49 protein-coding genes (1 of these 49 running past the window's edge) are annotated in these 57,671 nt (G+C 65.4%); 26 read left to right on the top strand and 23 right to left on the bottom strand.

Going from position 1 to position 57,671, the window contains the following annotated elements:
• Positions 1-166: 166 nt before the first annotated feature.
• The 7 genes from C9F12_RS15945 to C9F12_RS15915 all read right to left on the bottom strand — a co-directional run bounded on the left by C9F12_RS15945 (position 167) and on the right by C9F12_RS15915 (position 10,955).
• Positions 167-1,897, bottom strand: coding sequence for a hypothetical protein (locus C9F12_RS15945; RefSeq protein WP_108449519.1), 1,731 nt, complete (start codon positions 1,895-1,897; stop codon positions 167-169).
• A gap of 490 nt (positions 1,898-2,387) precedes the next feature.
• On the bottom strand, positions 2,388-3,890 hold the full coding sequence (locus C9F12_RS15940; RefSeq protein WP_108449518.1) for a CoA-acylating methylmalonate-semialdehyde dehydrogenase: 1,503 nt from the start codon (positions 3,888-3,890) through the stop codon (positions 2,388-2,390).
• Between the two features lie 64 nt (positions 3,891-3,954).
• Positions 3,955-4,854, bottom strand: a complete 900-nt coding sequence (iolE, locus tag C9F12_RS15935) for a myo-inosose-2 dehydratase (protein ID WP_045993157.1) — start codon at positions 4,852-4,854, stop codon at positions 3,955-3,957.
• 77 nt (positions 4,855-4,931) lie between these two features.
• The gene (gene iolD, locus C9F12_RS15930; protein ID WP_108449517.1) at positions 4,932-6,794 is read right to left on the bottom strand and encodes a 3D-(3,5/4)-trihydroxycyclohexane-1,2-dione acylhydrolase (decyclizing); all 1,863 of its coding nucleotides are present in this window, start codon (positions 6,792-6,794) and stop codon (positions 4,932-4,934) included.
• 110 nt (positions 6,795-6,904) lie between these two features.
• Positions 6,905-8,821, bottom strand: a complete 1,917-nt coding sequence (gene iolC / locus C9F12_RS15925) for a 5-dehydro-2-deoxygluconokinase (RefSeq protein WP_108449516.1) — start codon at positions 8,819-8,821, stop codon at positions 6,905-6,907.
• Between the two features lie 260 nt (positions 8,822-9,081).
• Complete coding sequence (locus tag C9F12_RS15920; protein ID WP_045993154.1) at positions 9,082-9,990, bottom strand: sugar phosphate isomerase/epimerase; 909 nt, start codon at positions 9,988-9,990, stop codon at positions 9,082-9,084.
• Positions 9,991-10,121: 131 nt separating this feature from the next.
• A complete protein-coding gene (locus C9F12_RS15915) occupies positions 10,122-10,955 on the bottom strand; it encodes a TIM barrel protein (protein WP_108449515.1) in 834 nt (277 codons plus the stop codon).
• Between the two features lie 403 nt (positions 10,956-11,358).
• On the opposite strand from C9F12_RS15915, the gene C9F12_RS15910 reads away from it, so the two are divergent.
• Both C9F12_RS15910 and iolB read left to right on the top strand, forming a co-directional pair.
• The gene (locus C9F12_RS15910) at positions 11,359-12,222 is read left to right on the top strand and encodes a MurR/RpiR family transcriptional regulator (protein WP_045993152.1); all 864 of its coding nucleotides are present in this window, start codon (positions 11,359-11,361) and stop codon (positions 12,220-12,222) included.
• An 85-nt stretch (positions 12,223-12,307) separates the two neighbouring features.
• Entirely contained in the window at positions 12,308-13,114 is an 807-nt protein-coding gene (gene iolB / locus C9F12_RS15905) for a 5-deoxy-glucuronate isomerase (protein ID WP_045993151.1), read from the top strand.
• Between the two features lie 194 nt (positions 13,115-13,308).
• Here the strand turns inward: iolB and C9F12_RS15900 are convergent, their stop codons facing one another.
• The gene (locus C9F12_RS15900; protein WP_108449514.1) at positions 13,309-14,250 is read right to left on the bottom strand and encodes a sugar phosphate isomerase/epimerase; all 942 of its coding nucleotides are present in this window, start codon (positions 14,248-14,250) and stop codon (positions 13,309-13,311) included.
• 206 nt (positions 14,251-14,456) lie between these two features.
• Between C9F12_RS15900 and C9F12_RS15895 the strand changes: the two genes are divergently transcribed.
• Positions 14,457-15,485 (top strand): LacI family DNA-binding transcriptional regulator, encoded by a 1,029-nt coding sequence (locus tag C9F12_RS15895; RefSeq protein ID WP_045993149.1) that lies wholly within the window; start codon positions 14,457-14,459, stop codon positions 15,483-15,485.
• A gap of 24 nt (positions 15,486-15,509) precedes the next feature.
• Here C9F12_RS15895 and iolG read toward each other — a convergent pair whose 3' ends face one another.
• Complete coding sequence (gene iolG, locus C9F12_RS15890) at positions 15,510-16,496, bottom strand: inositol 2-dehydrogenase (protein ID WP_108449513.1); 987 nt, start codon at positions 16,494-16,496, stop codon at positions 15,510-15,512.
• 309 nt (positions 16,497-16,805) lie between these two features.
• On the opposite strand from iolG, the gene C9F12_RS15885 reads away from it, so the two are divergent.
• The 8 genes from C9F12_RS15885 (at position 16,806) to C9F12_RS15850 (ending at position 25,236) form a co-directional block, all read left to right on the top strand.
• Positions 16,806-17,921 carry an ABC transporter permease gene (locus C9F12_RS15885; RefSeq protein WP_108449512.1) on the top strand — a complete coding sequence of 372 codons (1,116 nt, stop codon included), beginning with the start codon at positions 16,806-16,808 and terminating at the stop codon, positions 17,919-17,921.
• Complete coding sequence (locus tag C9F12_RS15880; RefSeq protein WP_045993146.1) at positions 17,921-18,733, top strand: ATP-binding cassette domain-containing protein; 813 nt, start codon at positions 17,921-17,923, stop codon at positions 18,731-18,733. Before C9F12_RS15885 ends, C9F12_RS15880 begins: the two co-directional genes overlap by 1 nt.
• Positions 18,734-18,748: 15 nt before the next feature.
• On the top strand, positions 18,749-19,579 hold the full coding sequence (locus C9F12_RS15875; RefSeq protein WP_108449511.1) for an SDR family oxidoreductase: 831 nt from the start codon (positions 18,749-18,751) through the stop codon (positions 19,577-19,579).
• A 12-nt stretch (positions 19,580-19,591) separates the two neighbouring features.
• Positions 19,592-20,743, top strand: a complete 1,152-nt coding sequence (locus C9F12_RS15870; protein ID WP_108449510.1) for a phytanoyl-CoA dioxygenase family protein — start codon at positions 19,592-19,594, stop codon at positions 20,741-20,743.
• A gap of 68 nt (positions 20,744-20,811) precedes the next feature.
• Positions 20,812-21,816, top strand: coding sequence for a sugar ABC transporter substrate-binding protein (locus tag C9F12_RS15865; RefSeq protein WP_108449509.1), 1,005 nt, complete (start codon positions 20,812-20,814; stop codon positions 21,814-21,816).
• Positions 21,817-21,946: 130 nt separating this feature from the next.
• Entirely contained in the window at positions 21,947-22,915 is a 969-nt protein-coding gene (locus C9F12_RS15860; RefSeq protein ID WP_108131849.1) for a sugar phosphate isomerase/epimerase, read from the top strand.
• An 84-nt stretch (positions 22,916-22,999) separates the two neighbouring features.
• Entirely contained in the window at positions 23,000-24,211 is a 1,212-nt protein-coding gene (locus tag C9F12_RS15855; protein WP_108449508.1) for a Gfo/Idh/MocA family oxidoreductase, read from the top strand.
• Positions 24,212-24,228: 17 nt separating this feature from the next.
• Entirely contained in the window at positions 24,229-25,236 is a 1,008-nt protein-coding gene (locus tag C9F12_RS15850; RefSeq protein ID WP_108449507.1) for a Gfo/Idh/MocA family oxidoreductase, read from the top strand.
• 122 nt (positions 25,237-25,358) lie between these two features.
• Here C9F12_RS15850 and C9F12_RS15845 read toward each other — a convergent pair whose 3' ends face one another.
• The 6 genes from C9F12_RS15845 to C9F12_RS15820 form a co-directional block, all read right to left on the bottom strand.
• Complete coding sequence (locus C9F12_RS15845; RefSeq protein ID WP_108449506.1) at positions 25,359-26,147, bottom strand: hypothetical protein; 789 nt, start codon at positions 26,145-26,147, stop codon at positions 25,359-25,361.
• Between the two features lie 21 nt (positions 26,148-26,168).
• On the bottom strand, positions 26,169-26,909 hold the full coding sequence (locus C9F12_RS15840; RefSeq protein ID WP_108449505.1) for a 3-oxoacyl-ACP reductase family protein: 741 nt from the start codon (positions 26,907-26,909) through the stop codon (positions 26,169-26,171).
• A gap of 100 nt (positions 26,910-27,009) precedes the next feature.
• The gene (locus C9F12_RS15835) at positions 27,010-27,798 is read right to left on the bottom strand and encodes an SDR family oxidoreductase (protein ID WP_108449504.1); all 789 of its coding nucleotides are present in this window, start codon (positions 27,796-27,798) and stop codon (positions 27,010-27,012) included.
• Entirely contained in the window at positions 27,795-29,153 is a 1,359-nt protein-coding gene (locus tag C9F12_RS15830) for an MFS transporter (protein ID WP_108449503.1), read from the bottom strand. Before C9F12_RS15830 ends, C9F12_RS15835 begins: the two co-directional genes overlap by 4 nt.
• Positions 29,154-29,214: 61 nt before the next feature.
• Positions 29,215-30,096: a polysaccharide deacetylase gene (locus tag C9F12_RS15825; protein ID WP_045993136.1), complete on the bottom strand. Its 882-nt coding sequence runs from the start codon at positions 30,094-30,096 to the stop codon at positions 29,215-29,217.
• A gap of 569 nt (positions 30,097-30,665) precedes the next feature.
• The gene (locus tag C9F12_RS15820) at positions 30,666-31,682 is read right to left on the bottom strand and encodes a GntR family transcriptional regulator (RefSeq protein WP_205254709.1); all 1,017 of its coding nucleotides are present in this window, start codon (positions 31,680-31,682) and stop codon (positions 30,666-30,668) included.
• Between the two features lie 381 nt (positions 31,683-32,063).
• Between C9F12_RS15820 and C9F12_RS15815 the strand changes: the two genes are divergently transcribed.
• Genes C9F12_RS15815 through C9F12_RS15795 form a run of 5 tightly spaced genes read left to right on the top strand, consistent with a single transcriptional unit; the run spans position 32,064 to position 37,640 of the window.
• Positions 32,064-33,584 (top strand): NCS1 family transporter, encoded by a 1,521-nt coding sequence (locus tag C9F12_RS15815; protein WP_240184271.1) that lies wholly within the window; start codon positions 32,064-32,066, stop codon positions 33,582-33,584.
• Positions 33,585-33,639: 55 nt separating this feature from the next.
• The gene (locus C9F12_RS15810) at positions 33,640-35,019 is read left to right on the top strand and encodes an amidase family protein (RefSeq protein WP_108449501.1); all 1,380 of its coding nucleotides are present in this window, start codon (positions 33,640-33,642) and stop codon (positions 35,017-35,019) included.
• 41 nt (positions 35,020-35,060) lie between these two features.
• Positions 35,061-35,363 (top strand): hypothetical protein, encoded by a 303-nt coding sequence (locus C9F12_RS15805; RefSeq protein ID WP_045993133.1) that lies wholly within the window; start codon positions 35,061-35,063, stop codon positions 35,361-35,363.
• Between the two features lie 29 nt (positions 35,364-35,392).
• The gene (locus C9F12_RS15800; RefSeq protein ID WP_108449500.1) at positions 35,393-36,433 is read left to right on the top strand and encodes a GTP-binding protein; all 1,041 of its coding nucleotides are present in this window, start codon (positions 35,393-35,395) and stop codon (positions 36,431-36,433) included.
• A complete protein-coding gene (locus C9F12_RS15795) occupies positions 36,426-37,640 on the top strand; it encodes an extracellular solute-binding protein (protein WP_108131856.1) in 1,215 nt (404 codons plus the stop codon). Before C9F12_RS15800 ends, C9F12_RS15795 begins: the two co-directional genes overlap by 8 nt.
• Positions 37,641-37,818: 178 nt before the next feature.
• On the opposite strand, the gene C9F12_RS15790 is transcribed toward C9F12_RS15795, so the two are convergent.
• Positions 37,819-38,562 carry a sulfite exporter TauE/SafE family protein gene (locus C9F12_RS15790; RefSeq protein ID WP_045993130.1) on the bottom strand — a complete coding sequence of 248 codons (744 nt, stop codon included), beginning with the start codon at positions 38,560-38,562 and terminating at the stop codon, positions 37,819-37,821.
• Positions 38,563-38,696: 134 nt separating this feature from the next.
• On the bottom strand, positions 38,697-39,698 hold the full coding sequence (gap, locus tag C9F12_RS15785; protein WP_108449499.1) for a type I glyceraldehyde-3-phosphate dehydrogenase: 1,002 nt from the start codon (positions 39,696-39,698) through the stop codon (positions 38,697-38,699).
• 360 nt (positions 39,699-40,058) lie between these two features.
• On the opposite strand from gap, the gene C9F12_RS15780 reads away from it, so the two are divergent.
• Complete coding sequence (locus C9F12_RS15780; RefSeq protein WP_045993128.1) at positions 40,059-40,535, top strand: methylglyoxal synthase; 477 nt, start codon at positions 40,059-40,061, stop codon at positions 40,533-40,535.
• Positions 40,536-40,555: 20 nt separating this feature from the next.
• Positions 40,556-42,226, top strand: coding sequence for a glucose-6-phosphate isomerase (gene pgi / locus C9F12_RS15775; RefSeq protein ID WP_045993127.1), 1,671 nt, complete (start codon positions 40,556-40,558; stop codon positions 42,224-42,226).
• Positions 42,227-42,555: 329 nt separating this feature from the next.
• On the opposite strand, the gene C9F12_RS15770 is transcribed toward pgi, so the two are convergent.
• Positions 42,556-42,975 (bottom strand): CrcB family protein, encoded by a 420-nt coding sequence (locus tag C9F12_RS15770; RefSeq protein ID WP_108449498.1) that lies wholly within the window; start codon positions 42,973-42,975, stop codon positions 42,556-42,558.
• 22 nt (positions 42,976-42,997) lie between these two features.
• Positions 42,998-43,366 carry a fluoride efflux transporter CrcB gene (gene crcB, locus C9F12_RS15765; RefSeq protein ID WP_108449497.1) on the bottom strand — a complete coding sequence of 123 codons (369 nt, stop codon included), beginning with the start codon at positions 43,364-43,366 and terminating at the stop codon, positions 42,998-43,000.
• A gap of 423 nt (positions 43,367-43,789) precedes the next feature.
• On the opposite strand from crcB, the gene ybiO reads away from it, so the two are divergent.
• The gene (gene ybiO, locus C9F12_RS15760) at positions 43,790-46,165 is read left to right on the top strand and encodes a mechanosensitive channel protein (protein WP_045993124.1); all 2,376 of its coding nucleotides are present in this window, start codon (positions 43,790-43,792) and stop codon (positions 46,163-46,165) included.
• A gap of 289 nt (positions 46,166-46,454) precedes the next feature.
• Here ybiO and C9F12_RS15755 read toward each other — a convergent pair whose 3' ends face one another.
• Genes C9F12_RS15755 through hemC form a run of 4 tightly spaced genes read right to left on the bottom strand, consistent with a single transcriptional unit; the run spans position 46,455 to position 51,007 of the window.
• Positions 46,455-47,681, bottom strand: a complete 1,227-nt coding sequence (locus tag C9F12_RS15755) for a heme biosynthesis HemY N-terminal domain-containing protein (protein ID WP_045993949.1) — start codon at positions 47,679-47,681, stop codon at positions 46,455-46,457.
• Positions 47,678-49,276 (bottom strand): uroporphyrinogen-III C-methyltransferase, encoded by a 1,599-nt coding sequence (locus C9F12_RS15750; protein ID WP_108449496.1) that lies wholly within the window; start codon positions 49,274-49,276, stop codon positions 47,678-47,680. Before C9F12_RS15750 ends, C9F12_RS15755 begins: the two co-directional genes overlap by 4 nt.
• A gap of 25 nt (positions 49,277-49,301) precedes the next feature.
• On the bottom strand, positions 49,302-50,066 hold the full coding sequence (locus tag C9F12_RS15745; RefSeq protein WP_108449495.1) for a uroporphyrinogen-III synthase: 765 nt from the start codon (positions 50,064-50,066) through the stop codon (positions 49,302-49,304).
• Positions 50,066-51,007: a hydroxymethylbilane synthase gene (gene hemC, locus C9F12_RS15740; RefSeq protein WP_108131862.1), complete on the bottom strand. Its 942-nt coding sequence runs from the start codon at positions 51,005-51,007 to the stop codon at positions 50,066-50,068. Before hemC ends, C9F12_RS15745 begins: the two co-directional genes overlap by 1 nt.
• Positions 51,008-51,328: 321 nt before the next feature.
• Between hemC and argH the strand changes: the two genes are divergently transcribed.
• The 7 genes from argH to C9F12_RS15705 all read left to right on the top strand — a co-directional run.
• Positions 51,329-52,744, top strand: coding sequence for an argininosuccinate lyase (gene argH / locus C9F12_RS15735; protein WP_108131863.1), 1,416 nt, complete (start codon positions 51,329-51,331; stop codon positions 52,742-52,744).
• On the top strand, positions 52,741-52,968 hold the full coding sequence (locus C9F12_RS15730; protein ID WP_108449494.1) for a lipoprotein: 228 nt from the start codon (positions 52,741-52,743) through the stop codon (positions 52,966-52,968). The genes argH and C9F12_RS15730 overlap by 4 nt, the downstream gene beginning before the upstream one ends.
• A 2-nt stretch (positions 52,969-52,970) precedes the next feature.
• Positions 52,971-54,278, top strand: a complete 1,308-nt coding sequence (lysA, locus tag C9F12_RS15725; RefSeq protein WP_108449493.1) for a diaminopimelate decarboxylase — start codon at positions 52,971-52,973, stop codon at positions 54,276-54,278.
• A complete protein-coding gene (gene dapF, locus C9F12_RS15720) occupies positions 54,278-55,111 on the top strand; it encodes a diaminopimelate epimerase (RefSeq protein ID WP_108449492.1) in 834 nt (277 codons plus the stop codon). The genes lysA and dapF overlap by 1 nt, the downstream gene beginning before the upstream one ends.
• 115 nt (positions 55,112-55,226) lie before the next feature.
• Positions 55,227-55,946 (top strand): DUF484 family protein, encoded by a 720-nt coding sequence (locus tag C9F12_RS15715; RefSeq protein WP_045993941.1) that lies wholly within the window; start codon positions 55,227-55,229, stop codon positions 55,944-55,946.
• Entirely contained in the window at positions 55,936-56,919 is a 984-nt protein-coding gene (locus C9F12_RS15710) for a tyrosine recombinase XerC (protein ID WP_240184270.1), read from the top strand. The genes C9F12_RS15715 and C9F12_RS15710 overlap by 11 nt, the downstream gene beginning before the upstream one ends.
• Positions 56,916-57,671, top strand: the 5' portion of a protein-coding gene (locus tag C9F12_RS15705) for an HAD family hydrolase (RefSeq protein ID WP_240184269.1). 3 nt of this gene lie beyond the right edge of the window; 756 of the gene's 759 nt are visible here — the first part of the coding sequence; the start codon lies at positions 56,916-56,918; its stop codon lies beyond the right edge, outside the window. Before C9F12_RS15710 ends, C9F12_RS15705 begins: the two co-directional genes overlap by 4 nt.

Raw genomic sequence — 57,671 nt, 5'->3', positions numbered from 1 at the left:
GACCACTTGTTGAAATCGCACCTGCTGCCCTCCCATGGGTCGAAAACGTCATATGGGCAGCGTCGAGGCTCGACCAGCGTCGTGGCGCTGGTGCCAGAGCCAGGTGGCATGGCCGCCCGATCGCTCGGGCGGCCATGTCACTTATCCTTGTTGAGGGTTGGGGTCATCACACATGGGGATCGTCTGCGGCAAGCGCCGCCGCCGGGCGACGACGATGAATCCAGATCGAGGCGCACACGAAGTACACCAGCGACAGCGGAATCACCAGCCACTTGAAGGTTTCCACGTAGTCGACGACAGCGGCGTTGTCACCGGTCCAGGACCATAGCGCCACGGCGATGATGGTCACCAGACAGGCAAACGAGATCAGGTACAGCGGATCACGACGATTGACCGCGGGCTGCGCCTGGGGCGACTCGCCGGGCAGTTCCGGCGGATCCACCGGACCATAGGCCTCTTCGTAGTAGTCGATACCGGACTCGGTGTTCGCGCCCATCCGGCGGCACAGCAGCGGGTAGAGCAGAAAGCTCAGGGTCCACACCGGGAGAAACACGACAAACAGATGCACCTGGGGCAGGGCAATGAGCACGACGCCGAGGATCACCCCGATGGCCCAGGTCAGCATGGCCGGACGATTGTCCTCGAGTCCCTGATGTTCGCGCCACAGCGGTCGGATCGACAGGCGCGGCAGCAGGAAATGCTCGGCGGCGATGATCGCGCCGATGGGGGCCATCATCATCACGAAGTAGGACAGGACGTTGAGCAGCGAACCGAAGACGAACGGGAAGCAGGCGACGACCGTGGTGGCAGCCCCCACCACCAGGGCAACGTTGAACGGCTTGTGACGATGGAACACCGCCTGAAACGCCAGCCCGGAGCGATAGAGGCTGGGGATCGAAGTGGTCCAGCCGGCGATCACTACCGCCACCAGCCCCATGGCGCCGAGCAGACGGAAGGCGATGGCGCCCGGATCAAGATCGACCATGGCTTCCTTGAGCAGCATCGCCGAGGTGGCGCCAAGGATGCCCGCACAGACCCAGGCCATGAAGTGGCCGATGTACATGCCAGAGGCTGAAAAGTAGCCGTAGGAGGACTTGCGCGCGAAGCGCAGGATGCTCATGTCGCTCATGCCGAGGTGCATCGGCAGGTTGATGCCCCAGGCCCAGGCGGCGATGACCCACATGTTGATGCCAGGCTCGCCTTCGGGAGTAACGCCGGTCCACACCAGTGCACCGAGCACGTTGCCCAGGCCATCGATGCCTTGCTCGGCGCCCAGGTGGGTGACGATGGGGATCGACAGGATACCGCTGACCAGGAACATGATCGCCATCCAGGGCGCGCATACGGTGGAAAAGTTGGCGATGCGCTTGAAGCCCTTGAGGGTCAGCCAGACGGTAAAGGCGCCGACCAGCAGCGCCAGGATCACGAAGCTGGCACTGGTGGGATAGAGTCCCACCTGGGGCGGAATATCGGTCAGCACCCGGAAGGCCGAGGCCGAGACCGTGATCATGGCGCCGGCGATGACGGCGTAGAAGACACCATTGAGGATGTTGTAGACGGTGGAGATCTTCTTGCCGGCAAGCCGGGCCAGGAACCAGTACACCGTCATGCGGGTGCGGGTAGCCACCGGACTGCAGATCCAGGCCCAGGACAGCACCGCCATGAAATTACCGAGAATCAGGCCCCAGATCAGATCACCGGTGGAAACACCTAAGGTGACCAGCGCTGCGCCGATGACGAATTCGGTGCCGGCCACGTGCTCACCGGAGTAGGCCCCGAGAAAGTACTTGCCGCTCAACTGCCGGCTGGGGGGAATGCGTTGATATTCGAGCTCTTCGCTCTGGGCGTTGTCGTCCGCTGTCGCGGTCGCCTGCGCCCCTGCCGCTTCTGTGCTCATAACGTTGTCCACTTGTTATTGGAGGATCGATGGCCCTTGTGACCGGTTGCAAACGGTCAGGACTCCAACCTCGGCGGTCCATGCTTTTCCACGGCCCGCACCAAATGAAACATACATTCCGAAAGAAAAAACAACAAACCAAACGTTCTATACTTTAGTCGACTCGAACGCCTGATACGACAAAATTGTAAATAACGTAATCCATGACGACACCTTTAACTGAATTGGCGCACACAAACATCATCTATCCGCCTTAACCACTCGCTCCAGTCCCACGCTTCAACACCTGCCGCGATAGCCAAAAAGAAGGCGCCGGATTCGGCGCCTTGGCAAGCGTGAAATGGCGCAACCGGATAGCATCCGCCCCCGGTACGCCGCAGCATCGCCGACGGGACAGGGCACCAACGCCGAAGCGGGACGCTTGATGCATCGCCAAGGCGACACACGCACCGCTACGGCGTCATACGCAGTCACAGGACCACAGCTACAGCTACAGCGTCGGCATGGTGAAGTGACCGCCGCTATCACGTACCTCGCTGGGCCAGCGCTGGGTGATGGTCTTCATGCGGGTGTAGAAGCGCACGCCGTCGGGGCCATGCATATGCAGCGGGCCGAACAGCGAGCGCTTCCAGCCGCCAAAGCTGTGAAAGGCCATGGGCACCGGGATCGGCACGTTGACGCCGACCATGCCGACCTGAATGCGCTCGCAGTACTGGCGAGCGGCGGCGCCGTCACGGGTAAAGATGGCGGTACCATTGCCGTATTCGTGGTCGTTGACCATGGCCAGGGCGTCTTCGAAGCTGTCGACGCGGGCGATCGCCAGCACCGGGCCAAAGATTTCCTCGCGGTGGATGCGCATGCCCGGCGTGACGTGGTCGAACAGCGAACCCCCGACGAAGAAGCCATTGCCGGCGTTGTCGATGGTCGCCTCGCGTCCGTCCACCACCAGCTCGGCGCCCTCGTCGACGCCGGCCTGGATATAGCCGACCACCTTGTCCAGGTGAACGCGGGTGACCAGCGGCCCCATGTCGTGGTCGGGCCCATCCTTGATGCCGGGGCCGACGCTCAGCGTCTGCAGCCGTTCGACCAGCTTGGCACGCAGCCGCTCGGCGGTCTCCTCGCCCACCGGCACCGCCACCGAGATCGCCATGCAGCGCTCGCCGGCGCTGCCGTAGGCCGCTCCCATCAACGCATCCACCGCCTGGTCGAGGTCGGCATCGGGCATCACCACCATGTGGTTCTTGGCGCCGCCCAGCGCCTGAACCCGCTTACCGTGGGCAGACGCCGTGGCGTAGATGTATTCGGCGATGGGCGTCGAGCCGACGAAGCTGACCGCCTGCACCCGCTCATCGGTGAGCAGCACGTCCACGCTCTCCTTGTCGCCGTTGACCACGTTGAACACGCCATCCGGCAGGCCGGCTTGCTTGAGCAGCTCGGCCAGGCGCATCGGCGTGGACGGATCCTTCTCCGATGGCTTCATCACGAAGGTGTTGCCGCAGGCCAGCGCCACCGGGAACATCCACATCGGCACCATGGCCGGGAAGTTGAACGGCGAGATGCCGGCGCACACGCCCAGCGGCTGCATCAGCGAGAAGCTGTCGACACCGGTGCCGACGTTGAGGGAATGTTCGCCCTTCTGCAGGTGCGGTATGCCGCAGGCGAATTCCACCACCTCGAGCCCGCGTGTCAGCTCGCCCTTGGCGTCGGAGAACACCTTGCCGTGCTCGGAGGAAATCAGCCGCGCGATCTCGTCGGCGTGCTCTTCGACCAGCGCTTTGAACTTGAACAGAATGCGTGAACGCTTGAGCGGTGACATCTTGGCCCAGCCGGGGAAGGCCTCGTCGGCGACGTGGATAGCGTCGCGGGTCTCGTCGGCGCTGGACAGTGCTACCTGACGCGTCACCTCGCCGCTGGCCGGGTCGAAGACCTCGGCAGTGCGGCCACTGTGGCTGGCCTGGGGCTGGCCGGCGATAAAGTTGCCCAGAATGGTCATGCGGTGCTCCTGATACAAAGAGTTATCGAACAGATGACTGAAGACATCGGCACGGGGGTCGCTGTCACGAGGCCAGGGCCAGCCCGGCCTCGTCGCAGCAGCGTGCAAGATGGTCATAGCCCTTGCGGGCATAGGTCAGTGGATGGGCCACGGCGGGATCCTGCTCGGCCTCCACCACCACCCAGCCCTGGTAGTCGTGCGCGACCAGCCCCTGGAACAACCGGCCATAGTCGATGAAGCCATCACCGGGCACGGTGAACATGCCGTCCAGTACCCCTTCCAGGAAGCTCCGGTTACGGTTGCGCACATCGGCCAGCACCTCGGCACGGATATCCTTGCAGTGCACATGGTTGACGCGTGCAGCGTGGCGCTCGAGCACGCCGAAGGGGTCGCCACCGGCGGCCACCAGATGGCCGGTGTCCAGCAGCAGGCCCAGCGCCGGTCCGGTGGCCGCCATCAGCCGGTCGATGTCGGCCTCGGATTCCACCAGCGTTCCCAGATGGTGGTGATAGGCGATCTGCACGCCCTCGCGCTGGCAGTGTTCGGCCACCTGGTCAAGGCGCTCGGTAAACAGCGTCCATTCCTCGTCGCTCATGGTGGGGCGATGGCTCAGCGGTACCCCCATCTGTCCATGCACGCAGCGCGAGACCTCGCAGAACACCATGACCCTGGCGCCGAGCGCCTTGAGCAGTTCCAGATGGGGCGTCAGCGCTGCGATTTCTTCCTCGGCGCTGCGGGTCAAAAGCTCGGCGCTGTACCAGCCTGACACCAGCGACAGTTGGTGACGCTCGAGGATCGGCCCCAGGGTGGCGGCGTCGCGGGGGAACTTGTGGCCCAGCTCGAAGCCGTCGAAACCGGCCTCTCGTCCCTCGGCGAGGCAGGTCTCCAGCGGGGTGTCTCCGCCCAGCGAGGGCAGGTCATCATTGGTCCAGGTCAGGGGGTTGATGCCCAGTCTTATGCTCATGGCGTCCTCCGGCGTTCGATGCTCCAGGCGCCGGCGCGCCTGGAATATTTGGTTGTTATGGCAGAGCGGATTCGGGCCTAGAGGTTTCTGGCCTGACGCGCCTTGTGGGACTGATAGCGCTCGCGGGCCTCCACTACCTCTGGGCGCGGCGATACTTCAGGCACCGCCACGTCCCACCAGGCACCACCTTCCTTGGTGTCGTTGAGACCATCGGTGTCGATGGCGATCACATAGCTGATATCGGACGCCTTGGCGCGCTCGAGGGCCTGCTCAAGCTCGGCGATATTGGCAACCTTCTCGCTATTGGCGCCCAGGGCGGCGGCGTGGGCGGCGAAGTCGGTCTTGGGTGCGCCGCCCTCGACGCTCAGGCAGTCCTCCAGCCGGTTGTTGAAGCCGGGGCCGCCGCAGGATTGCTGAAGTCGATGGATGCAGCCATAGCCGCGATTGTCGAGCACCACCGCGATGATCTTGTGCCCCAGCATTACCGAGGTGGCGATCTCCGAGTTCATCATCAGGTAGGAGCCGTCACCGACCATCACGAACACCTCTGAATCGGGCAGCGCCATCTTGGTGCCGAGGCCTCCGGCAAGTTCGTAGCCCATGCAGGAGTAGCCGTATTCCATGTGGTAGCCGCGATCGAAGCGAGTACGCCACAGTTTCTGCAGCTCGCCCGGCAGGCCCCCCGCGGCACACACCACGATGTCGCGTTCGCCGGCAGCGCGGTTGACCGCCCCCACCACCTCGGCGTCACAGGGCAGCCCGGTGCCGCGATCCTGGGTCACCCGTTCCACGGTGGCATTCCAGTCGTCGCGCAGCGCGGCCGCCCGCTCGCTCCAGGACGAGGCCGGCCGCCACGGGGCGGTGCCCTGCTCGAGCCCGTCCTTCAGGCTGACAAGGCTCAGGCGGGCATCGCCCACCAGCGGCTGGGCGTAGTGCTTGACCGCATCGAAGGAGGCCACGTTGAGACACAGTATCTTCGCCTCGGGGTTGATCAGCGCCCGGGAGCCAGAGGCGAAATCGCCAAGCCGGGTGCCCACGGCGATGATCAGATCCGCTTCCTGGGCCAAGCTGTTGGCGGCGGCTGAACCGGTCACACCCAGGGTGCCGACGTTGCTGGCATGGTCCCAGGGCAGCGCGCCCTTGCCCGCCTGGGTCTCGGTCACTGGCACCTGGTAGCGGCTGACGAAGGCGTCGAGCTCAGCCAGCGCCTCGGCGTAGTGGACGCCGCCACCGGCCACCAGCAGCGGTCGCTCGGCCGAGCGGATCAAGGCGATGGCATCGTCGAGCTCGCGCGGGTCGGCGGCCTGACGGCGCAGGTGGTGTACCTTCTCGGCAAAGAAATGCTCGGGATAGTCGTAGGCCTCGGTCTGGATGTCCTGGGGCAGCGCCAGGGTCACCGGACCACACTCCACCGGGTCAGTCAGCACCCGCATCGCCTGGGGCAGCGACGTCAGCAGTTGCTCCGGCCGGGTGATGCGATCGAAGAAGCGACTCACCGGCTTGAAGCAGTCGTTGGAGGTCAGGGTGTGGTCGTGGAAGTTCTCGACCTGCTGCAGCACCGGATCGGGCTTGCGCGTGGCGAAGGTGTCGCCCGGCAGCAGCAGTAGCGGCAGTCGATTGACGTGGGCCACCGCCGCCGCGGTTACCATGTTCACCGAACCAGGACCGGCGGAGGCGGTACAGGCCATCACCTGGCGACGATTGAGCGTCTTGGTGAAGGCAATGGCGGCGTGGCACATGGCCTGCTCGTTGTGGGCGCGGTAGGTCGGCAGCGTCTCACGGGCCTGATACAGCGCCTCGCCGAGACCGGCCACGTTGCCGTGGCCGAAGATCGCCCAGACGCCGGGAAACAGCGGCTTGATCTGGCCGTCGACGTTCACCTTCTGGGCCTGCATGTAGCGGATCACCGCCTGGGACATGGTCAGTCGAATCGTGGACATGGCAATGCTCTCGGAGATGGCTGCCGGGTCCTGAGGGGACCCGGATTATCGTTATCTTGGTCATGGTCTGGGAGCGCTACCACGCTCACCCCCATTTCGCTCATTCTCGTTCAGACGCTCTGGCGTTCTTTCCAGCAGTCCACCAGTTCGCGGTAATTGGCGACGACATCGTCGATCAGCGCCTGGTCGTCGGCCTCGCCGGCGAGCCAGCGACGGCTGGGCTCGGCAAAGATCGAGCGCCCCACCGCGAAGCCCTTGCACACGTCGAACCCGGCGCTGTCCATGAAGCCCTTCTTGAGCGTCTCGAGGGGCGCATCGAGCCCCAGCATCACCACGCCGCGACAGTGAGGGGCGCGTCGCGCCAGCAGCACGCTGATGCGCTCCCAGGCCGCGGGGGTCTGCGGCGGCAGCTTCCACCAGTCGGGATAGACGCCGAGGTTGTAAAAGCGCTGCATGGCGTTGAGAAAGGTATCGTCATCGCTTTGCTGATCCTTGGGCGGAATGATCTCGAGCAGCAGCTCATGCCCGGTCCTGAGGCAGGCGTCATACAGCTCCACCACCTGGCGCTCCTGGGTGCGGCGCAGGTCGAGCTGGTCCTCCGGGTGGTAGAACACCAGGCACTTGACGATGTGCTCGCGTGGCCAGGCGGCCAGTCGGGCACCGATATTGCGCCCGCCTTCCAGCTCGATGGGGCGCGAGCTCGGCAACTCCACCGGGCGGCCAATCCACCAGCCGCGCCCGGTCACGTCATTGAGTGCATCCTGACCGTAGGTGTCGTCGATCAGCACGCCCATCTGGCTGTCACCGATATGTCCGGCGCCCTGCTCCGCCGCCTGCACCAGCAGCCGTTTCAACGTCTTGATCCTTCCGGGGTCGGCGCCGACCTCCCGGGCCATGTCGTAGAATTGCTTGCGATGGTCGAAGGCCAGCACGCACAGATCCGACCACTGCGTCGGGCTACGCTGGGTGGTGACCCGGTGCAGGTGGTTGAGCCGCGTGTCCAGGTCGGGACGCGGGATATCCTCGGCGCGACTCAGGTAGTCGTCGAGTTCCTCGCTGCTGGGAATCGCCGGGGCACAGCCGTGGCGGGAGACCACCAGGGCCCCGCAGGCGTTGGCGTAGGCACAGCTTTGCTCATGACTTTCACCGTTGAGCCAGCCGCGCAGAAAACCGCTGAGGAAGGCGTCACCGGCACCCAGCACATTGAGCACCTCGACACGCACCCCGGTGAATACCTCGAACTCGGACTCGCTGTCGGGAATCTCACCGTCGAGCACGGTGCAGCCCTGCGCGCCCAGCTTGAGCACGATGGTGGCATCGCTCAGCTCGCGAATACGCTTGAGCGCGGTGATGGTGTCGGTGCTGCCACCGGCGATGTGGACCTCTTCCTCGGTGCCGACCACCAGGTCCAGGTCCGGCAGAATGGTCTGCAGGTGGGCGCTGACACCATCATCGGAGATAAAGCGGGTCTCGCCGTCACCCAGCGAGGTCAGGCCCCACAGCACCGGACGATAGTCGATATCGAGAATCACCTTGGTGCCGGCCGCCTTGGCGTATTCGATGGCGGTCTTGCTGGCCTGATAGGTGCCGTCGGTGGAGAAATGGGTACCGGTGATCAACAGCGCCCGACTGGAGGCGATGAACTCGGGATCCATGTCATCGGCACTGATCGCCATGTCGGCACAATTGTCGCGATAGAAGATCAGCGGAAAGGTGTCCTGATCCTTGATGCCCAGGATCACCAGACCGGTGAGTCGTTCCTGGTCGGTGATGACCTGACTGACGTCCACGCCCACCCGAGCCAGTTCCTCGCGTACGAAGCGCCCCATGTGCTCGTCGCCGACCCGCGTCAGCATGGCAGACTTCAGCCCCATGCGAGCGGTACCGTAGGCGATATTGGCCGACGAGCCGCCGAGGTACTTGTTGAAGGACGACATGTCCTCGAGCCGGCTGCCGATCTGTTCGCCGTAGAAATCCACGGCCGCTCGGCCCAGGCAGATTAGGTCCAGCGTCTTGTTGGTGGTCATGGCGTCACCCTGGTGTGGTCACGATAAGCCGTGCTCTGCCCATGACGGGCGTCCCGACGACTTTGGATTGTTCGTTCTATTTGAATCCATGATAGAACTGATATTCCACTCGTTCAATCTCTGGAACAGCCGATTCAGTTCATCTTTGGTCGTAGCAGTGTCCGAGAAGCACGAGAGCCTGCCGTCACGCTCCCGGGCGGCAAGTCGCCCCGCCCGGTGGCGCCGGACAGGGCGTGGAGGTAGCGCGGCCAGGACGAGCCTCAGCGTGGGTTGAAGTAGGTATCGACGTAGCGCTGGATTTCCTGGCGCATAAAGCGCGAGGAGTCTTCGGCGCGCTCTTCCCAGGCGAACACACAGGCGGTCATGATGCCGTCGAAGCCGACCTCGGCCAGCGTCTTGAAGAACAGATCCCAGTCGATCTCGCCCTGGCCGATATCCAGATGCTGGTGGATGCGGGCGGTGGAGCCCGGCGGATTGATGATGTAGCGCAGCCCCGACGATCCCTTGTGATTGAAGGTATCCGCCACGTGGACGTGGGCCAGCACCGGGGCACTGTCACGGATCATCTGCGCCATGTCATCGCCAAAGTGGAAGGTATGGGGTGCGCAATAGAGAAACTTCACGTTGTCCGAGTCGATGGTACGAATCATGTCCACCGCCGGGTGCAGCGTCTCGACAAAGTCATCCGGGTGTGGCTCGACGTTGAGCTGGATGCCTTCGCGCTCGAAGATCGGTACCAGCTCCTCCATCGAGCGCCACCAGGCGGCCTCGCTGGATTCGGTGGTGGCGCCGCCATGGCAGCAGGCTGAGCAACTGCCACGCTCGGGGTGCGGGCCACGACCGAACTCGGAGTTCATGGTGTCCACCCCCATTTCCACCGCCACCTCGATGGCCTTCTTCCAGTACTTCACCGCCGCCTGGCGCTCGTCCTCGTGGGGACTGGCCCAGCGGAACATCGGCAGCAGCGAGGCGATCTCGACCTCGCTGTCCTTGAGCGCCTGCTTGAAGGAGCGCAGGCGGGACGGAAACACCCGGGGGTGGACGAACCAGTCGAAGAAGTCATCCCGGGGCGACAGCTCGAGATAGTCGTATCCCAGGTCCTTGGCCAGGCGCGGCAGCTTTTCCAGGGGCACGTGGCGATGCATGAAGGGGTCGAGGGCGATTTTCATGGAAGTCTCCTTATCATTGTTCACGCTCAGGTTCAGGACGTTGTCACTGAACCAGGTGGGTGGCGTTCAGCCCGACGCTGGAGGATCGCAGCGTGGTCAACCTAGATGGATGTAGCGGTCACGACGGCGATTCAGGCCACTCCATCGCGGATGACGTCAATGCTGCGCGCGAGGGCATCCGCCGGATCCTGCAGCGCGTGTACCGACTCGGCGAAGGGCTCGAAGGACAGGTAACCGCGATAACCATCGGCGAGCAGGCGACGCACCTGTTCGACGTTGTCGAGGCGATCGCCCTCACCCACCAGCACCCGGTCGCCGTCGAGCATGGCGTCGAAGGTCAGCGTCGGATCCTCGACGCCGGACAGGTGAACCAGGCCGGTGCGAGCGGCGAACAGTGCCGCTTCACCGGCCCCTCGATGGTGAAAGGTGTCGTGCACCAGCGAAAAGCGCGCCGACTCCGATGGCCCCAGGATGGCGACGGCCTCGTCGAAGGCGATCACAGCGTCAGCCTTGAGTCGCAACGACGAGTCAGGAAAGCCCAGTGGCTCGACGAACCCCACGAGCCCGTGACGATCCAGGATTGGCCCCAGCTCCACCAGCGCCTTGACCACATCGGTGGCTGTTGGTGCCTCGTCGGGCGCGGCGACCAGCGGACACAGCACCAGACCCCGGGCGCCCGCCGCCGCTGCCCGTTCGGCCAGGTGCTCGGCCTGAACGGCGCGCTCCTTGTCCCACACATTGAACGGATACAGCGCATTGACGCTGAGCACGCTCAGACCCAGCTCCCGGGCCAGCTCTCCGGCGGCAACGGCCTGCTCGAGCGTCGCCAGGCTGTTGTCGCCGACATCGTTGCGCAGCTCCACCGCGTCGATGCCTAGCTCGGCGGCCAGGCGCATCAGCTGCTCGATGGAGTAGCGAGGACAGACCATATGGTTAAGGGCAAAGTGCAGTGATCGAGATGGCATGGGGCGCTCCCTGAGCCGAGAAGAAGGTGCCGGAAACGTCACATCAGAACTGCTTGCAACCGGTTAGGTCGCACTTTAGAACAAAAATTCCCAAGGTTAAATAGAGGGAATGTTTCCTCCTTAGATGCCTTGGCATTCAGCTGATTGTGGCTTTTTCCCGCTAATCAATCATCTGGGCTCGGCTTCTAGCCCACGAAGACCGACGGCGTGGCCGCAACTTGTCGACCAAAGTACAAGGCGACCCCCCTCCTCCAGGGGAACAATGATAGCCTTGGCACTGAATGAAACGTTCCATTCGAACGTTCTATACTAAAGCATAAATGGAATTTTTATTCCCAATTGACTAGGGTGATCCCAGACGACGGCCAACGCTGGGCAACACCCTGCAACCGAGTGAACCGCCATGGCAGAGCTACCTCAGGATTTCAGCGCGCTGGAAGCGCAGATCACCGAGCAGTACCCCGACCTCAGCCGTCGCCTGCAGCAGACGGCGCGTTTTCTGCTCGATCACCCGCAGGAAGTAGCCTTTTCCACCGTGGCGAGGCTGGCCGAGCAGGCGGGCGTCACGCCGTCCACGCTGATTCGCTTTGCCAACAGCCTTGGGTTCAAGGGCTTCTCGGACATGCAGAAGCTGTTTCGCTCACGCCTGGTGGATGAGTTGCCCAACTACTCAGAGCGCATCCACGCGGTGCGCTCCGCCACCGGCGAGACCCCCAGCGGCTCTCAACTGCTGTGGGAATTTGCCGACGCCAACCGGGAAATGCTCGAGCAACTCCCCGGGCGTACCGACCCGCGCCAGCTGGAGAGCGCGCTGGACCTTCTGGAAGGCGCCGAGGCGGTGCACCTGATGGGCATGCGCCGCACCTTCCCGGTGGCAAGCTACCTGCAGTACGCACTCAACCACGTCGACAAACGCTGCTTCTTGATCAATGCCCTGGGCGGTATGCATCAGGAACAGGCACGGGCCATCGGTCCCCGCGACGCCCTGCTGGCGGTGAGCTTCTCGCCCTACGCATCGGAAACCCGCGAAGTAGCCGAACAGACCCGTGATAAAGGCGTGCCGGTGGTTGCCATCACCGATTCCACCCTGAGCCCGCTGGCCCGCGTCGCCGACGTGACCCTGGTGGTACAGGAAGCGGAAGTGAAGAGCTTTCGTGGCCTCACCGCCACCCTGTGCCTGGCCCAGAGCATGGCCATCGCCCTGGGCGTGCGCCAGGACAGCGCCGCCGACAAGGGCTCGTCTCCCGAGGCCCCCGCCTCGGGCTAGCCGCCAGCTCGCCCCTCGACACTCTGGCCCGCCCACGCCCCGCGCCCTGCGCGACCGGGCAGGCCACCAACAGGAGATCCTGTCCATGACATCGCTTCTTGTACGCCCCCAGAGCCCCGACGCCGACGGCAAGGTGCTGGAAGTCACCCCGCAATCCGCTGGCTGGGACCACGTCGGCTTTCGTGTCCACCGGCTGCAAAAGGGCCAGCGTCTGAGCGGCGAGACCGGCTCACGCGAACACTGCCTGGTGCTGTTGAGCGGACGTGCCACCGTCGCCGGCGCCGGCGAACGCTGGGAGGACATCGGCGAGCGCATGGACATCTTCGACAAGGTGCCACCCTACTCGGTCTACCTGCCCGATGGAGCGGACTTCGAGGTCGAGGCACTGACCGATCTCGAGATCGCGGTGTGCAGCGCACCGGGCCACGGCAACCACAAGGCCAGGCTGATCGCGCCACAGCAGGTCAAGTGCTCCACCCGCGGCGGCGGCACCAACACTCGGCATATCCACGACATCCTGCCGGAGACCGAACCCGCCGACGGCCTGCTGGTGGTCGAGGTCTACACACCGCCAGGCAACTGGTCGAGCTATCCGCCCCACAAGCACGACGTCGACAATCTGCCCGAGGAGTCGATCCTCGAGGAAACCTACTACCACCGGCTGAATCCGAGCCAGGGCTTCGCCTTTCAGCGGGTCTACACCGATGACCGCTCGCTGGACGAGACCATGGCGGTAGACAATGGCTGCTGCGTGATGGTGCCTCGGGGCTACCACCCGGTGGGTGCACCTCACGGCTACGAGCTTTACTACCTCAACGTGATGGCCGGTCCCAAGCGCGAATGGAAGTTCAAGAACGACCCTGAACACGAGTGGATCGTGCAGCAACAGTAACCGTACAAACTCCGCCGATTCCGGCAGCCCAGGTAAGGGCTGGCGTCATCGGCGGACCAAGGAACGTCTCTCTCTTTGCCCCGCCACCGGCGGGGCTTTTTTATGGTGCATTGCTTCCCTTTTCCGCCAGCCGCAGGCATGTCAGCCGCGGACAGGCCATCTTGGCAGCAGCCTTGACCAGCCTATTCATATCGCTAACGACTGATGGTCTGCTTCAGCGCGTCGATCGACGACTGGATACCGGCCTCGGTGGACATGGTGAAGTCCTCCATCTCGAGGCTGACCCAGTCGTTGTAGCCCTGCATCCGCACCACCGAGAAGAACTCCTTCCACCACTGAAGATCATGTCCCGCCCCCACCGCCACATAGTTCCAGGCGCGATTGGCGACGTCGGTGACCTCGGCGAGCTCGAGCAGACCGTTGACATCGGCCAGCCCCCGCTCGATGCGGGTATCCTTGCCGTGGCAGTGGTGGATGGCATCGCCCAGTGCCCTGGCCGCGGCGATCGGGCAGGCGCCCTTCCAGAACAGATGCGAAGGGTCCAGGTTCATGCCGACCTTGGGCCCGACCTCGTCACGCAGACGAAACAGGGTCTGGGGGTTCCACACCAGCATCGCCGAAAAATTTTCCAGCGCGAATCGCTCGACACCGACCTCATCGGCCAGCCTCACCAGGCCGTGCCAGTAGGGAAAGGCGCAGTCTTCCCACTGGTACCGATCGCGCTCGGGCATCTCATCGGGCCAGCTCTTGGTGTAGACGAGCCAATTGGGCACGCTGTCCCCCGGCGCCGCCGCCGGCAGGCCCGACATGGTGACGATGCGCTTGACCCCGATCTCACCGGCAAGCCGGATGGTCTTTTCGATCTCGCCTCGGTGGCGCTCGCCGAGTTCCCCCGGGTCGAGCGGATTGCCGGAACAGTTCAGGGTGGCGATCTTCAGTCCCCGGGCGTCGATCTCCTTCAGGCGTGAGGCCAGCAGGCTTCTATCGGCGAGCAGTTCGTCGGCACGAAAATGCGGCGCCGGCGACCAGCCACCACCGGTCATCTCGATACCTTCCACCCCGAGCGCCACGCACTTGTCGAGCATCTCGGTAAAGCTGAGGTCCGCCATCACATCGGTACAGATGGAGAGCTTCATGGCATTGTCCTTGTCATATGGCTGTGTGGTTTCGCCGTTGCTCGGGTGGCCGCATAGGCGGCGGCGCGGGTACAAAGGGCTCTTCCGGCGACGGCTTATGTAAAAATCGCAATAGGGTCAACACCGTTACCCGACCCGATGCAACCGGTTGCAAACAGGCCAGCACGAGCCTAGTATGGAATGAAAAATTCCGTCAAGGAGCATCGATGAATATTCGTTCCGATCGCGACCAAGGTCGCAAGGTGACCTCCGCCCAGGTGGCCGAACGGGCCGGTGTCTCCAAGTGGACGGTGTCGCGGGCCTTCACTCCCGGCGCCTCGATCTCAGAGAATGCCCGACAGCGCGTGATGGAGGCCGCCGAAGCCCTGGGCTATCGCCCCAACCTGCTGGCACGAAGCCTGACCACAAGACGCACTCAACTGATCGGCGTCGTCGTCGATCAATTCGCCAACCCGCATACCCAGGCGATGCTGAATGCCGCCACCCTGGCGCTGCAACAGCGGGGCCAGCTGTCGATACTCTTGAATATTTCACCACCGGTGCGCTCCGGCGAGCTGCTCGATATCGCCGAACGCTTCCAGGTCGACGGGCTGTTGTTTCTCGGCACGGTGCTGAGCGAGGACATCGTGCGCTTTGCTACCGAGCGCCAGCACGTGCCACTGGTGCAGCTGTTTCGTACCACCGAGGTGGACGGGGTGCAGATCGTGGCAATTCAGGAGCATGCGGCTGGCGCCGAAATCGCCCGGCTGCTGCTCGGCGAAGGTCATCGACGGCTGGGCTATCTGGCCGGCCCCGACAGCGGCAGATCACGACTGCCCCGTCTCGACGGCTATCGCCAGACGCTTGAGGATCACGGCCTGACCCTGGCAGCCACGCTGGCTGCCACGGATTATCGCCACGCTCTGGGGTATCAGGCGATGCACGACTACCTGCAAAGGACACCGGCGGCACAGCGCCTGGATGCGCTGTTCTGCGAAAACGACATCCTTGCCATCGGCGCCCTCGATGCCCTGCACCAGGCCGGCCTCGACGGACAGCTGGCGATCGTCGGCTTCGACGATATCGAGCTGGCCGCCTCACCGCGCTACCGTCTGACCAGCTACCAGCCGAACCTCGATGCTGTGGTGGACAGCGCCATCACACACCTGCTCGATCGACGTATCCCTGGTGACCCAACGCTGCTCCCAGGCCGGCTGGTGGTGCGTGACTCTCATCGCTTTGCTGGAAAAGATTGAGTCACAAGCCCAGAGCCCCGGGGCTCACACCTCCTCGACGTAGACCGTGCGCCACTCGCGACGTGAGATATCCGCCGCCTCGGCCAACCGCAACGCTTCGACACCGTCCGTGATGCCGGCGCGGGGCGCGCGGCCTTCCCGCCAGCTCTGGTAGAAGTCGTCGAGCTCTCGGCGATAGGCCTCGGCGTAGCGCTCGAGAAAGAACCAGCGCGGCGCTTCCTCCAGTTGGCCCTGCTTGCCGACGAACTTGAGTCGGGTGTCGCACTCGTTCTGGGCCTGCAACATGCCGTCACTGCCGAAGGCCTCGATGCGCTGGTCGTAGCCGTATACCGCACGCCGAGAATTGCTGATGGTGCACAAGCGCCCCGAGGCCGTCTTCATGACCACCACCGCGCTGTCCACGTCGCCGGCCTCGCCGATGGCCGGGTCCACCAGACAACTGCCGCTGGCGTGGACGCTGACGATGGGCTCGTCGAGCAGCCAGCGGGCCATATCAAAGTCGTGGATCATCATATCGCGGAACAGCCCACCTGACCCCTTGACGTACTCAAGGGGCGGCGGCTCGGGGTCGCGGCTGGTGATCGCCAGCGTCTCCAGCTTGCCGATGCGGCCCTGCCCCAATTGATCCTTGAGCGCCGAGAACTGCGGATCATGGCGGCGATTGAAGGCCAAGGCGCAGAGGCTTTGCGCCACGCGCTCGGCAGTCGCCCGTGACGCCGCCAGATCCAGGGCGATGGGCTTCTCGCACAGCATTGCCTTGCCTGCCGATGCGGCGCGCTCCAGGTAGTCGATATGGGTCGCCGTGCTGGAAGCGATCAGCACGGCGTCGATCTCGGGGTCCTCGAACACGTCATCGATGTCCCGAGCCCGGGAGCCAAAGTCCCGCGCCAGGGTCTCGGCGGCCTCGGGATAGGCATCCACTACCGCCGCCAACGTGACCTCGGGGTGGGCGGCGACGGACAGCGCATGCACCCTGCCGATCCTTCCTGCTCCGATCAATGCCAGTTTCATCGTCTGCTCCTTGTATCCATGTGCATTGCCGCTAAGGGGTATGTCTTGGTGGCTTTCAGGCGCTCGCCATTACCACGATCAATCGTCGATCGACAGCGAGACCCCAAGCCTGACGCCCAGCCTACGCAAAAAGGAACAAACATTCCGCATAGACCAAAGTATAGAATTTTTGAATTGTTAATTTCTCTCTTGGAATCTACATTTCATAACACGACGAATCGAAACAGCTGTCCGCGAGTTCGAAACACGTCCATCACCACCGCGGACGTCTCCGCTCCTACAACAAGACGACCCTCACAAGGAGTCACCATGAGCACTACCGCCTCTCCCGCCAGCCAAGATCAGGACGAGCGTCTTGCCCACGTCAGTCCGCTGAAGAAAGCCCTGCACCGACCGGAGTTCGGCTCCGTCGCCGGCGCCCTACTGGTCATCGTGTTCTTCGCCCTGGTTGCCTCGGGCACCGGCATGTTTTCCGGCGCCGGGGTGATCAACTTCCTCGAAGTCTCTGCCCAGCTCGGCATCCTGGCCGTGGCGGCGGCGCTGTTGATGATCGGTGGCGAGTTCGACCTGTCGATCGGCTCGATGATCGGCTTCGCCGGCATGTTGATCGCCATCCCCGCCGTGCAGTACGGCTGGCCCATCTGGGCAGCGCTGTCCTTCGCCTTCGGCTGTGCCCTGGCGATCGGCGCCCTGAACGGCTGGCTGGTGGTCAAGACCGGACTGCCATCCTTTATCGTCACCCTGGGCTTTCTGTTCATCCTGCGCGGAGTGGCCATCGGCATTCCCCGTCTGATGGCGGATCGCACCCAGATCGGCGGGGTCCACGACGTCATCGGCAACGACTGGTTCGCGGCGCTGTTCAGCGGCGAGGTCGGCGAGGGCTTCTTCCTCTGGCTGTCCGAGATCGGCGTGATCGGTACCAACTTCGCCGGCAATCCCACCGTCAGTGGCATCCCGGTCTCCATCGTGTGGTGGCTCGGCCTGACCGCGCTGGCCACCTGGGTGTTGCTGTTCACCCGCTTCGGCAACTGGATCTTCGCCTGCGGCGGCGACAAGGAAGCGGCACGCAACGTCGGTGTCCCGGTCAATCTGGTCAAGATCGTACTGTTCATGTTCACCGCCTTCGCCGCCTGCGTGTTCGCCGCCCTGCAGGTGATGGACACCGGCTCGGCCGACTCCATCCGCGGCATCCTCAAGGAGCTCGAGGCGATCATCGCGGTGGTCATCGGCGGCGCCCTGCTCACCGGCGGCTACGGCTCCGCCATCGGCGCCAGCTTCGGTGCGCTGATCTTCGGCATGGTGCAGATGGGTATCTTCTATACCGGCGTCAACACCGACTGGTTCCAGGTATTCCTCGGCGCGATGCTGCTGATCGCGGTGCTGTTCAACAACTACGTGCGTCGCAAGGCGCTGGAGGCCAAGTAATGAACGCTCCCGTCCCGATGATCGAAATGCGCGACGTAGCCAAGCACTTCGGCAGCGTGATCGCCCTGAGCGGTATCTCCATGAAGGTTCACTCCGGCGAGGTCATGTGCCTGCTCGGTGACAACGGCGCCGGCAAGTCGACCCTGATCAAGACCCTCTCGGGGGTCCACGTACCGACCCACGGCGAGTTCCTGGTCGACGGCAAGGAGGCCCACTTCAGCTCGCCCTCGGATGCCCTCGATGCCGGCATCGCCACGGTCTTCCAGGATCTGGCGATGATCCCGCTGATGTCGATCACCCGAAACTTCTTCATGGGCCGCGAACCTACCAGGGGCTGGGGACCGACCCGTCGCGTCGACTGGACGTTCGCTGACCGCGTCGCCAAGGAAGAGATGGCCAAGATCGGTATCGATGTGCGCGATCCGGCTCAGCCGGTCGGCACCCTTTCCGGTGGCGAGCGCCAGTGCGTGGCCATCGCCCGGGCGGTGTACTTCGGCGCCAAGGTGCTGATCCTCGACGAGCCCACCTCGGCGCTCGGGGTCAAGCAGGCCTCGGTGGTGCTGCGCTACATCGCCAAGGCCCGCGCCGATGGTCTGGCGGTCATCTTCATCACCCACAACGTGCACCACGCCTATCCGGTGGGTGACGCCTTCACCATCCTCAAGCGCGGCTCCAGCTTCGGTACCTTCCGCAAGGACGAGGTCAGCCGTGAGGAAGTGCTCAACATGATGGCCGGTGGCGCCGAGCTCGAGAGCCTGGACGCTGAGCTTGCCGAATTTCAGCGCGCCGATGGCAACGGCCAGGCGGCCTGAACAGGGAGAGTTACTATGCAAGATCGTTCATTCAAAGGTCAGGTGGCCATCGTCACCGGTTCCACCCAGGGACTGGGCGAGGCGGTGGCTCGCCACCTGCTGGGTCGTGGCCTGTCCGGCCTGGTCATCTGCGGGCGCCAGCGGGACAAGGGCGAAGCCCTGGCTCGCGAGCTCGAGGGTCTAGGTGAGGACGCCAAGGTTCTGTTCGTGGCCACCGACATGACCCGGGTCGACGACTGCCGCCGGCTGGTGGCCCAGGCCGATGAGGCCTTCGGGCGCATCGACATGCTGATCAACTGCGCCGGCAACACCGAGCGCGGCACCCTGCTCGACACCGACGAGGCCGCCTACGATCGTCTGTTCGCGGTCAACACCAAGGCGCCCTTCTTCCTGATGCAGGAAGCTGTGCGACGGATGATCCGCGATGGTATCGAAGGCCGCGTGGTCAATATCCTCAGCATGTCCGGCCACGGCGGTCAGCCCTTCATCTGCGCCTACAGCGGCAGCAAGGGGGCGCTGGCCACCCTGACCCGCAACGCCGCCTACTCGCTGCTGCGCAATCGCATCCGCGTCAACGGCCTCAACATCGGCTGGATGAACACCCCGGGCGAACACCGCATCCAGACGGATACCCACGGCGCCGAGGATAACTGGCTGGAAGCGGCCGCCCGCGCGCAGCCGATGGGGCGCCTGCTGGAGCCTGAGGAGGTCGCCAGCGCGGTGGCCTTCCTGGCCAGCGACGCCTCGGGAATGATGACCGGGACCATCGTCGACATGGACCAGAGCGTGCTGGGCTGTCACGACAGCGCGCCGCAGCCGCCCGCCGCCATGCGCTGGCCTGACTGAGGAGGACAGACGGTGGAGCATTTCATCGATCGAACCCAGCTGGATGTGGCCGCCTTCGAGGCCCTGGTCCAATCGACGACCAATGCCGAAGCGCTGCCCCAGGCCGAGCGCATCGTCTCCGGCATTCCGCTCTACCGCGCAAGCCATGCCCTTGACTGTCTCGCCGACCCGCAGCGGCGGCGCAGGCTGCTTGACGAGTGGCATCACTGCCTGCTGGACGGTCCCGGGGTGCTCGCGATCACCGGGATGATGGAGCGGACCACGGTGGACCGCGCCAGCGAGAGCTTTCTTGCGCTGATCGAAGCTGAACGGGGACACGGCCAGCAGGGCGACCATTTTGCTGCGCCGGGTGCCAATGATCGCCTGTGGAATGCCTTCCAGAAGCACGGCGAGGCCGATCCGGAAGGTTTCGTCGACTACTACGCCAATCCGGTGCTGGCACTGGTAGCCGAGGCCTGGCTTGGCCCGGGCTACCAGATCACCTCCCAGGTCAACGTGGTCAAACCGGGCGGTCGTGCTCAGTTGCCTCATCGCGACTATCACCTGGGTTTTCTGAGCGAGGCACAGGCGCTGGGCTACCCGCTGTCGCTGCAGGTCGCCTCACAACACCTGACGCTGCAGGGCGCCGTGGCCCACGACGACATGCCGCTGGAAAGCGGACCAACCCAGTTGTTGCCTCACTCCCAGCGCTACCCAGAAGGCTATCTGGCCTACCACGACCCGGCCTTCCAGCAGGTGTTCGCCCGCCATCGCGTTCAGCTACCGCTGACCAAGGGCGACGGCCTGTTCTTCAACCCGGCGCTGTTTCACGCCGCGGGCGACAACGACAGTCAGGACCTGCGGCGCATGGCCAACCTGCTGCAGATCTCCTCGGCCTTTGGCCGTGCCATGGAGAGCGTCGACAACACCCGCCTGGTGCGCGCCGGCTTTGCCGCGCTAAAGGCCCGCTTCCAGCGCGATGGCTGGACAGCGGCGATCCGCGCAGGTGTGACCGCCCTGGCCGAGGCCTACCCGTTCCCGGCCAATCTGGATCGCACCCCACCCCAGGGCGGGTTGGCCCCCCAGAGCCAATGCGAGCTGCTGACACTGGCCCTGGACGAAGACTGGGACGCCGAACGCCTGGACCGGGCACTCGACCAGATGGCGCAGCACCGACGCGCCTGAATCACTGCATCAACGTGACACCCCTGAGCACCATCACCCGCAACACCAACAACAATCGGAGTACAGCCATGAGCAAGATCACCGACAAGACCAGCGCAACACACGCCGGGGTCAAGCGCCCCATTCCGTTCTCCAGGGCCATCACCGGCGCCCTGGTCGCTGGCGCCATGGCGCTGTCGGCGAGCCAGGCGGCCGTTGCCCAGGACGCCGACCCGCTGAAGTTCGTGGCGATCACCCATATCGTCGCGGCGGACCCCTTCGGCAACGTCCTCAAGCGCGGTTTCGAGGATGCCGCCGAGGAGATGGGAGTGGAGCTTCTCTACAACTCTCCGGCCCAGTACGACACCTCCCAGATGCTGAGGATGATCGAGCAGGCGATTGCCACCCAACCCGATGGCCTGGCGCTGACCATGCCCGATGCCAGCGCCTTCGCCGAGCCGGTGCGCGAGGCCATCGCCGCCGGTATCCCGGTGGTGGTGCTCAACACCGGCGAAGAGATCGCCGGTGAGATCGGCGCACTCAACTATGTCGGTCAGAGCGAGTACCGCGCGGGCAAGATGGCCGGTGAGCGCATGAAGGAAGCCGGCGTCGAGAGCCCCATCTGTATCAACTTCGCCCCCGGCCAGTCGCAGCTTGACGCCCGCTGCAAGGGCTTTACCGACGCCTTCGACGGCAGTGCCGAACAGATCTCCACCACCCAGGATCCCACCGCCATCACCAATGCCGTGCTCGCCCACCTCAACTCGAGCCCGGACACCGACGGCGTGCTGAGCCTGGGATCGCTGGCCACCGACCCGCTGATCAACGAATTCCGTAGCCAAGGCGCCATGGGCCAGATCGCCTTCGCCACCTTCGACCTGTCCGCAGAGACACTGGAAGCGGTTCGCGATGGCGAGATGCTGTTCGCCATGGATCAGCAGCAGTACCTTCAGGGCTACCTGCCGATCATCTCGCTGGCGCTGTACAACCGCTACGGCCTCAAGCCCACCAACAATATCCAGACCGGGCCAAACTTCATCACCCAGGAAAACGCCGAACAGGTCATCGAGCTGACTCAGCAGGGCTATCGCTAAGCGGCCACCTCATCCAATGGCCATCCGCCACCATGGCAAGGCCGGCGACTCACCGAGCAGGCCTTGTCGGTACTGACCATCCACACCTCGCCCGCCCTTCATGGGCGGGTTCGCTTGACAGGAGCATCACATGAAAATCGGCCTCGTCACCGACAGCCTGGCCAATATGTCACTGGACGACCTGCTCGCCTTCTGCGCCGAACAGGGCATCGAGTGCGTGGAATTTTCCATCGGCAACTGGTCGGACTCGCCCCACCTCGATGCCGCTGCACTGCTCGACAGCGAAGCCGCGCGCAAGGACCTCAAGGCCAGGCTCGCCCACCATGGCGTCACGATTTCCGCCTTCAACGCCAACGGCAACTCGCTGCACCCCACCGATGGCGAGCGCCAGCACAGGGTGGTCGAGCAGGCCATCGCGCTGTCCCGTCACTTCGAGGTGCCCCGGGTCAATCTGATGTCGGGTCTGCCTGGCGGTGGCCCGGATGACCGTTTCCCCAACTGGGTGACCGCCGCCTGGCCACCGGAAACCGCCCAGATGCTCGACTACCAGTGGAACGAGGTCGCGCTGCCCTACTGGCGCAAGCTGGCCGACCACGCCCGCGGCGAAGGCATTCGTGAACTATGCCTGGAGATGCATGGCAACCAGCTGGTCTACAACCTGCCGGGCTTCCTGCGCCTGCATGGCGAGATCGGCGACATCGTCGGCCTCAACTTCGATCCCAGCCACCTTCTGTGGATGGGCGCCGATCCCATCGAGGTGGTCCAGCGCTACGCCCGCCACATCTACCATGTTCACGCCAAGGACACCGCGCTCAACCCGGCGGCGGTGGGCCTGACCTCCCGTCTGGACAATCAGCCAATGGGCGATTTCCGTGATCGCGGCTGGTCCTACGTGACCCTAGGGTACGGCCAGAAACTCGAGTGGTGGAAGGACTTCTGCTACTGGCTGCAGGCCGGGGGCTACCAGGACGGCGTGCTGAGCATCGAGCACGAGGATATCAACCTGTCGCGCCGGGAGGGCGTGGTGCGCTCGGTGGAACTGCTGCGCGCCTGCATGCCCAGCGAAAAGCCCGACTACGAGCTGCCCAACGCCAACTAGGCCACGCCGGTGATCGCCCGGCTCGACCAGCCTCACCATCCCCGGGCGACGTGACCGACGTGGCCCACCAGCGGAGACAAGCGAATGCCCAAGGCGCTCAACATTGGCCTGATCGGTAGCGGCTTCATGGGTCAGGCCCACGCCGATGCCTATCGCCGTGCCCGTACGCTCTACCATGATCTGCCGCTGCGTCCTCGCCTGGTCGCCATCGCCGACCAGGGCGATCAGGCCGCCAGGGCCGCCGCCGAACGGCTGGACGTGGAGCGCGCCTACGGCGACTGGCGAGAGCTGGTCGCCGACCCGGAGGTGGAGGTGGTGGACATCACCTCGCCCAACGCCCTGCACTTCGACATGGCAATGGCCGCCATCGACCATGGCAAGCACGTCTACTGCGAAAAGCCCCTGGCCATGAACGATGACCAGGCGGCGAAGATGGCCGAGGCGGCCCGCGCCCGCGGGGTCAAGACCATGGTCGCCTTCAACAACATCAAGACGCCGGCGGCTCTGCTCGCCAGGCGGCTGATCGACGAGGGTGCCATCGGCACGCCGATGCGCTTTCGCGGCACCTTCGATCAAGGCTTCTTCAACGATCCCGAACTGCCCTGGTCCTGGCGCTGTTCGCGCCAGCAGGCCGGTACCGGATCACTGGGCGACCTGGGCGCCCACACCATCAGCGTCGCCCAGTTCCTGATGGGCGATATCGAGGAGGTCTGCGCCCAGAGCCAGATCCTGTTTGCGACTCGGCCCGTGCTTGATGGAGCCTGCGAGGGTGCCGGCTACGCCAGCAAGGCGACCGCAGGCGCCGAGCGTCGCGAGGTCGAGAACGACGACCAGACCCAGGCGCTGGTGCGTTTTGCCAATGGTGCCGGCGGCGTGATCGAAAGCTCTCGGGTGGCCGCCGGCAAGGTCTTCGGCATCGGCTGGGAGGTCAGCGGCAGCGAGGGCACCCTGGTGATGGACGGCGAGCGCTTCAACGAGCTCAAGCTCTTCCGCTACGCCGACCGGCGTGAGGATCGCGGCTTCAAGACCCTGCTGGCGGGCTCCCAGGTGCCGCAGTTCCGCGCCTTCTTTCCGTTCGACTACGGCGGTGGCGGCATCGGCTACTTCGACGTCAAGGTGATCGAGGTCCACGACCTGGTCCAGGGCATCGCCTCATCTGCCGGCTGCTTCCCCGACTTCGCCTTCGGCCGCCACAACCAGAATATCCTCACCGCCATCGACGTCTCCTGCCAGGAGCGTCGCTGGGTATCGGTGCCCGACCCCCAGCAGCGCTCATCCGCACAGCTCACACCCTGACCGCAAGGAACCCGACCATGATCGACGCACCGGTACGCTGGGGCATCCTCTCCACCGCCAATATTGCGCGCATCAAGCTGATACCGGCGATGCGGGCGAGCGCCCACGCCGAGGTTCTGGCGGTGGGGTCACGCAACCAGGAATCGGCCCAGGCGTTTGCCGACGAGATGGATATTCCGCGCGCCTACGCAAGCTACGAAGCGGTGCTCGACGACCCGGAGGTGGAGGCGGTCTACATCCCGCTGCCCAACCATCTGCATATCGAGCTGGCCCAGAAGGCGCTGGACAAGGGCAAGCACGTGCTGTGCGAAAAGCCCCTGGCGCTTACCGCCGCACAGGCGGCGAGCCTCAGGGTGCCGCCGGGACTGTTGTTCTGCGAGGCCTTCATGGTGCGCCACCAACCGCGCTGGCTGGCGGTAAAGGAACGCATCGAGGCCGGCGACTATGGCGACATCCGCATGGTTCAGGCCATGCTCACCTTCGGTCTCGACGACCCCGGCAACTACCGCATGCGCCCGGAGTTCGGCGGTGGCGCGCTCTATGATGTCGGCTGCTACGCGGCCATGGCGACTCGCTTCGCCTTTGGCTGCGAACCCCGGCGGGTGATGGCCCACGCCAGCCGCGCCCCGGAACATGGCGTGGACGTCGTCGCCAGCGTGCTGCTCGACTACGGCGAGGGGCGCCACGCCAGCCTGATGGTCTCCACCGCCACCAGTGCCGCCCAGCACCTGCACATCGTCGGCAGCCAAGGTGCCATCGATCTGCCAGAGCCCTTTATCGCTCCGGTCGAGCGCCCGACCCGGGTGGTTCACGACAACGTCTTCGACCTCTATCAGAGCGACCCCAAGACGGAAACCTTCCCGCCCATGGACCAGTACGAACAGGAGGTCAGTCGTTTCTGCCGCGCCCTGCGCGGTGAGGAGGTCGGGCTCTATGGGCTGGAGGATTCCATCGCCAATCTCAGGGTGATCGACGCCATCTTCGCCTCGGTCGACAGCGGCGGCTGGGCCGCAGTAGCGCAGTAGCGCAGTAGCGATATTCGTGAGGCATTTCCCCGCTACGGCGGGGTTTTTTACGTTCATCGCACCTTGCCTGGAGCAAGGCCCGACAAGAGCCCGGGCGGCGCGCGCGCGCACCCCTTCCGGTCTCACGCGTGACGCGGGCTGTGCAGGCGCCTCTGCCACGCCCACAGGGCGCTACTGGTGCCCAGCGAGGCAGCCAGGGCGAGGCCAAAGGACAGCACGGGGGAAAGGTGCGCGGCGGTTGCCGCAAGGACGGCGCTGAAGGCCACCAGACTGAGCATGCCAAGCTGGGTGTCGGCCAGGGTGGCCCGGGCGACCTCGGCGCCGTAGCGCTGGTGCAGGGTCAGGGCGATGGTCAGCATGCCGATGGGAAAGCTCAGGGCGACGCCGGACAGCGCCGGGGCGATATCCGCCAGCACCACGGTCGCCAGACACACGATGCCCCCGGCCAGGGTGCCGCGTATCAGCAGGTCGGCCCAGACAAGCGGCGCCGACACCGCCGTTCGCGACAAGCCCAGCGCGCGCATCAGCCGCATCGCCAGGGCCAGGCAAGCGATGAACAGCACCAGCGCGAGAACCGTGCCGCCTGGCAAGACGGCAGCCAGCGCCGCCACCGGCAGCCATAGCACGGCGGCCAGGGCGACAGCTGCCAGCGCGCCCTGTCGCCCCGCCAGCAGCACATACGCCAGACAGAACGCCAGGGTCGCGAACATCGCGTGCAGCGAGCCCAGCGCCGCCTCGGCAACGAAGGCGCCGGGCTGCTCGCCCAGCATGAAGAAGTAGCCGGGGCCCAGCACGATCGGGGTGCCGGCCAGCACCCCGCCCAGGCGTGGCCCCAGGCGCACCACCGCCACCGACACGCCGATCACCACCAGGGCGGTGGACAGCCACTTGACCAGCAGAAGAGTGAGCATTCACGGACTCCTGTCTGGCCGCTACATCACGTCGCCGCTATTGGGACCAAGGGTCTGGCCCAGGTACAGGTCGCCATCCGGAGACGCCGCCAGCATCAGCGCCGAAGGCGCCACTTCCTCGGCCCTGCCGAAGCGTCCGAGCGGCAATTCGGCCTCCTTGTCGGCGATCCATTCCGGGCTCAGTCCCTCGAGCATCGGGGTCAGGATGGGGCCAGGCGCGATGGCATTGGTCAGCACGTTGAAGGGTGCCAGCTCCCGCGCCATGGACTTGGTCAGCCCCAGTACACCGGCCTTGGCGGCGCAGTAGTGGGACAGCCCCATGCCGCCCTTGAGCGCCAGCTGCGAGGCAACATTGATGATCCGCCCGGCCTTGCGCTCGACCATATGCGGGGCCACCGCGCGGCTGACCAGAAAGACCCCGCGCAGGTTGATGCCGATCATGCGGTCGAAGGTCTCGCTGGTCATCTCGAGAAACGGCGTCTCGTCGAGGATGCCGGCGCTGTTGACCAGCACGTCGATCGCCTGGTGGGTGCTGATCACCTCGTCGACCATGGCCTTCACCGAGGCCTCGTCGGAAACGTCGACCCGATGGGTGCTGACCCGGGCGCGCAGCGCGCGGGCCACCTGATCACAGGCATCGGCGTTGAGGTCGGCCACCGCAACGGTGGCACCTTCGGCGTGGAACAGGTTGGCGATGGCACGGCCGATACCGCTGGCGCCGCCCACCACCAGGGCAACCTTGCCCTGAAGTTTCTGTGACATGGGATTCTCTCCACTCGCTGGGGGCACGAGGCGAGGGCCGCCGCCCTCGCCTCGCGTCGCTGGCTTGGATGCGCCTTGGCCGGCGCCTTGACGGCTGGCCTCAGCTCGGCCAGCGCACGGTCAAGCCGCCGTCCACGATCAGTTGCTGGCCGGTCACGTAGGAGGCGTCGTCACTGGTCAGAAAACGTATCGTGCGAGCGACCTCATCGGCGTGGCCGACCCGGCCGGCGGGGATCACCTTGCCTGCGGCGGCAAGGCCATCCGGGCCCAGGGAGTTGACCGGGTCCAGTGACTGCGGGGTCTCGATCAGCCCGGGGATCAAGGTGTTGACGCGGATGCCCCGAGGGGCAAGCTCCACCGCCAGCGACCTGACCAGGCCCATCAGACCGCTCTTGGCGGTGGCGTAGTGGGCGTGCTCGTCCCAGCCATAGACGCCGCCGGCGATGGACGACACCGCGACCATGGCGCCAGGCCCCGTCATCACCCGCGCCGCGCTGCGAAATATCCGCATCACGCCGGTCAGGTCCACCGACAGCATGTCGTTCCAGGCGTCGTCGGTCAGATCCTCGAGCGCTGCCTGACGCAGGATGCCGGCGCCGGCCACCGCGATATCGAGCCTGCCGAAGCGCTCGATGGCGGCCTGGGCCAGGGCGTCGCACTGGGCGCCATCGCGCACGTCCAGCGCCACCGCCACACACTCGCCGCCGGCATCGGCAACCGCCGAGACGGTCGCCTCGACGTCATGGGGATCACCGGGGTAGTAGCCGGCAACCACCTTGGCGCCTGCCCTGGCGTAGCTGACCGCCAGCGCCTGGCCGATGCCACTGGCGGCACCGGAGATGATGGCGACCTTGCCGGCCAGACCATCGTCGCGTGTCAGAGCACTCATGCCACCGCCTCCTCGAGGGTGTCGTGTTCACGATGGTCCACATGACGGGTGCCGAACATCAAAAGTCCACTGAGCACCAGCGGCAGCGAGCCCGCCAGGATCGCCGACCAGGTCATGCTGACACCCGCAGTCAGCAGCACCGACACCAGACCGGAGCCGACGATGGCCCCCACCGGCGCCATGACGTGGGCCACGTTGGCCCCGGTGCCGCGCACATGGGGCGGGAAGGATTCACCCATGTAGAACAGGATGGCGGCGAACGGACCGAGCAGGAAGAACAGGGTGACGGCGTACATCAGGTAGACGAAACCGTCGCTGGCCGGCCCCAGCAGCATCAGGATGCTGGCGACGCCACCGAGCAGAAAGCCCATCAGCACGGTGTTGCGCCGACCGATGCGGTCGCCCAGCCAGCCGTGGCTGAGGTAACCGACAAAGCCCACCGCGTTGGCCAGGATCAGCACGTACAGCGAGCTTTCGAAGCTGACGCCCTTGGCCTCCACCAGCACCGTGGTGCCCAGCACCGCGAACACCTGGATCGCCATCCAGCTGAACAGCCAGACCAGCGACAGCGAGATGGTGTGACGACGCAGTTCCGGCGTGAACACGCCCTTGAGGCCCAGGTTGCTGCCGGTGTTGACCTCGACGTCGTGCTCGGCGGCAAGCTGGGCCGCGCCCTCGGCGTCACCCGCCTTGCGCCGCCGCTCGACCTCCTTGATCGCGGCGAAGACCGGCGACTCGGGCAGCCGGACCGCCATCACGATAACGATGATCGAGGCGCAGGCGGCGACGAAGAAGCTGCCGCGCCAGCCGACGATCGGCAGCAGCAGCGAGGTCATGCCGGCGGCCAGCAGGGCACCGACCGGCCAGCCACTCTGCACCAGGCTGTACATGAAGCCGCGGCCCTTGGCCTTCTTGTAGATCTCATTGAGATAGACGGCGTTGACCACCTCTTCGGAGACCGCAAAGCCGGAGAAGGCGCGAATGATCACCATGGAAGCGGCGCCGATGGCGATACCGGACAGGCCGGAACTGACGGCGCCGCCGATCACCAGCAGGATCAGCGTCTTCTTGCGGCCGAAGCGATCGAGCATGGTGCCGACCACCAGCGACACCAGGAACACCCCGATGGTGGCCCAGGTGTTGACCGCGGTGGCCTTGGCGGTGGTCCAGCCGAAGTCTTCGGCGATGACCGGCAACAGGGTGCCGAACAGGGTGTAGTCGTAGACCGACGCCACCCAGGCGATAAAGCAGACCAGCGAGGCGTAGCCGATCTGTTTCTTGGTGATGACAGCGTTCCAGGGCTCGTCCGCGTCGGGACGGGCCCCGGAGGGCGCGGTTTGGGTTGGCTCGGTCATTGACGTCACCCTCTTTCGTTATCGTTGTGGTGTGGTTGTCAGGGGAGGCGCGATGGCGCGTTCAGCCGCGTGGATGGCGGCTGGCGAAATCGTCGGCGATCTCGTCGAAGGTGCAGAAACGCACGCCTTCGTGGCTCTGCATATGCTCGATCAGTCGCTCGAGCATCATCAGCACCTGAGGACGGCCGGAGACGTCGGGGTGGATGGTCATGGTGAACACCGCGTAGTCGTTCTCGCGGTAGACCCAGTCGAACTGGTCCTGCCACATCTCGCCCAGCTGGCGCGGGCTGACGAAGCCATGACTGTTGGGGGACTTCTTGATGAACATCATCGGCGGCAGGTCGTCGAGGTACCAGTTGGCCGGGATCTCGATCAGGTCGGTCTCTTCACCACGCACCAGCGGCTTCATCCACTCCTTGGCCGGCTTGGAGTAGTCGATCTTGGTCCAGGAGTCACCGACGCGCACGTAGTAGGGGTGGAAGTCGTTGTGCATCAGGCTGTGGTCGTACTTGATGCCACGCTCGAGCAGCAGCTCGTTGGTCACCGGGCTGAATTCCCACCAGGGCGCCACATAGCCGGTCGGCCGCTTGCCCGACAGCTGGGTCACCAGCTCGATGTTGTAGTCGAGCACGTCGCGTTCCTGCTCGCGGGTCATGGCGATGGGGTTCTCGTGGCTGTAGCCGTGGACCCCGACCTCGTGACCGGCGTCGACCACCGCCTTCATCTGCTCGGGAAAGGTCTCGATGCTGTGCCCGGGAATGAACCAGGTGGTCTTCAGGTTGTAGCGCTCGAACAGCTTGAGCAGGCGCGGTGCACCGACCTCGCCGGCGAACAGGCCGCGGGAGATATCGTCGGGGGAGTCCTCGCCACCGTAGGAACCGAGCCAGCCGGCCACGGCGTCCACGTCGACACCAAATGCACAGAGAATCTCTTTCTTCGCCATCTTGAACACCTCGTCTTGTTGCTTGGTCTTGTTGGGGCTTGCGGTGGCGCCACTGGCCCTGGTGTCGGTCGTGCGCTTGCTGGACTACCGACGTGCCATCGGTCCTGCGGCGTCAGCGGTTGTGTCGACCGCCATCAATTGAAGACTGGATACAAAGGTCATTTTTGTCAAGACGGAGATTTCAGGCGTAGAGCAGCGCGTCACGACGCTCACCAATGACCAAAACCTGCGGCCAAAGCCCGGTTACAGGCAGAACTGGCGATACAAGGCCGACCATTCAGGCTTTCAGCAACAGCCAAAAGTGCAAACCTTCTTCGACCAATGGGTGAGAACAGACGAGTCCTAAAAATGCCGATCGAATAAAACGTCATTTTTTATGGGCGCGGTATCCAACTGACATTTTTTACTTCTAGACCAGGGGGGGGGGACAGGACAGCACACCGGCCTGTGGCAGGCCGACCGCTAGACTTGAGGAAAGGACGCAAAAGGCAAGAGGCCGGAAACAAAGGAACATACCGAGGACGGAGGGCAAGGCGGCGCTGACGCTCGCCTTGCGCCCTGCGCTTGCGTCAGACGATACGCTGAAGGTAGGGGGGAAGGTCGGGTTCGGGGAACACCGACAGCACCTTGAGCCGACGGCGGGTGCGCTCGGCAGCCGCCTGGAGGTGGGACTGCAGACTCGAGGCGGCGGCGTCGAAGGCGCCAAACAGCAGGTGATCGATCACCAGCTTGTGCTCCATCAACAGGGGCTCGTCCCGAGGAACCCCCAGCGTCTGGAAGAACATGCGATTGACGATGACCGGCAACTGGCTCTGGGCAATCATCTCGCCGGCCTTGCGATTGCGGTAGTGGCGCAGGCAACCCTGGTGCAGGTCACGTTCGAGTCGAGCGATGGTCGCGGCAGACTGCTGCTCGGGGTGGTCGATCAGTCGCTGCACCCGGTCGCGCATTACCTCGAGTTCCTCACGTTCGATCAGCGGGCCGGAGGCCTTGAGCGCCGCCGGCTCCAGCAGCACTCGAATCTCGTAGTCCTCGGCCACCGCCTGGGCGGTCAGCGGCCCCGCCAGCCAATGGGAGTGGCGATCCTTCTCGATCAGCCGTTGGCTGCGCAGCCGTCCCAGCACCTCTCGCGCCACGGTGCGGCTGACACCGTAGTAATCGCTGAGGCTGGTCTCGACGATGCGGAAGTGACCAAACGCCAGACAGGTGGCCACCGCCTCCTCGACCTCGGCGTGGATGCGCTCGGCCGCCGGCCGGGTATCCACCACCGGTGACTCATCGATGCCGAGACCAAGACGCTCAGGGGTCAGCGCCTCCCGCGCCGGCTCTACCGCCTCGGGATCGGGTGTCGCCAGAAAGCCGCGCCCTTCAAAGCGGCTGATCAGGCCCTGCTGGTGCAAAAGCTCCAGCGCCTTGCGCACCGGCCCACGACTGGTGCCGAACAGCCGTGCGATAGGCCCTTCCAGCAACACCTGATTGGGCGGCACCCGCCCCGACTCGATGGCTTCTCGCAGTGAATCCTGGATCAGCGCGTAGCGGGGGGCGCGACTGCCCTCCTGCCTCGACCTAGCTGGCGTACTCAGCACCCGTTCCTCCCTGACGTCCAATCACCTGACCTCTCGCTTACACGCCACCGATGTCCGGCAGCCACGATCCAAGGCCCGGCAGCCGGGCAACAAGCGCCCATCTTGACACCTCTTCAGGACCCTTTCGAGCCACTCGGAAATGACGTTTGTTGCCAACTTCACAAGATCCATGCCCGTCTGCACGAACAGGAAAAGGCCTTTTTACCGGAAAACAGCCTATTACAGATTGTCCTCGGCCCCTATGCGGCTTAAGGCGCAGGACGGCCCTTGCCAAAAAATGATTTTTGTATCCATACTGCATTTATGCGAAACGGAGATATCTCTTCGTCCGACGTCGCTATCGCCTCCAACAACAACCAACGACACTCAAGGAGCGCTCCCGTGGCCACACCACAAGACGCCCCCACCCCCGCCACTTCGGCGGCAGCCCGCGACAGCGGCGACCACCTGCTGGAAGCGGCGATCCTGCCGGTCTGGCTGAATCAACGCACCATCGGCTTTTTCGGTTTCATCTGGCTGTGGATCGGCATGGCGGTGATCATCGCCACCTTCCAACTGGGTGCCGGCGGGGTCGCGGGCCTTCCGCTGATTCAGGTCGTCGCCATCATCTTTCTGGCCAATCTGGTACTCGGTGTGGTGATGAGCCTGACCGCCGACATCGGCACCGAACATGGACTGTCGTTCGCGGTCTACCTGCGCGCGCCCTTCGGCCTCAAGGGCACCCACCTGCCGGCGGTATCCCGCGGGGTGGTGGCCGCCATCTGGTTCGGCGTGCAGACCTACCTGGGGGCGCTGGCCCTGAACGGCATCGTCGAGTACCTGTGGGGCCTGGACAACTGGATCCTGTGGTATGTGCTGTTTGCCGTGGTCCAGATAGTCAACACCGCCCTGGGCATCCGCGCGGTGGAGCTGCTGGCGTCGATCGCCGCCCCCTGCATCGTGGCCATCTCGGTGTGGATGTACTTCACCCTCGACGTGCTTGCCGAGACCCAGGGCATCAATATCTGGACCTTCGTCGGCGACCAGAGTGTGGCCGCCCTCGGCCTGTTCTTCGCCAACATGGCGTTCTGGTCGGCGCTGGCGGTGGATATCCCCAACCTGACCCGCTTCCTCAAGACAAAGGGTGGCGAGCGCAGTTTCTTTCAGCGCAACAAGAACGTCTTCGTCGCCCAGTTTCTGGCGCTGCCGGCCACCCAGGCCTGGATCGCGCTGATCGGCGGCGTGTCCTTCATCGCCGCCGGTGACTGGAATCCGGTCACCGTCATCCAGGGACAGGGCGGCGGCCTCACCCTGATCGCACTGCTGGCGATGGTGATCCTGGCCCAGTGGTCGACCAACAACGCAGCCAACCTGATCCCGGCGGCGCTGACCTTCGTCAACGCCGGCGCGCCAAGGGTCAGCTACCCGGTCGCCCTGGTCATCGCCGGCATCATCGGCACCGCCTCGATGCCCTGGCTGATCCTCAACAACCTGTTCACCTTCCTCAGCTACTACGGCGCCGTGCTGTCGGCGGTGGGCGGCATCATGGTGGCCGACTACTACCTGCTGCGTCGGCGTCGCCTCAACGTTCCGGCGCTGTACGATCCCAACGGCCAGTTCCGCTTCAGCGGCGGCTTCAACCCCGCCGGCCTCATCGCCTGGATCATCGGCGGTGGCCTGGCGCTAATCTTCCTCGAGTACGCCTACGCGGTAGGCTTCGGCTCGGCCCTGGTGGTCTATATCGTACTGATGAAAGCCTGGGTGCTGCGGCGCTATCCTCAGGAGGAGATCACCTCCGGCTACGACGACCGATTCCTCGCCACCTCGGTGGGCCGCAACTGGGTCTACACCGAAAAGGGACGCTTCGAACGCCTGGAAACCGGTGACATCCCCGACTCCGCGCTCAAGCGCGAGGATCGCTGAGTCGTCGTCTGGCGCCGCCCGCGGCGGCGCCCACCACCCGCTACAGGAGACGTGCATGCCTGCACAACCCTTCACCGCCCTGGCCATCGGCGAGGCCATCCGACGCGGCGAACTCGATCCGGTCGCGTTGACCCGCCAATGCCTGACCCGGGCCGCCGACAGTGACGGCGTCTTTATCTCGCTGACCGAACAACGCGCCCTGGTAGAGGCCGAGGCCTGTGCCCAGCGTCAGCGCTCGGGCACCCTGCGCGGGCCGCTGGACGGCGTGCCGCTGGCCTGGAAGGATCTGTTCGACATCGCCGGCACCGCCACCACCGCCGGCGGCAAGGTGCTGGGCAAGACGCCGGCCGAGCGCGACGCCGAGGCGGTACGCCACGCCGCCGGTGCGGGCATGGTCTGCATCGGCAAGACCAACCTCACCGAGATCGCCTACTCGGGGCTTGGCCTCAACCCCCACTACGGTACGCCGCACCATACCCCTCCCCCCACCTCGAGCGAGCACGAAAGCAGAAACGAGAACGAGCCCAGGGCCCCCGGCGGGTCCAGCTCCGGCTCCGCGGTGGCGGTCGCCCAAGGCATCGTGCCGGCCGCCATCGGCACCGACACCGCCGGCTCGCTGCGCGTCCCCGCGGCCTTCAATGGGCTGGTGTCCTATCGCCCCTCCCAGGCCCGCCACTCGCGCCAGGGAGTGACACCGCTGGCCGACAGCCTGGACACCATCGGCGTCATCGCCAGCACCCTCGAGGACTGCCTGGCCATCGACGACACGATGCGCGGCAGCGCGCCGCTGGTTCGTGCCGCCGCCGTGCCCGAACAGTCGGTGATCGTGCTCGATGCAGGCTGCCTTGACGACCCGAGGGTATCCCGTGCCGTGGGCGACAATCTGGAGGCCTGCGCCAGCCGTCTCGAGGATGCCGGCTTCCACATCGTCCGTCGCCGTGTGGCGAGCGTCGCCGACACCCTGGAGGCCATCACCCGCCACGGCTGGCTGGGCGCGGCGGAGGCCTACACCGAGTACCGCGCCCTGCTGGAAGGCCCCGATGCCGAGGCCATGGACCCCAGGGTACGCAAGCGCCTGGAGGCCGCCCGCCAGATGCCCCCGGACAGCGTGGTCAGCCTGTATCGCCTGCGTCAGGCGCTCAAGACGCGGCTGCGCGATGAGCTCGCTGGCGCGACCCTGCTGACGCCCACGGTGGCGCATGTGGCGCCCTTGCTCGCGCCGCTGGAAGCCGATCCCGAGCACTTCGCCGAGGTCAATCTGGCGACGCTGCGCCTGAGCATGGTGGCGAGCCTGCTCGACTCGCCGGCGGTGGCCCTGCCCAGCGGGCGCGACGACGACCGCCAGCACACCAGCCTGCAGCTGAGCGGCCCCTGTGGCGAGGACGAAGCGCTGCTGCGGGTGGCCCTTGGCGCCAGCTCGGCGCTGACGGCATAACTCACATTCATTCGGCGCCGACGGCGCCTTCGGAGGTTGGCATGTGCGGACTGTGCGGCGCACTCGGCGGTGAAAGCCACTGGAGCACCAACATCGAGGACCCCGAGCAGGCCCACTTCGCGCGCAGGCGCGCCCGCGCCTACCGGGTCACCCTGATCAATCGCGTGCTGAGCCCCCGCCGGATCACCATCGAGGACTTCCAGGCGGCGAGCTTCGTGCTCGCCACCGCCACCGGCAAACGCGAGATCGTGCAGGACCTGGGCGGCGTATGGCTGCAGGCAGAACGCATGGGCGGTCATGAACTCGACCCGCTCGATCCCGCCTTCCTGGCCTCGCTGCAATGACGCCAGACCGCCACGACGAGGACACCACCATGAACGAGACGACACCCCTGGTGCCGGTGCACGTGATCTCGGGCTTTCTGGGCGCCGGCAAGACCACCCTGCTCAAGTCGGTGCTGGCCAGCGAAGCCTTCGGCGACAGTGCGGTACTGATCAACGAGTTCGGCGATGTCGGTCTCGACGACCGCCTGCTCGGCGAGATCGCCGAGGATGCGGTGCTGCTGTCCAGCGGCTGCGTCTGCTGCACCATCCGCGGCGAACTGTCAGAGGCACTCAGACGCCTGCTGTCCCGACGCCAGGACGGCGAGATCCCGGCGTTCAAGCGGATCGTGCTGGAAACCACCGGGCTCGCCGATCCAGGCCCGATTGCCTCGACCATCACCGCCGACCCGGTACTGCGCCACCACCTGCGCCCCGGCACCAACCTGACCCTGGTCGACGCACTCAACGCCGTCGACAGTCGCGCCCAGCACCCCGTCTGGGAGGCCCAGGTGGCGGTGGCCGACAAGCTGGTGATCAGCAAGGCCGACCTGGTCGAGGAAGACACCCTGGCAGGGCTCGAGGCCATGCTGGATACGATCAACCCGGCGGCCCAGCGGCTGGGCGCCGAGGCGCTACGCCAGCCCAGTGATGAACTGTTCGCCAGCGGACCGCACCTGCAGCGTTTCACCCCCGGCCAGGTGAAGTCCTGGCTCGGCCCCTGGCGCAAGCCGCCTCAGCATGATCCGGACCATCTCGGCGACATTCGCTCCTTCCGCCTCGGCCTCGAGGGCGAGGTCGACTGGACCTGCCTCGGCATCTGGCTGTCGATGCTGCTCAACCGCCATGGCAGCGATATCCTCAGGGTCAAGGGCGTGCTCCACGTCCAGGGCGACGATCGACCGGTGGTACTCCACGGCGTCCAGCACACCATCCACCCACCGGAGCACGTGGAGGCCTGGCCTTCGGACGACCGCCGCTCGGAGCTGATCTTCATCACTCGGGACATCGACGCCGAGCGCGTGACACAATCGCTTGCGACCTTCATGGACAAGGTCAGCGACCATCCCAGCCCAAGGATCCTGCATGCCTGACACCGCCAAGCCCAGCGCCCCCTTTGTCCAGCGCAGTCCGGTCACCCTGCGGGTACTGGGCACCTCGGTGACACTGCTGGAGAGCATTCGCCAGCGCGCTCGCGAGGACCTGGGCCTGCGCCTGGAATTCACCGTCATGGACGGGGTGGCGGCACAACGGGCGGGAGTGCTGGCACCGGACAGCTTCGACATCTACGACCAGTGGTTTCACAACGTCGATTTCGTGTGGCCAGCCGGGGCCATCCAGCCCATCGAGCTTTCCCGCATCCACCACTGGGGTGCGATCAACGACCTGCCGAAGACCGGCCGACTGACGCCCCACGCGCCGCTCGGTGCCGGTGGCAATCCGGTCGACCGGCTCTATATCCAGGCCGACGGCAGCTGCGGCGCACGTCCCAGCGAGCGCATCACCATGCTGCCGGTCAGCCACAACGTGGACAGCTTCGGCTACCGCCTGGACATGCTGCCCCACGGCCTCGACAGCGAGCAGGAAAGCTGGGGCTGGCTTTTGGACCCGCGCTGGCGCGGCATGGTCAGCCTGCAGAACGACAGCGCCATCGGCGCCATCGACGCAGCGCTTGCCGCCAAGGCCGCGGGCCTTGTGCAGTTCGAGGACCTGGGCAACCTGAGCGTCGCTGAGATCGACTGTCTGATCGATTGCCTGATCGAGCTCAAGCGGGCTCAGCACTTCCGCACCTTCTGGAGCAACCAGGACCAGGCCTCTTCGGACATGCTGCGCGGTCGCGTCGGCATCGAGAGCCTGTGGTCACCGGCGATGACCGACCTCAAGCAGCGCCAGCTCAAGGTGCGCATGGCGGCACCGAGGGAAGGCTATCGCGCCTGGTACGGCGGCATGTCGCTGTCACGCAGCATCGAAGGCCGCAGCCTGGACGCCGCCTATGAGTATCTCAACTGGTGGATCTCGGGCTGGCCCGGCGCCGTCATGGCAAGACAGGGCTACTACATCTCGACCCCTGAATTGACCCGCCCTCACCTGTCTGCGGCGGAATGGGACTACTGGTACGCCGGCAAGCCCGCCGCGGAGGAACTCGCCGGACCGTCAGGCCCCTGCGGCATGATCCACAAGGGTGAGGTACGCGACGGCGGCGACTACATGACGCGCATGAGCCGCATCGCGGTGTGGAACACGGTGATGGACGAGCACAACTACCTGGTGCGGCGCTGGAACGACTTCATGTCGGCGTAGGCGAACGACAGCCGGTCGCTCGGCTCTGTCCGAAAAGTCGACGAGCGAAGGTTAGACAAGGCAAAAATCGGTGAGAAAGCGCAGTTTACAGGGTGTAAATGAGCATTTTTGACCGGGCTGGCGCACCAGCCGATTTTTAACGCCGTATTACCGAGCGCAGGCACTTTTCAGGCGAGCCCTAGGCGAGCGCCTTGATGATCAACTGTACCCCGACCACCGCCATGGCCAGAATCACCAGCCGGTAGAACAACCGCTCGTTGACCCGGTGCTGCAGCCACAGGCCGGACCTGATGCCGAACCAGGCCACCGGCACCAGCGCCAGCGACGCCCAGATACTGGTCAGGTTGATCTCGCCAAGCCACAGGTAAGGCGGCAGCTTCATGGTATTGACCGCGGCGAACACCAATGTGGTGGTGGCGATGAAGGTGGTCTTGGGCAGGCGCCTGGGCACCAGGTAGAGGTTCATCGGCGGGGCGCCGGCGTGGGCGATAAAGCTGGTGATACCGGTGGCGATACCCGCGGGCCAGGCCCAGAAAGAGGCGATCGGCCTGGAGGCCGCCGGCTTCACGATCATGTAGGCGACAAACAACAGCGAGATCACCCCCAGCAGCAGCCTGACGTGGTCCTCGTCGAGGCTGCCCGCCACCAGGGTAGCCACCACCACGCCGATCGCCATGCCGGGGATCAATCGCTTCACCTCAGCCATATCCTGGTGCCCCCACCAGGCCTTGACCGCCAGAACATCCATCACCAGCAGCAAGGGTAATAACAGGCCAGCGGCGGCGATGGGATCGATCGCCAGGGCCATCAGCGGCACCGACAGGGTACCGAAGCCCCCGGCGAAGCCGCCCTTGGAGATGCCGGTCAGGTAGGTGGAGAGGATGATCAGGCCCCAGGCGAGCCAGGAGTATTCGGGCAGCATGGCATTCCTTGCGCGCAAAGACGCCGAAGCAGTGACTGCTTCGGCGTCTGTACCAATGATGGGGGCGGCGAATCGCCCCGACCATCAGAGTGCCACACCAGGCCCGCCGATGGCAGCGGGCGGGGGCTATTGGCTTACTTGGCGGCCTGCATGGCCAGGGCGGTATCCAGCATACGGTTGGAAAAGCCCCACTCGTTGTCGTACCAGGCCATGACCTTGACCAGGCGACCGTTGACGCGGGTGTGGTTGGCGTCGAAGGTCGAGGAGGCCGGATCGTGGTTGAAGTCGATGGACACCAGCGGCTGGGCGTTGACGTTGAGCACCGGAGAATTCTCCGCCGCCTTGGCCACGATCTCGTTGATCTCTTCCTTGGAGGTGTCGCGCGAGGCGTTGAACACCAGATCCACCAGCGAGACGTTGATCACCGGCACACGCACGGCCAGGCCATCCAGCTTGCCGTTGAGCTCCGGCAGCACCTTGCCCACGGCAGCGGCAGCGCCGGTCTTGGTCGGGATCATGGAGTGGGTGGCGCTACGCGCGCGGTACGGGTCCTTGTGGTACACGTCGGACAGGTTCTGGTCGTTGGTGTAGGCATGGACCGTGGTCATCAGGCCATTCTCGATACCGACGGCGTCGTTGAGTGCCTTGGCCACCGGCGCCAGGCAGTTGGTGGTGCAGGAGCCGTTGGAGACGATGGTATCGCTGGCCTTGAGTACGCCGTCGTTGACGCCGAACACGATGGTGGCGTCGCCGTCGGGGCTCGGCGCGGAGACCAGCACCTTGGCGGCACCGGCCTCGACGTGCTTGCCGGCGTCGGCGCGAGTGGTGAACAGGCCCGTGCACTCCATCACGATGTCCACGCCGAGCTTGGCCCAAGGCAGACTGGCCGGGTCACGCTCGGACAGAATAGCGATACGGTCGCCATCGACGCTCAGACTCTCCTCGTCATGTTCTACCTTGAAGGGAAAGTGACCGTGAGCGGTGTCATGGCGCAGCAGGTGGGCGTTGAGCGAAGGATCACCGAGATCGTTGATGGCAACGACCTCAATCCGGTCCCGGTAACCGTTTTCGTACAGTGCGCGCAGCACGTTGCGACCGATACGTCCGAAACCGTTGATGGCAACCTTGAGCGTCATAGCGAATATCCCCCTGAGCGGCGAAAGCGTTCTTGCGTGAAAGCTGGTGAGTCGACGGTAGGCGGATTCACTAAAGATGCAAATCCCCCGCAAGGACGTCGTCAGTGGGCACCAATGTGGTACAGACAGCGCCGGGACTCAAGCACTATTTTGTTAAACTTACAACATTTCTCCAAAAACATTGATGAAGGACACTCTAATAAGCACGAAATTTCGACAACTTACTGCCCGCGCCTTCTCTATGAAGGCCCGCGCTAGACCTTAGTCGCATCGCCAAGCCGTAGTAATATTACCTTCAACGCTCTAAGGTATCCCTCATCCCGGTGACACCATTCACCACGCCTTTATCCCGGAGGCCCCATGCCCCAACCCGTCAAGGAAGTCAGCCGCATTCTGCCGGCTCGCAAGCGCATCGCCCTGGTCGCCCACGACGGCAAGAAGCAGGAACTGATGGAGTGGGCCTCCCGCTGGAAGGACACCCTGATCGCTCACCAGCTGCTCGGCACCGGCACCACCGCCGCGCGGCTCAGCCGCACCCTGGGGCTGGAGGTGGAAGGCCTGATGAGCGGTCCGCTGGGAGGCGACCAGCAGATCGGTGCTCGCATCACCGAGCAACGACTCGATCTGCTGATCTTCTTCTGGGACCCCTTCGCCCCCCAGCCCCACGACCCGGACGTCAAGGCGCTGCTGCGCCTGGCCGCCCTGTGGAATGTGCCGGTGGCCTGCAACCCCTCCAGCGCCGACTTCATGATGAGCTCGCCCTGGCTTGGCCAGGACTACGAGATGCAGATCCCGGATGCCAACGCCTGGATTTCCTCTCGCAGCGATAACAACTGACCAATATCGAGGATTCTCCCGTGTTCCAGCTGACCCGAAGCGTGACCTGGCAGTCGCTGTTGAAGCTTCGCGACGAGACCGCCGACGACCGGATTCGCGACTACTTTGCCAAGGATCCGAAGCGGTTCGACAAGATGAGCCTGCGCGTGGGCGGGCTTTTTCTGGACTACTCCAAACACCAGATCTCCGACGCGGTGCTGGAGAAGCTGGTCGAGCTGGCCGAACACTCGGCGCTGGTCCAGCGTCGCGCCCAGATGTTCTCCGGCGACATCATCAACGTCACCGAGGACCGGCCGGTACTACACACGGCGCTGCGCAATCTGGGGGACAGCCCGGTCATCGCCGATGGCAAGGACGTGATGCCGGAGATCCACGCCACCCGCGAGCAGATCAAGCGCTTCTCCGAAGAGGTCCGCAGTGGCAACTGGAAGGGCTACAGCGGCGAGCGTATTCGCGACGTGGTCAACATCGGCATCGGTGGCTCCGACCTCGGCCCCAACATGGCCAGCCGCGCCCTGCTCAAGTACCGCCAGGCGGACCTGAACTTCCACTTCGTCTCCAACGTGGACGGCGCGCATATCCAGAAGGTGCTGAGCCGCCTCGACCCGGCCACCACCCTGTTCATCGTCTCGACCAAGACGTTTTCCACCCAGGAGACGCTGCTCAACGCCCGCACCGCACGGCGCTGGTTCGTCGAGAACGCCGGCGATGACGCCGACATCGGCGCTCACTTCATCGCCGCCTCGACCAACCGCAAGGCCGCCATGGAGTTCGGCATCCGCGAGGAGAACGTGTTCGAATTCTGGGCCTGGGTCGGCGGTCGCTATTCGATGTGGTCCTCGATCGGCCTGCCCATCGCCCTGGCGATTGGCTATGAAGGCTTCATCGAGATGCTCGAAGGCGCCTACGAGATGGACCAGCACTTCCAGAACGCCCCGCTCGGCGAGAACATGCCGGTGCTGATGGCGCTGATCGGTATCTGGTACATCAACTTCGTCGGTGCCGAGACCCAGGCCATCGTGCCCTACGACCAGGCCCTGCATCAGCTGCCGGCCTTCCTGCAGCAGCTCGACATGGAGTCCAATGGCAAGTCGGTCGATATCTTCGGTCGCCCGGTGGACTACAAGACCGGCCCCATCGTGTGGGGGCAGACCGGCTCCAACGGCCAGCACGCCTTCTTCCAGCTGTTGCACCAGGGCACCCGCTACGTGCCCATCGACTTCATCGCCTCGCTGAAGCCCGAGCCCGGCGTCGAGGACCACCACTTCGCCCTGCTCACCAACATGCTGGCCCAGGCCAACGCCTTCATGGAAGGCAGCAGCAAGGGCGGCGACCTGGACCCCTACAGCTGCCCCGGCAACCGCCCCTCCAGCGTGCTGCTGCTCGACGAACTGACACCGCGCAACCTGGGCGCGCTGATCGCGCTCTACGAGCACAAGGTGTTCGTCCAGGGGGTGATCTGGAACATCAACTCCTTCGATCAGTGGGGTGTCCAGCTGGGCAAGCGCATCGCCGGCGAGATCAGCGAGAAGATCGACGAGCGCAGCCAGGACTTCGACGCCTCGACCCAGGGACTGCTGGGCCTGGTGCGGGAGCACTTCCAGGCGCCCGGCAAGAGCGTGGAAAAGGCCGCCGAAAAGGCAGCGAAGAAGACCGCCAAGCCCGCCGGCAAGGACGCCAAGGCCAAGTAAGCGGGGCGGAGGCGGAAGGTGCCGAGCACCGAGTGCTCGGCACGGGCCCGCCATGGCGGGCACCCAGCGACGGACAAGAAAAGTTCAAGAAACGCCAACGGGCCACCCCGGAGTCTGCGCTCCAGGGTGGCCCGCCTTGGTCTGGCTCGCACTGTTCTGGCTCGCACTGTTCTGGCTCGCGCTGGTCTGGCCTGCTTTCCGCTGGCTCGCGGGGGCCGGAATAGCGGGATTGCGCCTGGCGTGAGCGCCTGGCACGAGCGCCTGGCTTGCCGAGACGAACTCCTGGGCTACTTGAACGACCGCCGGGGCTACTCTGACGAGCGTCTGGGCTACTCGGACGAGCCTCTGACCAGGGCCCGCCGTGCGCTGACGTCACCGGCCCAGGCCGCCGCCAGCCATAGCGGCACGCTCAGCACCACATAGGCCAGCGCCAGCCAGGGGCTGCCGCCGGTGGCCAGGCGGGCCGCTTCGAGGCTGAACAGCGAAAAGGTGGTGAAACCTCCACAGAAGCCCGCGACGACAAGCGGATGAAGCCTCGCCAGCCGAGGGCTGTCGCTCAGGGCCGCATGGGTAGCAAAGCGGGCAATCAACCAGGATCCCAGCACGTTGACCAGCAGGGTCGCCCAGGGAAAGGACGACGCCACCAGGCCCGAGACCGCGACGCCGGTCAAGAGGCGACACACCGATCCCAGGGCGCTGCCAAGGCCCACCGCCAGATAGAGCCGCCAGACGCTTGTTGCCTGACTCATGCTTCTCCCCTCTGCCGACACCTCACAGGCCACCCCCGAGGGCAAGTCCCGCCACCACGGCGGCCAGGCCGGCCAGCAGGGTCAACGAGACGTTGAGCGCCGCCGCTGCATAACGACCTTCGCGCATCAGGTCCAGGGTCTGCAGACTGAAGGAGGACACCGTGGTGAAGCCGCCCATCACCCCGCTCAGCAGCATGAGTGCCGCGGTCGAGCCTGCCACCAGGCGACTGGCCAGCAGGCCGATAACAAAGGCTCCCAGCAGATTGACGATCAGGGTCCCCCAGGGGAAGCGCACTCCCCAGGCGGCCGCTGCCCGACGACTGACGAACAGTCGCCCCATGCCTCCTGCGGCGCCCCCCAGCGCTACCGCTGCCAGCGTCCACCACTCCATCACCAATCGCCTCGGCCAAAACCGCCATGGTATGCAAATACCTGGGCGATGTCGTGACCGGTGGCAATACCGCTGGACCTCGCCCTCGGCGTGGCGAAACGGGCTGATCGCAGATGGCCCGTAAAGCGACAAGGCACAGACAATGCCGAGCCTAGGAAGGCGGGAAATCAAAGACGCTGAAGGTGCTGAAAATCTAAAAAAAACGCCGCCCGAGGGGGCGGCGAAGTTGTGCTTGCCTAGCAGGGATGAAGCGCATGGGATGCGTTCACGATCAATATGGCACAGAATTGGCAATCCGTACAACTTTTGTACATCCTTGATTGCGTACAAGCGGCAAACGGGCATGTTAGCCTGCGACAGATTCGTCCAAGGACGCCCCTCTGCCCCGACGGGCCCCACCCATCAAAGGAGAAGGTTTGCGTGATGCGATCACGACTCTGCTCTCGACTCTTCAGCGTGCTGATGCTCGCGCTCGTGCTGCTCGCGGGACCTGCCATCGCCCAGCAGGGCGGTGACGCCAGCGGCTCTGGCGGTTCCTCCAGTGACGGTCCGGCCTACTCGACCCTGGCCGACCTGCTGGAAAACGAACAGGCCCGCAGCCAGCTGATCGAGCAACTGCGACAGATGGCGGAAAACGCCCCCGAGCAGGCCCAGGCCGCCGGTGAACAGGCCGTCGACAGCGCCGCCGAGGCTACCCTGCCCAAGCAACTGGCGGACATGACCAGCCGCGTGGTCAGCGAGTTCGGCAATCAGTTCGAGAATCTCGCCGCCATCTTCGGTGGCATGATCGACGGCGCCCTGACCGAAGGCGAACTCAACTTCGATCTGTTCACCCAGGCGGCGATCAACCTCGGCCTGGTGATTCTGGCGACCTTTGTGCTGTTCGTGATCATCAGGCGTCTGGTCAGGCCACTGTTCACGCGGTTGAGCCAATATTCGCAGAACGGTCAGAACCTCAACCCCACCATCCGCCTGGTGCTGTGCGTGGTGCTGGCGGTGATCGTGGACGCCGCCGTGGTGGGTCTTGCCTACGTCGGCGGCAACCTGGCCGCCACCTTCGCCATCGGTGAGACGGGCAGCCTGTCGACCCGGGCGTCGCTGTTCCTCAATGCCTTCCTGGTCATCGAGCTGTTGAAGGCGGCCGTGCGCATGCTGTTCGCCTCACGCTACGAGGGCCTGCGACTGCTGCCCATCACCGCTCCCAGCGCGTCCTACTGGAATCGCTGGATCGCCCGGCTGATTGGCCTTACCGGCTACGGCCTGATGGTGGTGGTCCCGTTGATCAACACCTACCTGTCTTACCGTGTCGGTGAGGGCATCGGCGCTCTGATCATGATCGGCGCCTACCTGTACGCCATCACCGTGGTGCTGATCAATCGCAGCCGCCTGCGCGATGGGCTGTTCGATGCCGCTGTCAGGTCCAGCCTGTCGGCCTCCCGTGTCGCGCTGCGCCTGCTCGGCCGCATCTGGCATCTTTTGGCGATCACCTACTTCACCGTGGTGCTGGTGCTGACCCTGACACGCCCCGAGGACGCCCTGCCGTTCGTGCTGATCGCGACCCTCAAGACCCTCGGTATCGTGCTGGCTGCCATGCTGGTGTCGCGCCTGCTGGCCCAGGCCATCGGTCGTCGCATCACCCTGTCCGGTGAGCTGCGCAAGAAGCTGCCGTTGCTCGAGGCACGCCTCAACTCCTATGTCCCGACGATGCTGCGCGCCTTCAACGTGCTGATCCTGATCGTCGCCGCCATGGCCCTGCTCAACGCCTGGGGCGTGTTCGACATGGCCACCTGGTACGCCTCCGAAGCGGGTCGCGTGCTGGTCAGCCAGGTGATCAACGTGGCCATCATCCTGATCGTCGCCGCGGCGGTCTGGATCGGCCTTGCCAGCCTGATCGAACACAAGCTGAATCCGACCACCGGCCGCGGCATGCCCTCGGCCCGGGCCCAGACGCTGCTGTCGCTGTTCCGCAATGCCCTGGCCATCGCCATCGTCACCATGACGGCGATGATCGTGCTGTCGGAAATCGGCATCAACATCGGACCGCTGATCGCCGGTGCCGGCGTGCTCGGTCTGGCCATCGGTTTCGGCGCCCAGAAGCTGGTGCAGGACATCATCACCGGTATCTTCATCCAGGTGGAAAACGCCATGAATACCGGCGACGTGGTGACCCTGGGCGGCATCACCGGCACCGCCGAGAAGCTCAGCATCCGCTCGGTGGGTATCCGTGACCTGCACGGCACCTACCATCTAGTGCCGTTCTCCAGCGTCGATGTGGTCTCCAACTACATGCGTGGCTTCGGCTACCATGTGGGCGAATACGGCGTCGCCTACCGCGAGAACGTGGACGAGGCGATCGTCGCCCTGCGCAACGCCTTCGACGAACTGTCCTCCGACGAGGACCTCAAGTCCGAGATCCTCGAACCCCTCGAGGTGGCCGGTGTCATCGCCCTGGCCGACAGCTCGGTCAACATCCGGGTACGCATCAAGACCACCCCGGGCAACCAGTGGGCGGTGGGCCGTGCCTACAACCGTCTGGTCAAGCTGCACCTGGACGAGGCGGGCATCGAGATCCCCTTCCCGCACACCACGATCTTCTTTGGCGAAGACAAGCAAGGCCAGGCGCCAGCCGCCAACCTGCGCCTGGTCGAGAAGGACGTGGTGGCCACCGGCGAAGCCAGGGACACCGCACCGCTGCCCGGCGAGGACGGCAGTATCGACTCGCCCCGCGAGCACGAGACCCGCGAGGATGCCGAGACCAACGCCAAGTTCAGGGGCGACTACGACCCCGACGGCAACTGACAGACCTTACCTGCAACGCTTCTGGGGCGGCCTACGGGCCGCCCCTTTTTATTGATCGAATCGCCAGGGTGCCGAGCCCTGACGCCACAGTCCGGGCGACACAGGCGTGGCGGCAGCTACACGCCGCAACCGGGCCTGTACTCGCCTTCAGCATAGTGACGCCACGTCGCCGCCCCCTTGGCTGGCGCGGCGCACGAGCCCCATCCTCCAGGAGCACAAACGCCACGGGCGGGGCCGAAGCCCCGCCCGTGGCGTTTGTGGGTACTGCTTAGTAGATCGAACGCCTGGCTCAGGCCTGCTGAGCGTCGCTCGGCTGCGGCAACGAGGGCAGCGACTTGTCGAGCAGCTCGACGCTCTGGCGATAGTAGAGCTGGCTCTTGTTGTGCTCGCCCAGGTTGGCGTAGAGCCGCGCCAGCTCGGCACAGACCACTCCGCTGGGACGTTGACGCTGGCTCGCCTCGAAGTACTCCTGGGCCTTGCCCCAGTAGGCGTTGCGCAGCGCCAGGCGACCCAGGGTCAACAGCAGGTCGGGATCATTGGGCCGCTCCTGCAGCCACTTCTCGGCGGTCACCAGCTGACGTGAAGCGTCCACCCCGAGCAGGCCATAGCGCAGCACCAGACGGCTGTCCCAGTTGGTCTTGAGCGAGTGGCGCAGCAGTTTCTCGGCGATCACCTGTTCGTCGCAGCGCACCAGCGTCTCGACGTAGAGCACCAGCAGGTCGATGTTGGTGCGCAGGTACTCGGGCATGTCCGACCACAGGTTGCGCACCCGCTCGATATCCTCGGGATTGCGCGTCTCCTGCAGGATCAGCTCGCGGTAGGCCTGCAGCTCGAGCTGTTCACGCTCTTCCCGGGCGATCAGCTGCTGGTCGGCCAGACGCGGCAGCAGGCGACGCAGGCCATCCCAGTCGCTGACGCTGATATAGGCGGCCTTGAGCTGCTTGAGCACCTGAGGATGGCGCGGCAGATGACGGTCCAGACGGGTCAGGATCGCCAGCGCTTCCTCGTACTGCTGGCGGTCCAGCATCAGCTGGGCCTGCATCATGCCCACCGCCGGATCGGCGCCGTCGGTGGAGATGTGGGCCCGCTTGAGCAGGGTGTCGGCCTGGTCATAGCGGCCCTGGTAGTGGGCCGCCAGGGCGGCAGACAGGTAGTTTACCAGCGGGGTGCTGGAGTCATCGGCGGCCTTGACCAGGGCCTTCTCGGCGCGCTTCCAGCGACCTTCGGCCAATGCCACCAGGCCGCGCACGGTGCGCTTCATTGCGGTGCGATTGCGTGCCCGCGAGTTCCACACCTTGAAGCGGCTGACCGGACGGCTCAGGCGGAACAGCACGCGCAGGGCAAAGTGCAGCACCATGAACAGGGCCAGCAGGATCACCAGGCCGAACCAGAACGAAGTCTGGAAGGAGGTGTCGCCCACCCGCACCAGCCAGTAGCCGGGCACCGACATCATCAGCTGACCAAACAGCGCCCCGAGCGCGAGGCCAACGACAATGAGCAGGATCAGCTTTCTCATGCGTTATCTCCCTGGCCGGAAGCGCCCGCTTCGAAGCGCTGCTCGATGAACCGGGCCAGCGCCTGCTGGGAAGCGCTGATATCGGGAAGCTCCGGGCGGATGGACTTGCCCTTGAGCTCGCCCAGACGAGCGATCACCGACTGCACCGACTCGTCGTCGACGTCGTAGTAGCCTTCGAGCAGGGTGATGGCCTTGTCGAGGCTGGCCTCGTACAGGCCGGTCTCTTCCTTGAGCAGGGCCAGCTGGGACTGCTCCAGCACCAGGCGCAGGCTCTGACGCAGGTACGACTCCTGCTCCGGGGTGATCAGGGCTTCCAGCGCCTGGTCGTGGTGGCGTACCGTCACCAGCTCCTTGAGCTCTTCACCGACCCGTGCCAGCTGCTCCTGCCAGGCACCGGAAGGAGCCTCCTCGATGGTGGTATCGGCGGTGAACTGCTCGATGTCCTGGGCCAGCGGCAGGCCGGCGATCTGCTCCTGCTGGGCGTTCAGGGCCAGATAGAGGCCAGTCCGGTCAACCTTGGGCACCGTCTGCAGGGCGGCAAGCTCCTCGGCGATGGCGCGGCGTACCGGGACCAGTGCCGGATTGTTGGCCTCTTCCAGGCGAGCGTCGGCGGTGCGCAGCAGCGCCGCAGCACCTTCGACATCACGCTCGAGCTGCAGGCGCTGATTGGCCAGACGCAGCAGGTAGGCGGCCTCGGCGTGCAGCCAGTCACGCTCGTCGGCGTTCTGTTCCTTGGACAGCTCGGCCAGCACCCGATCGAGGGTCTGGTTGACGTCGGACTTGTAGGCGTCGAAGTCGCTCTTGATGCCGTCCACCGCCTGTCCCATGGTCTCGCGACGCTCGGCAAGACCGCTTTCCAGCTGGGACGACAGCTCCTGGACCTCGGCCACGCTGGGGCTGTTCTGCTTGAGCTGGTCGATGCGCGCGGACATCGCCTGCTGAAGCTGCCAGCCCTTCCAGCCGACAAAGGCCACGCCGGCGATCAGGATGAGCACCAGTACCAGGGCCACGACACCGGCCTTCCCTCCACCAGAGCCGCCACCAGAGCCTCCGGAAGACGAGGTCGCGGCACCGCCGGCAGAAGCCCCACCGTTACCACCCTTGCCTGCCGCTGGGCTGGGCTTGTTGTCACTGGCCTTGTTGTCACTGGCTTTAGCGCCACTGGCCTTGGTGTCACTGGGCTTGCCATCGCCGGGCTTGCCGGCACTGGCCTTGCCGCTGTTGTCGGGCTTGCTTGCACTGGGCTTGCTGGCACTTGGCTTGCTGGCACTGTCCCCGGCGGCGCCCTTCGCTGCAACCGGAGCGGCGTCACTCGGCGTGGCCTTGGCGGAGCCTGCGCTCGACGCCGTGGCGCCGGCAGGCGATGAGCCGCCCGTCGCCGCAGCGGGTGTGGAGGATGCCGCGCTGGCACTGGACGAGGTGGATCCGGTCGAGCTGCTGCCACTCTTGTCGCGACGCCGCGACCGCCGCTGGGAGCCCCCCTTGCCCGCGCCGCCCTTCGAGGCGTCCGTGCCTGAGGTCGCGCTTCCTGTGCCCTGCTGGCCGGAAGCGGACGGGGTCTGCTGCTCGTCCTGATCGTGCTGTTGGTTGCTCATCTGTCGCTAGCCCTTTTAGAGATCTTCATTCGCCATCCTCTGGGTCGCAGGTCCTTGCCACCGCGGCCGCCAGCGCCGCAGGAGACGCGCCAGACGCCACGACCGGGATGCGAAATCCCAGCGTTTTCGCCAGTGTAGCCAACCGCTGGCTGGATACGACAAGCGGTTGTTGAAAGGCGGCCTCTGAACACCATCTTGCCAGATGTTCAAGGATTTCTCCGCTACTGACCACCAACGCCTGATAGCTCCCTTGTTCGAGCCATGTTCTGGCCCCGGCGTCGGGAGTGATCAGGCGACGTCGGTACACCTCGAGACGCGTGACACGCGCGCCCCTCTGCCCCAGGGTGTCGCCCAGCAGCGGGCGGCCACCTTCGCCCGCCACCAGCAGCACTCGCTGGTGCTCCAGGCGCTGCAGCGAGGCCAGCGCCAGCAAGGCCTCGCTGGTCTCTTCTCCGGCGGCGGGGGCAGGCACCCTCACCTTTAGCCCCAGCGCCTGGTGCAAGACCATCGCCGTGGCCTGCCCGACGGCGTACAGTTCAAGCCCCTGGGGCAGCTGTGGCCAGTAGCGATCCAGCGCCTCGACCAACCGCTCGGCGGCGGCGGGACTGATGACTACCACCTTATGAAAGTGGTCGATGTCGAGCCAGGCCGAGCGCACATCTGCCGTCTCTGGCACAGTTTCCTGCCGCATCACCTCGACCCGCTCGGTGCTGAACCCCTTGCTTTCGATGGCCTCGGCCAGCGCTTGGGCGCGTTCGCCGGGCCGGGTGATCAGTACCGGAGTGCCCATCAACGCGGCCCGTAGACCTCGGCCAGGATATCCCCGGCGCCCTGCTCCAGCAGCTGCTCGGCGACGCGGATCCCCAGCGCCTCGGGTTCGTCCACCGAACCACGCCCCTCGGCACGCAGCACGCGGGAACCGTCGGGCGTGCCGACAAGGGCTCTCAACCACAGGGTTCTGCCATCGTCCTGATAGATGGCGTGCCCACCGATGGGCACCTGGCAGCCGCCTTCCAGACGTGTATTCATGGCCCGTTCGGCACGCACTCTGGTCGCCGTCTCGATATCGTCGAGCGGTGCCAGCAGCGACACCAGCTCGGTGTCGTGCATGCGGCATTCGATGCCAAGCGCGCCCTGACCACAGGCCGGCAGGCAGATCTCCGGCGGCAGCTCCTGGGCGATACGTTCACCGAGCCCCAGCCGCTTGAGCCCGGAGGTAGCCAGCAGGATGGCATCGAATTCGCCAGCGTCGAGCTTGGCCAGGCGTGTCTGGACATTGCCACGCAGACTGATGACCTCGAGATCCGGACGGGCCTCGCGCATCTGCAGTCCGCGGCGCAGGCTGGAGGTACCCAGACGGGCACCCTCGGGCAGGTCCTCGAAGCGAGCATAGTCATTGGAGACGAAGGCGTCGGTGGGCTCGGCGCCTTCCAGGATCACCGAAAGCCCCAGGCTCTCGGGAAACTGCATCGGCACATCCTTCATGGAGTGCACCGCGATATCGGCGCGGCCGTCGAGCATCGCCTCCTCGAGTTCCTTGACGAACAGCCCCTTGCCGCCAACCTTGGCCAAGGGCGTGTCGAGAATCTTGTCACCGCGGGTCGACATCGGTACCAGCTCGACCTCGAGCCCGGGGTGAATCGCCATCAGACGATCGCGAACATGTTCGGCCTGCCATAGGGCCAACTGGCTCTTGCGCGTCGCGATACGCAGCCTGGACATCTGTTGCACGTTGCTCTCCCTGGTCGGGCTTGCGACCAAATCGCCGCGTCCGCCATGTTAAATGAATGGCGTCATCATAAAGCACGGTCTCCGTCAGTAAAATCGACGGCGACGGGACCCGTTGCCGCGCCTGCCAGAAGCGCCCGCTGCCACCCTCGTTTCAGGGGCTGATGCCGCCCCTTCCTTGCCGGCCCGCTGCACCCTCGCCTCAAGGGCCGACTCTGGTACACTTTGGGCATACCAACGACAACGGCTGCCGGCTCCGTCAGCGCCCTCGGCGCCGGCCACCGATCACGTCGCCATCGCATCGTCATTCAGGAAGTCCATTCAATGAGCCAGACCACCAACCAGTCCTGGGGCGGCCGCTTCAGCGAACCCACCGACGCCTTCGTCGCTCGTTTCACCGCCTCGGTCGATTTCGACCAGCGCCTGGCCCGCCATGACATCCAGGGCTCCATCGCGCATGCCACCATGCTCGCCCAGGTTGGCGTGCTGAGCGAAGAGGAACGTGACGCCATCCTGACCGGGCTCAAGGAGATCGAGACGGAGATCGCCGAAGGGCGTTTCGAGTGGTCGGTGGCGCTGGAAGACGTGCACATGAACATCGAGGCACGGCTGACCCAGAAGATCGGCATCACCGGCAAGAAGCTGCACACCGGGCGCTCGCGCAACGACCAGGTGGCTACCGATATTCGCCTCTACCTGCGCGAGGAGATCGACCTGGTCGCCAGCGAGCTGGCGCGGCTGCGTGCCGGGCTGATCGAGCTGGCCGAGGGCGAGGCCGACACCATCATGCCGGGCTTCACCCACCTGCAGACCGCTCAACCGGTGACCTTCGGCCACCACCTGCTGGCCTGGCAGGAGATGCTGGCCCGCGACCACGAACGCCTGCTGGACTGCCGCAAGCGGGTCAACGTGCTGCCGCTGGGCGCCGCCGCCCTGGCCGGCACCACCTATCCCATCGATCGTCACCTGACCGCCGAACTGCTCGGCTTCGAGCGCCCCGCCGAGAACAGCCTCGACGCGGTCAGCGATCGTGACTTCGCGATCGAGTTCACCGCCTTCGCGAGCCTGCTGCTGATGCACCTGTCGCGAATGAGCGAGGAGCTGGTGCTGTGGACCAGCGCCCAGTTCGACTTCATCGACCTGCCCGACCGCTTCTGCACCGGCTCCTCGATCATGCCGCAGAAGAAGAACCCGGACGTGCCCGAGCTGGTACGCGGCAAGACCGGCCGCGTCTACGGTCACCTGATGGGCCTGCTGACGCTGATGAAGTCGCAGCCGCTGGCCTACAACAAGGACAACCAGGAAGACAAGGAACCGCTGCTCGATACCCTGGATACCGTCAAGGGTTGCCTGCGCGCCTTCGCCGACATGGTGCCGGCCATCGTCTCCAAGGGCGATTCCATGCGCGAGGCCGCGCGCAAGGGCTTCTCCACCGCCACCGACCTTGCCGACTATCTGGTACGCAAGGGCGTGGCCTTCCGTGACGCCCATGAAATCGTCGGTCAGTCCGTGGCCTACGGCATCGAGAGCGGCAAGGATCTGTCGGACATGAGCCTCGACGAACTGCGCCAGTTCTCCGACGTCATCGGCGAGGACGTGTTCGAGGTGCTGACCCTGGAAGGCTCGGTGGCCGCCCGCAACCATATCGGTGGTACCGCCCCCGACCAGGTGCGCGCCGCTGCCCAGCGCGCCCGTGAGGCCCTCAAGACCCTTGCGTCCGGCCAGGGAGGCGCCCAATGAACCGCCTCGTCAAGGTGCTGCGACCCGCCCTGTTGCCGGCCCTGTTGCCGGCCCTGCTGCTGGCTCTGATGGCCCTGGCGGGCTGCGGCCAGAAAGGCCCCCTGTACCTGCCCGGTGACGAAGAAGCGGCGGAGCGCTACGGCCCCCGCGAAACCGTCGAGGACGAACAGGGCGAAGAGGACAGCCAGGAAAGCGACCAGAGCGCGACCGAGGACGAGAGCTGAGCATGGATCACTTCAACTACCGAGACGGCGAGCTGTACGCTGAAGAAGTGCCTCTGGCCCGCATCGCCGAGGCGGTGGGCACCCCCTGCTACGTCTATTCACGTGCCACCCTGGAACGCCACTTCCAGGCCTACCGCGAGGCGCTGGGTAGCCACCCGCATCTGATCTGCTACGCGGTCAAGGCCAACAGCAACCTGGCGGTGCTCAACGTGCTGGCGCGCCAGGGTGCCGGTTTCGACATCGTGTCTCAGGGCGAGCTCGAGCGGGTGCTGGCCGCCGGGGGTGACCCGGCCAAGGTGGTGTTCTCCGGCGTCGCCAAACGCCCCGACGAGATGGCGCGCGCGCTCGAGGTCGGCATCAAGTGCTTCAACGTGGAGTCGCGCCCAGAGCTTGAAGTGCTCAATGAAGTGGCCGGCCGCCTGGGCAAGGTGGCGCCGGTGTCATTGCGGGTTAATCCCGACGTCGACGCGGGCACCCATCCGTATATCTCCACCGGGCTCAAGGACAACAAGTTCGGTATCCCGGTGGACGAGGCGCTGGAGGTCTACCGCCTGGCCGCCGAACTGCCGCACCTCAAGGTCACCGGACTCGACTGCCATATCGGCTCGCAGCTCACCGAGATCGCTCCCTTCCTCGATGCCCTGGAGCGTCTACTGGTGCTGCTCGACCGCCTGCGCGAGGAGAACATCGAGGTCTCGCACCTCGACCTGGGCGGCGGCCTCGGCGTGCCCTACAGGGACGAGACGCCGCCGGCCCCGTTCGACTACGCCTCGAAGCTGCTCGAGCGCCTGTCGCGCTGGGACGGCGGCGAGCGCCTGACGCTGCTGTTCGAGCCGGGCCGCTCGATCGCCGCCAACGCCGGCGTCATGCTGACCCGGCTGACCTACGTGAAGCCCGGCGAAACCAAGAACTTCGCCATCGTCGACGCGGCCATGAACGACCTGATTCGGCCCTCGCTGTACCAGGCCTGGCAGGCGATCATCGAAGTCGACACTCGCCTGGACCGCGCAAGCGACGTCTATGACGTGGTCGGCCCGGTGTGCGAGACCGGCGACTTCCTCGGCAAGGAGCGTCAACTGGCGGTGGCCCCCGGCGACCTGCTGGCGGTGCGCTCGGCAGGCGCCTACGGCTTCGTGATGGCCTCCAACTACAACAGCCGCCCGCGTCCGGCGGAGGTACTGGTGGACGGCGACAGCTATCAGGTGGTGCGCCGACGCGAGACCCTCGAGGACCTCTGGGCCGGTGAGTCGCTGCCCGGCGAATCGCAACCGGGATCGGCATCGGGATCGACGTCAGGAGCACCGCGCTGATGCTTCTGCACTTCACCAAGATGCATGGCCTGGGCAACGACTTCATGGTGGTCGATCTGGTCACCCAGCGGGCCCGCATCGAGGCCGAGGAAATCCGCCGTCTGGCCGACCGGCGCTTCGGCATCGGTTTCGATCAGCTCCTGGTGGTGGAACCGCCGCGGGACCCGGACATGGACTTTCGCTACCGGATCTACAACGCCGACGGCAGCGAGGTCGAGAATTGCGGCAATGGTGCGCGCTGCTTTGCCCGCTTCGTACGTGACAAGCGGCTGACCCACAAGCGCCAGATCCAGGTCGAGACCGCCGGCGGCCCGCTGGTGCTGGACGTGCATGACGACGAGCAGGTCAGCGTCGACATGGGTGCCCCGCGCTTCGCCCCGCCGAGCCTGCCCTTCGAGGCCGACGAGGACCGCCTGCGTCACACCCTCGAGGTCGACGGCGAGACCCTCGAGATCGCCGTCGCCTCCATGGGCAACCCCCACGCGGTGATCAAGGTCGACAGCGTCGACCAGGCGCCGGTGGAGCGCCTGGGACCGCTGGTCGAACACCACCCGCGCTTTCCCAAGCGGGTCAACGTGGGCTTCATGCAGGTGGTCTCAAGCCACGAGATTCGCCTGCGGGTGTTCGAGCGCGGCAGCGGCGAGACCCTGGCCTGTGGCACCGGCGCCTGCGCTGCGGTGGCCTGCGGCATTCGCCAGGGCCTGCTCGAAAGCCCGGTGACCGTCCACCTGCCCGGCGGCAGCCTGACGATCCGCTGGGAAGGTGGCGAGCGCCCCTTGATCATGACCGGCCCCGCCGAGCGGGTGTTCGATGGACGAATTCCGCTGCGTTGACCCCAGGCGCACAGGACTCGACGGGACTGGGCTAAGCTGCCAGCAAGGTACCGGTCCCTCGCTTTCCCGGAAACTCGATCCAGCCTAGACATTGAACTCCAACAGGAAGACGCGCATGCCTCAAGCCGCCCCAGAGCCCCGCAAGACGCTCGACCCGGACCGCGTCGCCGAATGGCTGGCGCGCCACCCGGATTTCTTCGTCGGTCGCGAAGGCCTGCTGCAGAGCCTCACGATTCCCCATCCGGAGACCCAGGGCGCCACCTCGCTGCTGGAACGGCTGGTTCATGACCTGCGCAAGCGCGCCGAAGGCGCGGAACTGCGGCTCGAGCAACTGCTCGACTCGGCCCGCCACAACGAGGCGCAGTATCGGCGCACCCGCGAGCTGGTGCTGGCACTGCTGGAAGCACAGGACAACGACGCCCTGGGCCAGGCCCTGGCCACCCAGCTAAGCGAGCGCTTCCAGACGCCAGCGGTGTCGCTGTGGTGCCCCGCCAGCCTGACCGATCGCGACCCCAGACCGCCCCAGGCCCCGCGTCACGTGCTCGACGACCACACCGGCCAGCGCCTGACCGCGCTGCTCGATGGGCGCGCCAGCCGCTGTACCCGTCTTACCCCCACCGACTGGAAGCGCCTGCTGCCCCACGCCAAGGCGCCGACCAAGTCGGGCTCCTGCGCCATCGCCCGCATGACCCTGGGCGAGCCCCAGGGCTTTGTGGTGCTGGCAAGCCCTGATCCCGACCACTTCCGTGCCAGCATGGACACCCTGTTTACCGAGTACCTGGCCGAGGTGCTGGTGCGCCTCAGCGTGCGCCTGTGCGAGCGTGATGATGGCTGAAAAGGCGGCTGAGACGACGGCTGAGACGACGCCCAAGTGGCAGCTTGCCGGCGCGGTAGCGGACTTTCTCGATGAGCTGGGACGCACCGCCAGTGCTGCCACCGTCGACGCCTACCGGCGTGACCTGGCCACCTTCGAGAACTGGTGGCACGCCCAGGCCAATGACACCGACGCCAGGCCGCCGGATGATCAGGCCCTGACGTCCCACACGCTCAGGCGTTTTCTGGCCGCCGAACGCAGCCGAGGCATGGCACCACGCAGCCTGAAGCGCCGCCGCGCCGCCCTGTCGCGACTGTGTGAACACCTGGTGGCGGCTGGCCGACTCGACTACAACCCGGTCGGCCTGAGCCGCGGCCCCCGGGCGCCGAAGGATCTACCGCGGCCGGTGGACGTGGACCTGCTGGCGCGCTTTCTCGACACCCCCCACGATGGCTCGCCGCTGTCGGTACGCGACCAGGCGATGCTGGAGCTGCTCTATTCCAGCGGGCTACGGCTGGCGGAGCTGGCGGCGCTGGATCTCCCCGACCTCCACGGCGGCCGGGTGCGGGTCCTCGGCAAGGGCAACAAGCCGCGCCAGGTGCCGGTGGGCTCGCGTGCGCGCCAGGCCATCGACCAGTGGCTCGGCGTGCGCTCGGTGCTGGCCGCCGACGGCGAAACGGCGCTGTTCGTCGGCCAGCAGGGCCACCGGCTCGGCCATCGTGCCATCCAGGCACGCCTGGTCACCCAGGCCCGCCGGCGCGGCCTGCCGGAGCACCTGCATCCCCACCGCCTGCGCCACTCCTTCGCCAGCCACCTGCTGGAATCGAGCCAGGACCTGCGCGCCGTCCAGGAGCTGCTGGGCCACGCCAACCTGTCCACCACCCAGGTCTATACCCGGCTGGACTGGCAGCACCTGGCGGAGAGCTACGACAAGGCCCACCCCCGCGCGCGGCGCAGCCGGAGCGACGACAGCCATCCCGGAGACACCCCTTGATCGACCACGCGGCAGCGGACGACTTCAGCCGACTCAAGGCCATCACCTTCGATCTGGACGACACCCTGTGGGACAACAGCGGCGTCATGCAGCGCACCGAGCAGGGCCACGTCGACTGGCTGACCGAACAGCTCGGCGCCTGGCAGCGCGGCCGCGAGGAGCCGTTGACGCCCCCCATCGCGCTTTCGGACTACCTGCGTGAACGCCAGGCCCTGGCCAGGCGTAGCTGGTCGCGGCGCGGCGACTTCAGCTGGCTGCGTGAACGCACCCTGATCCAGCTGCTGGAGGAAAGCGGCGTCAACCGGGCGGCGGCCCACTGGTGGGCGGCGCTGGCGATGCAACGTTTTCACTCGCTGCGCATCCTGGTCAAGCCCTTCCCCGACACCGACGCCATGCTGGAAAGGCTGAAGGGGCGCTATCGTCTCGGCAGCATCACCAACGGCAACGTGGCCTTCCACCGTCTGCCGCTGGCCCGCCACTTCCAGGCGCGTATCGCCGCCGGCGAGATGTTCGCCCCCAAGCCCGATCCGCGGCCCTTTCTGGCGATGCTGGCACGGCTTGAGGTCAAGGCCTGCGAGACCCTGCACGTGGGCGATTCCTGGGAGGAAGACGTGCTGCCGGCGATTCGCCTGGGCTTGCGGGCGATCTGGATCGCGCCGCCAGAGGCCGAGACGGCTCCCTTGCCACGCGGCGTGACCCGACTGTCTCGGGTCACCGAGCTGCCAACCCTGCTCGGTGAGCATCAGGATCAA

Source organism: Halomonas sp. BN3-1 (assembly GCF_003056325.1).
Classification (GTDB): Bacteria; Pseudomonadota; Gammaproteobacteria; order Pseudomonadales; family Halomonadaceae; genus Halomonas; species Halomonas litopenaei.
This window is presented reverse-complemented; position numbering and strand designations above follow the sequence as displayed.

Excerpts from the sequence above, each read along its gene's own strand:
- C9F12_RS15945 (WP_108449519.1), bottom strand. The coding sequence starts at position 1,897 with ATGAGCACAGAAGCGGCAGGGGCGCAGGCGACCGCGACAGCGGACGAC.
- C9F12_RS15940 (WP_108449518.1), bottom strand. The coding sequence starts at position 3,890 with ATGACCATTCTGGGCAACTTTATCGCCGGCCAGCCCCAGGCCAGCCAC.
- iolE (WP_045993157.1), bottom strand. The coding sequence starts at position 4,854 with ATGAGCATAAGACTGGGCATCAACCCCCTGACCTGGACCAATGATGAC.
- iolD (WP_108449517.1), bottom strand. The coding sequence starts at position 6,794 with ATGTCCACGATTCGACTGACCATGTCCCAGGCGGTGATCCGCTACATG.
- iolC (WP_108449516.1), bottom strand. The coding sequence starts at position 8,821 with ATGACCACCAACAAGACGCTGGACCTAATCTGCCTGGGCCGAGCGGCC.
- C9F12_RS15920 (WP_045993154.1), bottom strand. The coding sequence starts at position 9,990 with ATGAAAATCGCCCTCGACCCCTTCATGCATCGCCACGTGCCCCTGGAA.
- C9F12_RS15915 (WP_108449515.1), bottom strand. The coding sequence starts at position 10,955 with ATGCCATCTCGATCACTGCACTTTGCCCTTAACCATATGGTCTGTCCT.
- C9F12_RS15910 (WP_045993152.1), top strand. The coding sequence starts at position 11,359 with ATGGCAGAGCTACCTCAGGATTTCAGCGCGCTGGAAGCGCAGATCACC.
- iolB (WP_045993151.1), top strand. The coding sequence starts at position 12,308 with ATGACATCGCTTCTTGTACGCCCCCAGAGCCCCGACGCCGACGGCAAG.
- C9F12_RS15900 (WP_108449514.1), bottom strand. The coding sequence starts at position 14,250 with ATGAAGCTCTCCATCTGTACCGATGTGATGGCGGACCTCAGCTTTACC.
- C9F12_RS15895 (WP_045993149.1), top strand. The coding sequence starts at position 14,457 with ATGAATATTCGTTCCGATCGCGACCAAGGTCGCAAGGTGACCTCCGCC.
- iolG (WP_108449513.1), bottom strand. The coding sequence starts at position 16,496 with ATGAAACTGGCATTGATCGGAGCAGGAAGGATCGGCAGGGTGCATGCG.
- C9F12_RS15885 (WP_108449512.1), top strand. The coding sequence starts at position 16,806 with ATGAGCACTACCGCCTCTCCCGCCAGCCAAGATCAGGACGAGCGTCTT.
- C9F12_RS15880 (WP_045993146.1), top strand. The coding sequence starts at position 17,921 with ATGAACGCTCCCGTCCCGATGATCGAAATGCGCGACGTAGCCAAGCAC.
- C9F12_RS15875 (WP_108449511.1), top strand. The coding sequence starts at position 18,749 with ATGCAAGATCGTTCATTCAAAGGTCAGGTGGCCATCGTCACCGGTTCC.
- C9F12_RS15865 (WP_108449509.1), top strand. The coding sequence starts at position 20,812 with ATGAGCAAGATCACCGACAAGACCAGCGCAACACACGCCGGGGTCAAG.
- C9F12_RS15860 (WP_108131849.1), top strand. The coding sequence starts at position 21,947 with ATGAAAATCGGCCTCGTCACCGACAGCCTGGCCAATATGTCACTGGAC.
- C9F12_RS15855 (WP_108449508.1), top strand. The coding sequence starts at position 23,000 with ATGCCCAAGGCGCTCAACATTGGCCTGATCGGTAGCGGCTTCATGGGT.
- C9F12_RS15850 (WP_108449507.1), top strand. The coding sequence starts at position 24,229 with ATGATCGACGCACCGGTACGCTGGGGCATCCTCTCCACCGCCAATATT.
- C9F12_RS15845 (WP_108449506.1), bottom strand. The coding sequence starts at position 26,147 with ATGCTCACTCTTCTGCTGGTCAAGTGGCTGTCCACCGCCCTGGTGGTG.
- C9F12_RS15840 (WP_108449505.1), bottom strand. The coding sequence starts at position 26,909 with ATGTCACAGAAACTTCAGGGCAAGGTTGCCCTGGTGGTGGGCGGCGCC.
- C9F12_RS15835 (WP_108449504.1), bottom strand. The coding sequence starts at position 27,798 with ATGAGTGCTCTGACACGCGACGATGGTCTGGCCGGCAAGGTCGCCATC.
- C9F12_RS15830 (WP_108449503.1), bottom strand. The coding sequence starts at position 29,153 with ATGACCGAGCCAACCCAAACCGCGCCCTCCGGGGCCCGTCCCGACGCG.
- C9F12_RS15825 (WP_045993136.1), bottom strand. The coding sequence starts at position 30,096 with ATGGCGAAGAAAGAGATTCTCTGTGCATTTGGTGTCGACGTGGACGCC.
- C9F12_RS15810 (WP_108449501.1), top strand. The coding sequence starts at position 33,640 with ATGCCTGCACAACCCTTCACCGCCCTGGCCATCGGCGAGGCCATCCGA.
- C9F12_RS15805 (WP_045993133.1), top strand. The coding sequence starts at position 35,061 with ATGTGCGGACTGTGCGGCGCACTCGGCGGTGAAAGCCACTGGAGCACC.
- C9F12_RS15800 (WP_108449500.1), top strand. The coding sequence starts at position 35,393 with ATGAACGAGACGACACCCCTGGTGCCGGTGCACGTGATCTCGGGCTTT.
- C9F12_RS15795 (WP_108131856.1), top strand. The coding sequence starts at position 36,426 with ATGCCTGACACCGCCAAGCCCAGCGCCCCCTTTGTCCAGCGCAGTCCG.
- C9F12_RS15790 (WP_045993130.1), bottom strand. The coding sequence starts at position 38,562 with ATGCTGCCCGAATACTCCTGGCTCGCCTGGGGCCTGATCATCCTCTCC.
- gap (WP_108449499.1), bottom strand. The coding sequence starts at position 39,698 with ATGACGCTCAAGGTTGCCATCAACGGTTTCGGACGTATCGGTCGCAAC.
- C9F12_RS15780 (WP_045993128.1), top strand. The coding sequence starts at position 40,059 with ATGCCCCAACCCGTCAAGGAAGTCAGCCGCATTCTGCCGGCTCGCAAG.
- C9F12_RS15770 (WP_108449498.1), bottom strand. The coding sequence starts at position 42,975 with ATGAGTCAGGCAACAAGCGTCTGGCGGCTCTATCTGGCGGTGGGCCTT.
- crcB (WP_108449497.1), bottom strand. The coding sequence starts at position 43,366 with ATGGAGTGGTGGACGCTGGCAGCGGTAGCGCTGGGGGGCGCCGCAGGA.
- ybiO (WP_045993124.1), top strand. The coding sequence starts at position 43,790 with ATGCGATCACGACTCTGCTCTCGACTCTTCAGCGTGCTGATGCTCGCG.
- C9F12_RS15755 (WP_045993949.1), bottom strand. The coding sequence starts at position 47,681 with ATGAGAAAGCTGATCCTGCTCATTGTCGTTGGCCTCGCGCTCGGGGCG.
- C9F12_RS15750 (WP_108449496.1), bottom strand. The coding sequence starts at position 49,276 with ATGAGCAACCAACAGCACGATCAGGACGAGCAGCAGACCCCGTCCGCT.
- C9F12_RS15745 (WP_108449495.1), bottom strand. The coding sequence starts at position 50,066 with ATGGGCACTCCGGTACTGATCACCCGGCCCGGCGAACGCGCCCAAGCG.
- argH (WP_108131863.1), top strand. The coding sequence starts at position 51,329 with ATGAGCCAGACCACCAACCAGTCCTGGGGCGGCCGCTTCAGCGAACCC.
- C9F12_RS15730 (WP_108449494.1), top strand. The coding sequence starts at position 52,741 with ATGAACCGCCTCGTCAAGGTGCTGCGACCCGCCCTGTTGCCGGCCCTG.
- lysA (WP_108449493.1), top strand. The coding sequence starts at position 52,971 with ATGGATCACTTCAACTACCGAGACGGCGAGCTGTACGCTGAAGAAGTG.
- dapF (WP_108449492.1), top strand. The coding sequence starts at position 54,278 with ATGCTTCTGCACTTCACCAAGATGCATGGCCTGGGCAACGACTTCATG.
- C9F12_RS15715 (WP_045993941.1), top strand. The coding sequence starts at position 55,227 with ATGCCTCAAGCCGCCCCAGAGCCCCGCAAGACGCTCGACCCGGACCGC.
- C9F12_RS15710 (WP_240184270.1), top strand. The coding sequence starts at position 55,936 with ATGATGGCTGAAAAGGCGGCTGAGACGACGGCTGAGACGACGCCCAAG.